Here is a 53810-nt window from a genome sequence, read left to right as displayed (position 1 = left end):
GGTAACCACTTCGCTGGCCATCGCCGCCGGGACGCACGTTCAGCATAAGAATGTGCTGGAACTGGTTCGTACCTATGCCGCTGATTTGAACGAGTTTGGAAGGGTGACGTTTGAGACGCGACCCTTTGAAACTGCAGGCGGGGTGCAACATCGGGAAGTGGCCATCCTGAACGAGCAGCAATCCACCCTGTTGCTCACCTATATGCGCAATAGCGATATCGTGCGCAGTTTCAAGAAAGCCCTGGTCAAAGCCTTCTTCCGCCTGGCACAGCAAGCCCGCCAGCCGGACCCTATGCAGGTGCTGAACGACCCGGTAGCCATGCGCAGCTTGTTGCTGGGCTACTCCGAAAAAGTGCTGGCGCTGGAAGATCAGGTAGAGGCCATGGCCCCCAAGGTGCAGGCACTGGCAAGGATTGCCGAAGCCGGAGCAGGGGCGGTGTGCATTACCAATGCCGCCAAAGCCCTGCAAATGCAGCCCCGGCAGCTGTTCAGCCTGCTGGGCCAGCGCCGCTGGATCTACAAACGGCCCGGCGGGGCTGCTTGGCTGGCCTATCAGGACAAGATCCAGTCCGGCGTGCTGGAGCACAAGGTCACCACCGTCAGCCGTAGCGATGGCACGGAAAAAGTGGTGGAGCAGGTGCTGATTACGCCCAAGGGGCTGGCAAAACTCGCGGAAGAAGTCAGAACCTTGCACTAGCTAAACTGATTTCATACCCAAGCCACTCCCCGGAGTGGCTTTTTTCATGGAGCCATCATGCACGCTACCGATGCCCAGATCAGCCAGATGCTGGCCCTGGCCGCCAAGGCCAGTCCGCACGAGGCCTGCGGCCTGCTGCTGGACGATGGCCGGGTTTATCCCTGCGCCAATGTGGCTGGTAATCCGGCCTGTCATTTCGAGATTGACCCGCTTGACCAAGCGGCTGCCGAGCAGCTGGGCCAGGTGATGGGGGTGTGGCACAGCCATCCGGATGGCACGGCTGAGCCCAGCCTGATCGACCGTGCCATGTGCGAGCGTACCGCCTTGCCCTGGCACATCGTCAGCCCGGCGCTGGGTGATTACCGGTATCTGGCGCCTTGCGGCTGGCAAGCCCCCTATGTCGGGCGGCCGTACTGTTATGGCGTGTTCGATTGCTGGGAGCTGATCCGCGACTGGATGCGCCGCGAACGGGGCGTGTTGCTGTCGCGCCCGCTGGAAACAGAAGGCTGGTGGGAACAAGGTCAGCCCCTGTTTGCCCAGCATGCGGCAGCCAATGGCTTTGAACCGCTGGACGATCCACTGGAGTCGGGCGATGTGCTGATGCTGCAAATCGGCGCCAGCGTGGCCAATCACCTGGCCTTGTGGCTGGGGGATGGCCTGATCCTGCATCACCTCAAGGACCGTGCATCCGAAATCCACCTGTACGGCAGCTACTGGCAACGCTGCACCGTCAGCCACTGGAGGCATCAGATATGAATACCTTACGCACCATCCGTCTGGGTGGCTTGCTTGGCCAGCGCTTTGGCCTGCGCCATCAGCTGGCAGTACAAACGGCGGCCGAAGCCATCGTCGCCCTCGATGCCCTGTATCCGGGCTTCCGTCAGGCCATCCGCCAGCTGGACGCGGCGGGCATGCAGTTTCGCGTCACCGTTGCCCGCCGCGATGTGTCCGAGCAAGAGCTGTTGCTGGTGTCACAAGGCGACATCCTCATCATGCCGGTGCTGGCCGGGGCTGGTGGCAATAACAAGATTCTGGGCGGTGTGCTGATCGTGGTGGGGGCGCTGATGTATGCCTGGGGCGGCCAGGCCGTGATGATGGCTGGTGTCGGCATGATGGCGTCCGGAGCCATGATGCTGCTCACCCCGGTACCCAAAGCCGATGCTGGCCAGATGGAACGGGATGCCGGCAAGCAAAGCTATCTGTTCAATGGCGCGGCCAACAGCAGTGCACAGGGCATGGCTGCGCCGGTTGGTGTCGGCGTGCATCGGGTGGGCGGCATCATCGTGTCCGCCGGTATTGCTGTGGAGGATTTGTAATGCAGCGAATCCAAGGTGCAGGTGGTGGCGGGGGGCAGCCTTCCAGCCGTCGCCCGGTGGAAGCACCGGACAGCCTGCAATCGGTTGCTACTGCGCGGCTGATGCTGTTGGTGGCGCTGGGCGAAACCGGTGGGCCGGTAAATGGCCTCAAATCCATCTATCTGGATGGCACGCCCATCGAGAACGCCGACGGCAGCCGCAACTTTGAACGGGTGCAGGCAGAATGGCGCACTGGCACGCCTACCCAGCTGCCGTTCAGCGGCTTTAGCGAGGTGGAAACCGAAACCGCTGTTGGTGTGGAAATCAAGGCCGGGGCCGGGCTGGTGCGCCATATCGACAATCTGGAAGCCAATGCGGTGCGGGTCACGGTCTCGGTATCCGGCCTGTTTCAGGTGGATGCCAACAGCAACGACACCAACCCGGCGCGGGTGGAAATGGCGGTGGACCTGAAACCGGCTGATGGCATCTGGGCAGAGCAAAAGCAAATCGTCATCCAGGGAAAATGCCGTGGCAAATACCAGCGTGCCGTGCGCGTTCCCCTGGCTGGCAAAGGGCCGTGGCAGCTGCGGGTGCGCCGTCTCACGCCGGACAGCATCACGCAGAACCTGGTGAATGCCACCGGTTGGGACAGTTTTACCACCATCCAGGAACTGCAACTGCGCTATCCCAACTACGCCATGCTGGCGCTGGCCTTTGATGCACGCCAGTTCAACCGCTTGCCGGAAATCACCAGTGACTGGCAGCTGGCCATCCTGCAAGTCCCGTCCAATTATCACCCGGTCACCGGTGTTTACGATGGGGCCTGGGATGGCCGCTTCAAACCGGCACACAGCAGCAATCCGGCCTGGTGGCTGTACACAATCGGGACCGACCCGCGTTACAACCTCAACCTGCCGGCAGAAGGGGCATGGAAGTGGGATCTGTACCGCATCGCCCAGTGGTGCGACCAACTGGTGAGCGACGGGCAGGGCGGCCAACGCCGTCGCTTTGAAATGCACCATTACCAGACCGACAGCGCCGACGGCTGGAAGGTATTGCAGGACATCGCCTCGGTATTCTGTGGCCGCGTCATTCCGTACGCGGGTGGTGTGCGGGTGATGGCCGACATGCCGGAAGCCACCCCGGCCAAGCAGTTTGTCCCGGCCAATGTGGAAGAGGGCCGTTTTACCTATAGCAGCACGGCACTGGATGAACGCTACACCGTGGCCAGTGTGTCCTTTGTCGACCCGGACGATGGCTGGAAGCGCGGTACCGAATATGTCGAGCACCCGGCCGGCTTGTCACGCTATGGCTATCAACCGGCCAAAGTGGTGGCCATGGGCTGTACCAGCCGCGCCCAGGCCCAGCAATACGGACGTTATCTGCTGGAAACCGCGCAGAACGAAACCGAAACGGTCAGCTTCGTGGCCGGGCTGTACGGCAGCGACCTGCTACTGGGCGAAACCTTCACCATTGCCGACCCGGTCGTCGCCGGCCGCCGCATGGGTGGGCGTTTACTGGCGGTGGATGGCCGGGCCGTCACACTGGATGCGCCGGTATTGCTGGAACCCGGTGTGCGCTACAGCCTGGAATGCCCGCTGCCGGATGGCACACTGGCGCGCCGTGCCGTGGGCAATGCAGCCGGTCAAACCGACCAGCTAAACCTGGTGGCTGCATTCCCGACCACGCCGCTGACCGGTACTACCTGGACGCTGCTGGCCAGCAATCTGCAACCCACGCTGTGGCGCTGCGTCAGCCATCGCGAACGCGAGCCGGGGGTGTACGAAATCAGCGGCATCCAGCATTTTGCCGAAAAATGGCAGGCCATCGAGCAGGGGCTGTATCTGTCCCCGTCGCCGGTCAGTCAGCAGCCGGATGCCTTGCAATTGCCACCGGTCGGGTCGGTCAGCCTGCGCGAAACCGTCTATACCACCGGCGACCAGCGCCGTGCATTACGGCTGGAGGTGGACTGGGCTGCACTTTCGCATCCTTACTTGCGTGGCTATGTTGTCGCCTGTCGTCAGGAGGGCGGTGACTGGGTGGAGCAAGCCGAGCAAAGCGCCAACCATGCCGAGCTGGAAGGCTTGGCCATCGGTAGCTGGCAGGTACGGGTGGTTGCCGTCTCGCTTACCGGCCTGCGCAGCGTTCCGGTGCTGGCCAGCATCAAGGTAAAAGGGCCAAGCGCCAAACCGCCCACGCCACAACTTAGCGCCAGCGGCGGAGCCATGCTGGTGGAGCTGGGCTGGCGTTTTCCACCCGGCGTGCCGGACCTTGCCACGGTGGAGTTGCGCTACAGCACGCGCAGCGACGACCCGAACCCGCCCTTGCTGGCGCAACTGGCCTGGCCGACGAACAGTTTTACCCATCTGGGTGTCGGTCTGGGCGTGAAGTACTGGTATTGGCTGCGCGTACAGGACAGCTGGGGCAACTGGTCGGGCAGTGCCCGGGCCAGTGCCGCGTCAATCAAGGACCCGGCCCCGCTGCTGGAACAGCTGGAAGGCAGCATTACCGGTGCTGCGCTGGCCGACAGCTTGCGCCAGCCCATCGAGTCCATCGGCCCTGCGGCAAAGGCTGTTGCGGCACTTACACAGCGGGTAGACAGCGTCAGCAACGATGTCAGCGCCAGTGTGCGCAAGGTGGAGCAAGTACAAAGCACGCTCAGTGGCCAGACTGCCATTGTCCAGGACCTCAGCCATGCTGTAGATGGCGTGCTGGCTGAAAAAACCATCAAGGTGACAGCGGGTGGCAAGGTGGCCGGTATCGGCCTGCGTGCCGACAAAAACGGTACCGCGCTGGACGTGCTGGCCGACCGTTTTGCCGTTTCGTTGCCGGATGGTAGTGGTAGCAAGCAGGTGTTTACCGTCGGCCAGATCAACGGCCAGCCCGCTGTCGGTATTGCCGGCGCTGTGATTACCGATGGCTCGCTGGTGGGCAAACGGGTGCTGGCATCGGAATCTGTCGAAGCCGCCCAGATCAACACCCGCGGCCTCACCATCAAGGATGCGGCTGGCAATGTCGTAGTGGACATGAACGGCATGGGTGCCGCCTTCATCAAGGGTCAGCTCTCCGCCGGGCAAATCGACAGCCGCGGCCTGGTGGTGCGGGACCAGAACGGCAAGGTCATTCTGGACAGTGGCGGGCTGGATGGCAGCTTTATCAAGGATCTCACGGTCGGAACACTCAAGATCACCGATGGTGGAATCAGTTGGCTGCAAAGCAATTCCGGTTCCAGGGCCATCAGCTTCCATACACCGTTTCCGGCCAGCGTATACCTGGCATTTACCGGTGATAACTTTAACTACATGACAGACAAATCATCCCATCTCGCGTCCAGTCTGCTCCTGGATGGCGCTGCCCGCTGGAGCTGCACCAATTGGCAGCCAGCCATCGGAAGTGTCTGTCTTTATGTCACCAGTGGATGGCATACCTTTTCCTGGAGAGGCGGGGTGAGAGATGCGTCTGAAAATCGTTTTTATATTCTGGGAGTGATGCGATGATTCCTGTCCCTTACTGCAAGGCGGACGACACCGGCCGCATCATCGAATACGGTAGCCTGTCACCGTATACCTTTCTGTATCGCATCGATCCGGCCTATGTCTACGACCCGGTCGGTGTCACGCCGGACACCCACTACGTCAGCGACGGCATGGTGCGCGAGCGCCCACGCATGGTGTTGCAGCGGCATGGCCAGCAGTTGTCCGGCCTGCCAGACCCGTGCACCGTCACCATCAACAATCAGCCCTACGCAGTGACCGGCGGCCAGGTGGAGCTGGACTTTCCGCAGCCCGGCCAGTATCAGGTGGTACTGTCTGCCTGGCCATGGCAGGAAGTTGCGCTGGAAATCACCATTTCAGAACCGGACAACAATGAAACTGACCCATCTTGACCCTTACGACGGCCGGCGAGCCGCTGCCTACCCGGACATGGGCGACCAGCTGGACGCCATCTGGAAAGTACTGGAGCTGCTGCCTGTCCTGCCTCCCGATACCGCTGCCATGCTGCAACAGATACAGCAAGTCAAAGCCGATTACCCCAAGCCCCCGCCCAGTGCGGGGGTTTCGCTTTCCGGAGACGCAGCATGATCACCCTCAGCCGTGGCGACGGCTGGCAACGTACCCTGCGGCTGGAGGCGGGCCGGCTGCACAGTCTGCCCATCCGGCAACTGCAACAAGACAACACCGGGCGTACCGTCCTGCTCGTCCCCGGCCATGGGCTGCCGCCGCGCTGGCGCATTGCCATTCAAGGACTCAACTGGCCCGGTGTGGCCAGCCGGCACAGTCAGCCTGGGCCGGACGACTGGCAGGGCGTCACCGCCGTGGATGCCGACCACCTGCAACTGGATAGTGCCATGCCACTGCCGGACTACCGTGCAGGTGCATACCTCCAGTTTCGTCAGCCCTTGCCGCTGGACGGTGTGCAGTTGGCGGTCCTGTTTATGCGCCGTGGGGGCGGGCCGCTGCTTACCGAGGTGGATATTGCGCCAGATCCTGCAGCAGCTTCTGTCCAGCTCACGGTCACTCCGGACATGACCCGGCTGTGGCCGCTGGGCAGCTTGCAATGCCGCTTGCAACTACGCTGGCCAAATGGCCAGCAGCGTAGCCATACGCTGTGCACCCTTTATGTGGAGAACTGAATCATGCTGGACGAACTGTTTTGTGTTGAAGGCATCCCCGGCCCACCGGGCCCGCAAGGGCCTGCGGGTGAAACCGGCCCGGCCGGGCCGCGTGGCCTGCAGGGTGAAACTGGCAATACGGGCCCGCAAGGCCCGCGCGGCGAGCAAGGCCTGCCCGGGCTGATGGGGCCTGTCGGTCCGCAAGGCCAAATGGGCGCGCCAGGCCCAAGGGGCGACACCGGCCCGCAAGGCGAACGGGGTCCGCAGGGGGAGCAGGGCATACCGGGGCCACGTGGCGAACCGGGCGAGCGCGGCCCGCAAGGGGAGGTTGGCCCGGTTGGACCCATCGGCCCGCCCGGCCCGCTCAACCTGCTGCCCGGTGGCTTCGCCAAGCAGGACTACACCATCCACTGCTGGCGCAAAACCGGCCCGCATGGCATCAGCCTGCTGGCGGGCACGGCAGTGATGGTGGGCAGCACACTGGTGGAATTCAAACAGGACACCCCGGTGCAAATGCCTGCCGAGCTGAAGCCCGGCAGCGACCTGGCGTTTTACGCCTGTGCCGATGGCAGCGTGCAAGCCTCCGCCCGTTTCGATGGCCTGCCGGAACTGCCCGCCGGGCAGTGGCGCTTGATTGGTGGCGCGCACATCGGCCTGACATTACCCGGAACCACCGCCCGTGCTGGTGGATTTGATGGAATTTACTGGACACAAGCCGATGTGGATGCCATTGCCGGGTTCAACCAGTGGAGCCTGTGGGACCTGTTCTACCGCCCCGTCAGCGACCCGCGCGGCATGGTGTGCGTGGGCGGGGCTTTCTGGGCCGACATCTACCTGTGCGCACAGGACTACACGCAAGGCAGCAGCCGGGCAAGGGTTAACCTGGCCGGTGGTCAGAACAAACCACCGCGCCCGGCCATGCAAAGCTGGGTTATCGAGGATGATCGGGTCTACTCCACCGGCTGGTACGAGGCCCAGGCCATCGCCCTCAGCCTGCGCAAACGGCTGCCCACCATGCACGAATTTGCCGCAGCCGCCTTTGGCGTCACCGAACGACAATCCTCCGGCGTTTTTTACGCACTTATCAGCAACCGGGTGACAGGTTACACCTCGCGCTGGGGGCTGGAGCAAACCACCGGCCATCTGTGGGTATGGGGGCAAGAACTGCTGACCGACCCGCGAGCGGGTCAATGGGACTGGCGCTGGAACCTCTATAACAATCCGCAGAATGGCGGTCGTGGTGGCATCTACGCCCAGTTCGGTTTTGAACCCAGCCTGCGCGCCATGGTACTGGGGGGCAGCTGGAACACGGGCCAATACAGCGGCTCGTGCTGCGCCAGCCTGATTGCCAGCCCGTTCTGGGTGGGGGACGACACCGGCATACGCCTGTTCAGCGACCACCGCCAACACTTCTGAAACCCCGCCATCCGGCAGGAAGCAAGGAAATCAACATGACCGAACCAAACGGAGGCCTGGCGCTGGTGGCGCTGGCCGGTGTCGGCACCGTGGCCGGTATCGACGCCGGGGTGCTGTTCGGCGCCTTCGCCGGTGCCGCCGTATTCGTACTGTCCGAACGCTGCAGCCAGGACCCGCGCTGGGTGCGCTGGCTCTACCTCATCATCTCCGTCATCTGCGGTGTGCTGCTGGCAGGCTTTGTCGCCAGCCTGGTGGACCGCATCCTGCCGGATGGGGTGGAAGTCCCCACCGCACTGGGCGGCATGCTGGCCGCCGCACTGGCGGTAAAACTGCTGCGCGCCGCCATCAGCCGCACCGAACTGGACCACCTGCTGGGAAAGGGCAAGCCATGACCCCACACATCAGCCTGCTGGCGCTGGCCCATGCCGCCGTCTGCGCCATCCTGTGTTTCAGCCTGATCAACTACCAGCGCGACGGCGCACGCTACCGCCGCTGGGCGTCCATCCTGTCCTACGTGATGATCGTCGCCTCCGGCGGCGTGGTCATCCGCGTGTTTACCGGCAGCTATGCCGAGATCGACCTGGCGGAATTCGTGCTCAACAGCGCACTGTGCGCCGGCGTAGTGGCCATGCGCGGCAATGTCAGTCGGCTGCTCAAGCCGTTCGGGGTCAGGCCGGATCAGTAATGACCAGCCGTGGCACCTGTGGGCGCGGTTGCTGGCTGGCCTGCCACAGGTCGAAATTCATCTGCATTTCCAGCCAGCTTTCCGGGGTGCTGCCCAGGTAGTCGGCCAGCCGCAGTGCCATATCCGCACTGATACCGGCATGGCCGTTCAGGATGCGCGACAAATGGGCGCGGGTAATACCCAGCTGACTGGCCGCTGTGGTAATGCTGACGCCCTCCAGCCATTCTTTCAGTACTGCGCCGGGGTGCGCAGGGTTGTGCATGCGCTTCATGCCATTTCCTCAGTGATAATCCTGGTAGTCAACCAGTTCGACATGGCCATCTGGCAAAAAGCGGAAGGTAAGCCGCCAGTTGCCATTGATGGTGATAGACCAGTGACCGGCAAGATCACCTTTCAAGGGGTGCAACCGCCAACTGGGCACATTCATGTCCTGCGGTAATAGCGCTACATCCAGCCGGGATAACACCAGTCGCAACTTGCCGGCATGGTCTGGGCGAATGCCAGCCTTGCTACCGTTGAGATAAAAGGCTTCCAGCCCCTTGTGTTTGAATGACTTGATCATGCCGTATAGCGTATAGACATAGTATACGATACTCAATGCATGAAGTCAGATAGAAAGGTCAGCTTTTATCAGTGGCAATATCCACCAGCTCATTCAGCAGCAATACCTTGGCGGAAACACTGGGCGGCAGGTCAATCAACACCTCGCCGGGCTGGGCAGGTGAGGGCAATGGCACGCAGCGGTGGTCCTCAAAATAAAAGTCCATCGCTGTCAGCAAGGCATCGGCTGCCATGCCTTCGGCCTCGGCCTGCGTGTCCCCCTGGGTAATCACCTCCGGGATGTCACGAAACGTCACCACAAAACCGCCCTCCGGGGCAGCTTCAAACTTGGCTGGGTAGCGCATGGGCATTTCTCCTGGATTGAGTGACAGCATCAAGCAGCAGACGCATGCCCCTCTATCGCCTCGGCAATCCACTGGTTCAAGCTCTTCTGACTGGCCGCTGCAGCTTCCACCGCGGTGGCGTGCAGGTCTGGTGGAATGCGGACATTGAACCTGCCGGAATAGTGTTTGTACGGCGCAATGCCCTTTTCGCGGCACAGGTCCAGATACACCTGCAGCGAGGTGTGGCCTTCGGTTTTCAGGCCAGCGACATCGCTGGCGTAAAAATCTGCACCGCCGTTCAGTCCGACAAACTCACCACGGAACATATCAATCTCCGGGTCGTACACCACGATGGCTTTGTGACCATCAATCATCAAGGTATTAATCATGGTTTTACTCCATTCTCTTCCAGCCACTGCCGCACCGCCGCTACAGCACCCTTGTCAGTGCTGGGGGACGGGTGAGGGCGGTGAAACACCCGCACCACCCCAAACAGCGTCACGCCAATCCGGGATCCGGCACGTTCTTCAATCTCCGCCCCCAATGCCAGCAGCAGGGCCTCAATCTCTTTCCAGCGGATATTGCCGCTGACGGGGCGGCTGAAAATCAGCCGTAGCGTTTCCTGATGCTGTCGCTTCATGATTATAGTACCAAAAAATGGTACTAGACTTTAAGAAAAACAGCCATCGTCCACAGCTGTCCAGCAGGTCAGCCCCAGCCCGCCCCGAGTGGGCTTTTTTACGTCCGGAGTCCACCATGCAACTCACCCCGCACTTCACCCTGCGCGAGCTCACCTACAGCGCCACCGCCGCCCGTCAGGGCCTGGCCAACCTGCCGACACCGGCCGAGATCGAGCACATCCGCCACACCGCCCAGCGCATGGAACAAATCCGCAGCCTGCTGGGCGATGTGCCCATCACCGTGCTGTCCTGCTACCGCAGCGAACAGGTCAACAAAGCCGTCGGCGGCTCGCCCACCAGCGCCCACCGCCACGGCCTGGCTTGCGACTTTGTCGCGCCCAGGTTCGGCAAGCCGCTGGCCATCTGTCAGGCCATCGAAGCCGCCCGCACCGTCGGGCAGATCGCCTTCGACCAGCTCATCTGCGAATTCCCGCACAGCGGCGGCTGGGTGCATATCGGCTTCCGCCTGCCACCCGCCCACGGCCGCAGTCAGCTGCTCACCGCCATCAAGCGCGATGGCCACACCGTCTACCTGCCGGGTCTGCAAGCATGAAACCACTACCGCTCACAGTGCTGGGCGTAGCCCTGCTGGCCGCCAGCTGGTGGCACGGCTGGCACAGCAAGGGCGACCAGCTCGCCAACCAGGCCAACAACCGGCAACTGCAACAAGCCCGGCAGGCCTTGGCCGACTATGCCGCCCAAACCCAACGCCTGGCCACCATCGCCGACCGGGTGCAACAACACACCACCCGACTGGCCAGCACCAGTGCCCGCCAGCAACAGGACTACCGCCGCCATGCCCAAACCATGCCACTGCCTGCTGATTGTCATCTCGATGCTGGCCGCCTGCAGCAACTTCAAACCGCCATCGCCATCATCAACCACACCATCACCACCGCCCAGCCTCAGCCGCCCGCTGCCGACCATTGACCCGCCCGACAGCCGCAGCTGGGACGACCTCGCCCAGCGCTACCTGCAACTGGCAGCACAGTACGGGCAATGTGTGGTGGAAAGGGCGGGGCTGGTGCAGGCAGGGCGGCGGGAATGAAAATGGCGCTGCATGGGCAGCGCCTGGGGCAGCTTATGGCTGGAAAATACCCTCAGCGGTGAAGATTACTCGGCACCAAAACCGGTTCCAGCACAGGCTCCGCTGCAGCCACCACCTGATTGCGCCCCTGCCGCTTGGCAAGGTAAAGCGCCTCGTCTGCCAGTGCAAACATGGCATCCAGCGCCAGCGGCTGCTGCGCACGCGGGCTGCTGCTCACGCCAATACTCAGGGTGATGGCCAGCTGCAAGTCATTGCCGGCGTAGAATATCTGCTGGCTCACCTGCAACCGCAAACGCTCGGCCAGTGCCAGTGCTTGCGCAGCCCTGGTTTCCGGTAGCAACAGGCAAAACTCCTCGCCGCCATAGCGGCACAGCAAGTCATCCTGACGCGCCAGCAAGCGCAGCTGCTCGCCCAGTTGGCGCAACACCTGATCCCCCGCCAGGTGGCCATGCTGGTCATTCACCTGCTTGAAATGGTCGATGTCGATCACCAGCAAGCTGTAAACCGGCTGCCGTTGCAACAGCTTGCTGGCCAGTTCCACAAAGCTGCGCCGGTTGGGTACGCCGGTGAGCCCGTCCAGGTCCGCCAGTCGCTGCAGCTGCTGTGCGCCGTTTTCGTACTGCCAAAACACCAAGGCCAAGGCAAGGCTGAACATACAGATCGCCATTACCGTCATCAGTATGGATTGCAGCGAAATGTCCTGTGCGGCGGGAAAAGGGGTGTGAATATGCAGCGCATTGATCAGGCGCAGCAGGGTAACGGTAAAGCCAATCAGGCCGAGGTAAAGACAAATGCTCTGCGACAAGGGCCGGTGGTCGCTGTGTATGCGCCGACTTATCCATGCCATCATGCCGAAGAGAAACAGGTATAGCGGCAGGGCCACCAGCATGCGAAAACGGTACTGGAAGAGAATTTGCGGGTAAAACATCATCACCGCGAAGCCAGCCAGCCATACTCCCCATGCCAGGTAACGCAAGTAGCGATGGCTATGTTGAAGCTGATGGAAGTACATCATGCTGAGCCAGCTGGAGAACAAGCTGGCCTGAAAAGCCAGGTTACACAGAATAAACACCCACTGCTCGGGTAACTGGTCACGCAGGTAGATAGGCCATGCGCCAAGTAACATGGCGCCATGTGCCAGGCTGGCAAGCTGGTGGGATCGGCTGGATTTTCTGCGGTTCAGCAGCAAGGTCAAGGCGGTTGAGAACACAAAAAAGATGGCCAATGTGGTCATTGACTCGGTGTATTTGATATCCACCTGCATGCTGTTAGCCTGATTATTTCATTGTGCTACTAATTTATCATTTTTTTTCAAATACTGCTGGGGCAAGCACTGCTGCTATGGCTGCATCGCAAACCTGTATTCTGCCCCTGGTTCATACCCTCCGGGCGCAAAAAAGCGCTGCATGGGCAGCGCCTTCCCCCAGTCCTGGACCAGCCTGATTTACTCCGCCTGCAACTCCCGCAATACCTCCGGGTGGGCATCGGCAATCTTCAGCAAGGTTTTGGCTGCGCCGGTAGGGTGGCGGCGGCCTTGCTCCCAATCCTGCACCGTGCGCGGGCTCACACCCAGCAGCTGGGCAAAGTCTGCTTGCGACATGCCTACCCGGGCGCGGGTGCTGGCCACGGCGGACACTTCCACCTGCGTGACCCGCGCAGCCTGTCCGGCCTTCATTTCCCGCACCGACTGCAACAAGTCCGCCTGAAACTGCTCCAGTTCTTTATCCATTGTCCAGCTCATCCCGAAGTTGCCTGAGAAAGGCGGGTGGCAAATTGTCGAATTTGGCCTTGGTGTACACCATCAGCAGGGTGATGGTGCCTTCGTCCAGCAAGTTGTAATAAATCACCCGCACACCTCCACGCTTACCCATGCCGGTACGGCTCCAGCGGATTTTGCGCAAGCCGCCGGGACCGGGTATCACATCGCCAGCCAGGGCATTATTGGCCAGCCACACGACAAACTCTTGCCGCTCGTCAGCTGACCAGATCTCATCGACCAGGCGACGGAAAACGGGTGTTTCTATCACAGTGTACATGGCAATATTATACGGCGTGCCGTAGTTGTCCAAAGCAATCAGAACTGGCAAACCGGGCAGTCTCCCACCCGGCCCCATCCCATCACCCCTCCGTCACCACCTCCGCCAGTTGCGCCCCATGCCGCTGCATCAGGCTGAGGATGTCCGGCATCGCCAGTCCGAAAGCCGTTGCCGATGGAAAGCACAGCGTCGCGTGACATGGCGCGGTGCTGGGCGTGGGCAGGGTGTCGGGCGTATCGGGCACTGGCTGGCCAGGCTGCTCGGCTAACACAGGCAGCGCAGGCAGGGCGGGGCTGTCGCAGTCGGCCAGCAGCTCCGCCTCACCAGCCAGAAAGCGTTGCAGCCGCTGCCGGGCTGGTTCCGCCGTCGACGGCGGCAGCATCTGCAAATGCGCCTCCACCCCGGCCAGGCTCCATATCGTCAGCCGCCGCCCGCCGCGCCGGGTGAATACCCCGTTGTTGATATTGTCCAGGGTGAAGTTGCGCAGCGGCTCGCCACTCAGGTTGAAGAAATGCACCCCCACCTTGAACCGCCCCGGCCGCAGCACGCGGTTACTACGCACCGTGTGGCGGCTTACCTGTAACAAGGCCTGCAATTGCTGATTGGTCAGCACCGGCACGCCATTGAAGCGCGGGCAGCCCGGCGGAATGGCATCGCCAGCCGGCAAGGCCGCCTGACCGGCCAGCTGCAAGGCACGCTGCTCGCAAGCGATAAAGTACAGCCGCGCCTGCTTGCCCTTGTCGTTGCGCTCCACCATCGCCAGCTCCTTGGCCATGGCCAGCGAAATCATGAAATCCTTGCTGGGACGGCCTCCGAGGGGGTTATTGCCCGTTTCGACAAAAACCTCAAAGTCACGTTTCTCGACGAAACCATACTTATCGATCCGTTCCTTGATCCAGTGGGCGAACATCTTTCCCACGCCAAGAAATACATGCAGCTCACGTGCATTCACCGCCGGAACAGTCGCATCGCCAATCTGGAAGTCCACAACCGGAATCAGGGCCTGCATGGTTACACCCCCTTCATCGGAACGGTATCGGCTGGCGCAGTGGGCCAACTGCACCCCACATCCTCCGCCTGCAGGTTGATGCTGTTCTGGATGTCATCGGCCCGGCCCTGAATGGCGCGCAGCACCGTCGCCAGAATGTCCTGGCGCAAGGGGTCGGTGGCATGGCCGATATACACCTCGGCACAACGGGCAATGGCGGCAATCTGGCCGAAGCCTTCCTGCGACAGGCAATCCATCAGCTCGACCGCATGGCGCAGGTCACGAATGGCGGGGTGGTCGGGGGAGATGGGAGGAGTTACGGATTGAGCAGCCATGATGGCCTCCTGACGTATTGTTCACGAGGGCCCCTTGTTCAAGAGGGGCGGCCAGGCGCTTGAACACCGACATCAGAACGGCCCACAGACTTTCCCTTGCGAGTCTTGTATAGCTGTAGACACCCGGCCATAGACGGGCATTGTCCAGTAGAACAGGACAATGCGAAAGCTATGGATGTGCAAAGGCCGCGTTGCTTTCGGGCGCGGTTTACCGCTGATGTAGGTGTGTTCAGCACCTGCGGCAAACTCTAGCGACGACGATGCAAGGTGAATACTGACCGAAGGGGTGGCCAGCAATGGCGCTGAAAACGTAGCGCCTTGGTGAGGCGTAAAAGTTCAATGACACTTAATCCTCTACATCTAAAGCTACATCCCTATGCTCTCGCTCTTGATGCTGTAACCAATCGGCAACAGTTGCCGGGTTTTCTTTCAGTTCCTGTTCAATGGCCAGACTTTCCCGATACTCCGCTGCCTTGGCAGTCATGGTCCAAGCAGCATCGATATCGTGTTCTGCAACCACCTGGCGTAGCTCCTGGAGCGGTAGACGAAAGAATTCCTTGCGCGGGTTTACTTTATTGACTTGTGCCTCTGCAAAACGCTTGTGCAGGGCGTACTCCAGTGCAGGTGCATCCTCACACCAGATCATGGCATGGACATCGAACGGGAATGGCACGCTGGCATCGCCCAGCTCTTTGACCCGTTCCAGTGGTTCGAGTCGTCGTGTCATACCTACCTTGTAAACATGTTCGCCAAATGAACCAATATTGGAAATCACGTACACATGGCCAGCCTTGGTTTGTTGTGCCATAGACAAGGCGCGTTGATTGCGCGCCTCGGCTTCCTGCAACTTACCCTCTAGTTCGGCAAGTTTAGCCTGCAGCTCAGCCCGCTGTGCTTCTGTGGCTTTGGCAACTTGTGCACGGGCTTTTTCCATGGCCCTGTGTAAGGTTTCTTCCTCCTTTGCAGCCTCTTTTAATGCGCGTTCTATTTCACGTCGTGCTTTTTCTTCTTCGCGTATTTGCTCACGAATCCGTCTTTGCTCTTCTTTATCCTGTTCTCGAAGTGCATTTACCGCAGTAAGCCACTTTAACTCAGTCAACCTGGCGTCCAGATACGCTGGTGTAATGCGAGCCCCCCGGAATGCACTGCCATTATTGTTGACCAGTGCGCAGGCATCTTTGATTTGTTGCTCTAATATGCCAAAATTATCGACTTTGGCGCGTGAGAGGATGGAATCTACCTTGCCATTGAATGCATCCAGTACAAATCGGATAGCAGTTAATTTGCGTTGTCGTTCGACGTAATCGCATGTTGCAGCTCGACTATGTTCCACCATCAGTTTGCTGCGTTCTCGAGCTTGCTTCAGTTGCTGACCCGCCTCATCAAAACCATAGGAATCGGCCAGTTCATCAAGCAGGCTGTAGGTTGGTTTCAAATAACGATCCCCGTAGCCTTCAATGACGTTTTTCATCGCCGTTATGCTGTCTTCCAATTGCTTGGCTTTTGATAACGCAATATAGGCATCACCAGCAATTTGCTCTGCCCGGTTATTTGCGTCGCGAATGATTTGCTCGGCCTGCTGGCTTGCCAATGCTAGCTGGGCATCAATTTTTTGGCGTTTATCCTGTGCATCGATATTGGCATCCCTGAGAATAATTTTGGCATTCGTGCGAATGGTGTCCGCTTCCTGTGTTGCGTTCTGTATAATGATTAGCGCATCAGACTCTGCTTTTCGTCTTGTTTCTGCTACGGCCTGCTTGGTTGATGCTTCCAGTTCTGTCATGGACTGGCGCAATTGCTGCGCCATATGGTCAATATCCCGAACACCTTGGAAACGGGCTAGAGAATTAATTTCCGTTTGTTGTGCCGCAATCTGGTTTTCTAGTTCTTCATGCTTAAGCTTTGCTTGCTCCAGAGCATTTTCCAATGCTCGGTAGTGTTGTTGCCACTCTTGCTCCCAGTTTGCCAGTGTAGTGGTTGTTTTAGCACGTTCGGCAGCTAGCTGCTTTCTGGCTTGCTGTCTTTGCCAGAACATCACCATGACAATGGCTATCAACAGTAATAGAAGTGCTTCCACAATTACCCCTTCGCTGCATTTACCAGATGTATTGCGTCCTGTAGTCAGTGAATATGAACGGCCATCCCACAATTAGCCGGTTCATTTATGAGAACAGCGACCGGGCGGGTGCTTCCAACACCCACCCGGACAGCTGACCCGCAGCGCTATCCTGCAAGCCAGCCCAAGGCTGCCACCTTCAGCTGAAAGTGTGGCCAGTCTAGCGGCTTCCTTTGCCAGGAACACCTTGCAGATGTCTTATCCCGAGATCCGTTGCGGCCAATGTGGCCGTAAACTGGCCGAAGGGTGGTATTCCACTCTTGTCATCAAGTGCCCGCGTTGCCGGGTCGTCAATCACCTGAAGGCCGCGAGCCTCCCATCCGAGCGTCAGCGAACGCCCACGGAGGATCGTGCATGGCCCCAAGTCCCATCATTCCCTGGCTGGGCGGCAAGCGCCGTCTGGCGGACAGGTTGTTGCCGCTGTTCCCGCCGCATGAGTGTTATGTGGAGTTGTTTTGCGGTGGCGCGGCGCTGTATTTCCTGCGCCAGGTACCGGCCAGAACCGAGGTACTGAACGATGTGAATGGCGAGCTGGTGAACCTGTACCGCGTGGTGCAGCACCATCTGGAGGAGTTTGTCCGCCAGTTCAAATGGGCCATCAGCAGTCGCGAGGTGTTCAGGTGGCAGCAGCTCACCCGGCCGGAGACCCTCACCGACATCCAGCGCGCCGCGCGCTTTTATTACCTGCAGCAGCACGCCTTCGGCGGCAAGGTGCAGGGCCAGACCTATGGCACCGCCACCACCGCGCCCATGATCAACCTGTGCCGCATCGAGGAGAACCTCAGCGCAGCCCACCTGCGCCTGGCCGGGGCCAATGTGGAGAACCTGAGCTGGCAGGATTGCCTGGCGCGCTACGACCGCGCCCACACCTTCTTCTATGCAGATCCGCCGTACTGGCAAACCGAAGGCTACGGCGTGGCCTTCGACTTCCACCAGTACCAACAACTGGCCAGCGCCATGCGCAGCTGCCAGGGCAGGGTGATGGTGAGCATCAACGACCACCCCGACATCCGCGCCGCCTTTGACGGCTTCTGGATGGAAGGGCTGCATATCAAGTACAGCACCGGTAATAACCAGGGCAAACCGGAAACCAGCCGCGAGCTGGTGATGACCAACTGGCGGCCGGATGAAGGGGGAGGGTTGTTTTAAGTGGAAAGCCGTAGAGCCGGTACTACTCGGTCAACGTTGGAGGGGAGTGTTTTGTGGTTGCATTTTATCGTCAACTGTAGTGTTCGATGAACGAATCTGTAATGGCTTTAACAACTTCGTCATTAACATGCAGGCTTGCACCATCGTCCCCGCCAAAATAAGGGCCAACATGCCCACCTATCCACCGTACGATTTCAAAACTGGGCCAATACAGAACGTCGCTGTGCGATGATACAAATTCGTGTGCAGCCACTCTAAGGGTTGATTTGGATAGCGAGTCTGCCATTACTGCTGATTTGAATTCGAATGTTGTACGCAATGGTACGGGGCTGACGGTAATGACCAGTTTGATGTCCGGGTTTATTTCTTTCAATCTAGCGAATATGTACTTCAGGTTTTCCACATTTTCTGCCACTGTGGTTGTTCTGAAGTCGTAGAGTTCGGCAAGCACGCTTGAGGAGAGTGTGCTTTTGGTGGGCATGACAAACTGGTTGTTGTTTTGCTTGTCTACAAAAACGGGTGCAACACCTAGTGTGTAGATAACAATGTTGCTATCCCTGATTGATTTCACAATGGATTCTGGCGTGATGTTCATGTCAGCGCACAGTTGGGATATCCTGTCCTTGGGTTGGCCTTCGCACCTTCCAAGGGCCCAGTCTAGCAAATGCCTGTTTGCATAGGTGGAATTGATATGTTCGGCCATTTCAACAAACATGGCTTTCAGGTTTCGTTGCGAGAGTTGCGTTGCAATTTCTCTGGCAAAGCAAGAGCCGATGCAAAAAATCCCTTTGTCTTGCGCTATTAGTTGTTCTTTGGGTAGCTCGGCCACCAAAGTTCTTGCTATTACCTCGCGCAGGTTCCCACTCATTTCTCGTGTGGTGGGGTATTTTGATCGTGATACAGCACTTTTCTTTTTCTTTTTCTTTTCATCCGGCGTATTGATGACAGAGTACAGTAACTCTTTGTCTTCATTGATGGACTGATTGCTTAGTGATTCCGGTATTCTGTCAAGCAGGCTGAGTGATTCATGAATATCAACTTCTGCAGTAATTTTGGCTAGTGCTTGCAGATAGTCCGGGTTTTTTGGGTGCATGGCCACAAGACTTCGGTATGCATATTCGGCGTCCTCATCCGGGCCGACATAAGTTGCTGCAGTAGCAAGCATTTCAAGGCAGCTTTGTGCGTAGAACCAATCTGAAAGGTTGGCACTGTAAATAACAATTGCGCGCTCCAGGGCGGCCTTGCAAAAGTCCCGACGAATTCCCCATGATTTATGCCCGCCGTCCTCGCAATTGGCAATTGCCAGTCCCAGCATGTAGCATATGTCTGGTTCGTTGTTGTTTATCTCGAATGCGGCGGACAGGCAGTTTTTTGCAGCCGCCCAATTGCCAAGATTGAAATGGCAATAGCCGAGGAGGTATAAATGTTCAATATCACCTTGCGCCGATTCCATTGGAGAGAGTAGCTCTACTACCTTTCTCAGCCCATTTTCGCCATCTGAAGATAATTCAATTGCCTTGTCTTTGAGACCTTGATCCATGCTGCCCCTCTATCGTCTATTTACAGTGTGGTGCCAAATTTCATAATCAATTGCAGTAGCCAGAATTTTCAATAACGGATGTATCAAGTTGCCTGTCTTGCGTGCTGCAGTGAGGTAGGTAAGTGCTGCATCCTCGATATGGGTAATAAGCGGGACGCTGACCGACCGTTTGCTAATGTTAATGGACTTAACATTGCGCGCAGTTGTCCCTACTGGTCACAAAATGTTTGGGACCGAAACATGCAGGTGTTACCAACGCCTACTCGAATACCACTAAACAGTTAATTTCTCGCAAGTCTGCCCAATGCTGCCAGTTAGCCATCACGCTTCTGCTTGTCTTCTGAACGACTCCTTGACCGCTTGCAGACGGTAATCGGCAGGTCTGCAATATTGAATTCATGAACATGGCTTGGCTGTTCCTTCATCAGTCCGCGCAGGTGCCATGGGTAGCGAGAATCACCATATTTCTTGATCTTCCAGATGCGGTATTGGAAAGATGCTATGAAAATGGCCAAAGCAAGCAGTAAGGAAAGGCCGATGTATAAATGCCAGGTCATGTGGGGTTTAGTTGCTGTGTGGCTTGCCTGTGCAATTAATCTCATCCCATCCAAGCACTTCACGCTGGCCGCCGGTAAGCTTTCGCAATATGATGTTTGAATGCGTAAATTATTGCTCTTATCCGCGCTGTTTGCCAGCGCAACCGCATCTGCCCAAGTGTACACCTGTACCGACCCGCAAACCGGACGGGTGATCTACAGCAACTACCCCGGTTGTACCGTGGCCAATGCCGGGCAGCCAGCGCCCGTGCAGTCGGCCCAGCCCACTGCGCCAGTGCAGGTGCAGCCGATGCTGGCCCCTGTCACACAAAGCCCGCAGCAAGCGCAGCCGGTGCAGCCGTTTTCATCGCAGCCAGCGCAGCCCGCCGTTCAACCCACGCCACAGCTACCGCAGGTGGTGCCCGTGATCCCTACGCCAAGCTCCTTGCTGGCACCTATTTTCCAGGCGCTCAAGTGGCCGTTGATCCTGATAGCGGGCTTTGGCGTGCTGTCACTGATGCTGACGAAGAAGCAAGGCGGCGGGCGAGGGCGCAGGAAAAAGAATGCGCGCTGGCAAGAACCACGCATGGAACACGCGCAAGCAGCGCAGCCGGAGAGGGTGTTCCGGCCGGTGATCAAGAAGCCGGTGGATTACGGTAATGCGCGCTTCTGCCTGAAAAACAAAACCTTGTTGTCCGAGCGTGAGCAGGGCTGCTACTGGCGGCTGGTGGAGCACCTGTCGCCAGACTTTATCGTGCTGGCCCAGGTGGGTTTCAGTCAGATTCTCAGCACCAGGGGCGGCACTGGAGAGCAGAATTATGCGCTGTACGGCACCATGCGGCAGAAAGTGGCGGACTTTGTGGTGTGCCGCCAGGACCTGAGCGTGGTGGCGGTGATCGAGCTGGACGACAGCAGCCACCGTGGCAAGGAGGAGCAAGACAAAAAGCGCGACGCCGCGGTGCGCCAGGCCGGTTTGCTCTCCTTCCGCCTGCCCAATACCCCCGGCAACGAGCCGGTGAAAAACCTGGCGGATGTGCTGCGGCGGATGGATGCGCAGCGGGGCGGTGTAAACACCACGGCTTCGGCTGGCTGAAATAACGTCCTCAGCCAGGTTTCAGAGCTGAAGTTTGTCGCGCTTTTCAATAATCAATCATTTAAAAACAACCATGCATATTCTTTTTTCCGACCACGGCAAATTGCGTAAAGTCCGTTACAGCCGCCCCTCGCTGGTCACGCTGCTGGCAGGCCATGTTGAGGCCATTACGCGCAATCAGCCGCAGATCTTCCTGAAGCTGTCCCTGCCCACCATGCTGGGCATGCTGCTGGCCAGCGCACTGGGCGGCTCCATTCTGCTGGCTTTGCTGGCGTACTTTCTGCCTTGTTGGTATTGGTCTCGCTATAGCGACGCGTTTTATATCCGCTCGTTGATGGATAAGGACTGGTCCTTTGCCGACACGGCCGAGAACAACCGCTACGTGGCCGATGCGCTGGGGATTGAGCTGATGCCGGGGGAGAATGGGGCGGATTGAGTTTCGGTCTTTCAGGTTTGAATCAGGCTGTGGCCATGGCTGAGCGTGCTGCGGCGTACAGGGACCGACTGGGAAGGGTGGCAAGCAGCGTAATGGCACATTTTACGATGCCAAATTCATAATAATGGCAGTGATGACATACAAGTATTATCATGTGCCAACTACTCGCTAAGCGCGTATCCGCCTATCCCTGCCTGCATCCGTGCATGGCATTACTGAGGAAAATCATGGCAACCGTAATGGCCTGGATGTTGATCTTGTTGATTGATCTGGCCGTCTTTTTTTGGGCCCCCATCAGCATTGTTTTCTCCAGAAAAGTCACCTGGAAAACCAAGCGAAAGTGGTTGGCTGCCTATTTGCTTTCCTTCCTGCTCGTTCCCTGGCTGTTACTACAGCTATTCAAACTTGTCGGGCTTATGCTGCACAACCCGGGGCTGGCATTTTTTGGCCAACAGCTGGCAGCGCCGTCCATGCTGCTGATTGGCCTGGTGTTTGCCATTCTCTTTCGCCGCTCTGTCAGGCGTGTCACCGAGCAGGGCAGCGCAGCATGATTAAAGACAAGGCACCCACGCGTTGGCAACGCATGCGTGAGGCCATCCACTCCATCCCCGAAACGATTCAGCGCAGACTACAGATTTGCCTGACGCTTGGGCCGATATTTGTCTGGGTTGGCTGGGCTGCATTTTTAAGGCCATACAGCCCCTGTGATGATAATCATCATCCTGCGATGTGTGCGGTCTACACCGCCATGGCGATGGCAGCCAATACCAGCGTGGAAAACATCAATGCCGCCATCTACGTCGCGTTTGGTATCGCGATGATCTGCGCCGCGGTGGCGGATCTGATTCTCTGGTGGCAAGGGCGCCGCAAGTAACCGTTAATTCAATCGCGACAGCACGCCATCTCAATGAAACACCTCGCACTCATCCTCACCCTGGCCAGCGCCACCTGCTTCGCGGCGGACTTGCCGGACCGCAGCATGACCCCTGGTGCCATCAACCCCGACATCACCCAGGACAACATCCAGCAAACCATGTGTGTGAAGGGCTTTACCAAGACCATCCGCCCGCCGGCCAGCTACACCAACAAGCTGAAGAAGGCGCAGATCCAGGACTATGGCTACACCGACACCAACCCCAAAGACTACGAAGAAGACCACCTGATTGCCCTCAGCATCGGCGGTGCGCCGCGTGACCCGCAAAACCTGTGGCCGCAGCCGCACAAGAGCGAATGGAATGCTGCGAAGAAAGACCAGCTGGAGGTAGTGCTGTATCGCATGGTATGTGACGGCAGCCTGCCGCTGGCCACCGCGCAGCAGGCCATGGCCACGGACTGGATAGCGGCGTGGAAGCGTTACGTGGCGGGGAATGCCGCCCTGGCCAAGGGGCATGTGGACTAAACGGCGGGGCGGGAGGCAAGGCGAGGGGGGTGAACAACAACCCGGCCCTGCCGCCCGCAGGCAACAAGACCGGGCAGGGCCTTACACCGACAGCGCGGTGGAAGACTGGCCCTGTTTCTTTTTACGCAGCTTCAGCGTAATAGCCAGCAGGCCCATGCCCATCAGTGCGTAGGTTTCTGGTTCCGGGACGGGGGAAACGGCGACTTGGCTGACGCCAATATTGGAAACCGAAGTCCATGATGGAATATTATACCCTGCGAATGTCAGGATGGTGCTCGTGGTATTGGCTGTGAAATTATATGTTTCGTTATATGCGCCAGAGCCATTGGTCAGGCCACCGATATTGCTTCCATTCATGAGAGTTTGCAGGCTATTACCGTAACTACCATGGATGTTGGCGGAAAAGGACAGGGCATAAGTGCCACCAATTACGGTGTTGAATGTCTGGCTATAACTATCAAAGTAATGAGGGTCGACGCCACCAAAAATCATTTCATTTGAATCTATCCCAGTGCCCGAGCCATTGGCTGCTCGCGTTAAAGTCCAGCTACTAACATCCTGCGATAGCAGGTTGTTAGTACTTTGCATCAGATCGGCGTGTGCCAACGGGGATGCCAACAGTGCTGCGCTGACCAGCAAGCTTGCAAGTTTCATGAAAACTCCCTGTTTGATTTGTAAGTGTTTTATTTAATCTCCTGCATATTATAAATGGGTAAAAATGCGTACGTATTAAGTAAATTCGCGTAACGTCCTGGCAAGATTTGTCATTTAATGCGAACAGGTTTCATTCCGCGCTGTGCCTTTCAAATGCACCTGCCTGCCATTGGTCAATAACGCAAATGGATTACAAGTGGGGCCGCCTGGCACGCGCGCCGGGCCGTGAAGTGCGGCCGTCGTTGGGTGGTTTGTGTTGCAAACATGCCAATCGGATGTGTTAATGACATGCGCGATATCATCAGGAATGGCCTGCCATCGCAGCTTCCGCAGACAGCAGGCCAGCGTAGCGCCAGATGAAGGACACTTACTTCGAGGGATGCAATGGAGACGACAAGCACGACAGGCAAGATCATCTTTGGCATTGCCAGTGTTATCGCGCTGGTGATTGCGCTGGTGGTGAAGATGCTGTTTGGGCGGTGGGTGAACAATTGGGTGATTGCCGGCGGTGCGGTGTTGTTGGCCTGGGGTCTGATGGAGTGGATCTACCGGGGTGGGGTGAGGGTGTGTTACTGAGCGGGCGGGCGTGGCGTTGTGTGATCTGTGCAACGTGGCGTGGCGGGTGGTGGTGAGCGGGAGAGCCGCGCGGGGTGGGCGTGTGGGGTTGTGGTGATGGATTTGAGATGTTTTGGTGTGGCGCGGAGTGGCCGGGGCGCGTTTACAGGGCGCGGGGATGAAACTAGAATGTGAGTTACAAAAAGAGGCAAACAGCGTTGGCGCGCTGAATGCCTCTTCATGTTGTACCTCACCTTACCTGGTGGGTTTTGACTCCTTCTTCTTTCGACGGGTTGGGAGAGTCACTGGAAAGCTCAATACGATCACATGATCGTGTTGGGCTTTTTCCGTTTCTGCAGGGTGCTGCAGGTGACTGCCGTAATGCAGCAGCATGAATGCTGCCAGCCTGACCCACTTGTACGCGTGGGCTGCGCTTTCCTTCTTGGCCATCTATATTCGTCGATGTAGGGCTGCGCTTTCCTTCTTGGCCATCTATATTCGTCGATGTAGGGTTGCGCCAGACTAGTTGGCTTGGATTTGCTTTGAGCGATGCGAATCCAGGGTGGTAATAGTGGCGTATCGCCAATCTGGCAATATTTGTAATTATCTTGGTTAGTTTATGTTTTACACTTCAACTCCTAGTTTGGTAAATTCAATAATTTCCTTAAGCGCTTCTGATGCATTAAAAACTTCAGCCAGACTTCCAAGGAAGATGAGAAGTGCTTTGTAAAATGGTAATCCTTGCGGTAGCCAGAAGCTGTTTGCAATACTTTTTGCTTTTTTAAATAGGGTGTCGAAAATGGTAAACTTTATGCTAAGTTCTATGCCGGTTAATCCTGCAGTGGATAGCTTTTTGTAAATTGATGAATTGCTAATGCTGTTTTTTTTGTAATCAACATCTATTATTAGACTGGTAAATTTTTCGGTGCTTATTTTTATTAAGTCTGGTAACAGATCGTGCAAGTCGCCCCTTTTGTTTTCTGGGATATCTTCTGGCTTAATTTCACTTATGAATTCTTGCCCCATTCTTAGCATGGCTATGATTTTATCAAAGTCGTGCCATTTTTCATCACTCCCAATGGAGGGGGTATTTGGTGGTGGTGTGCCTATCCATTTCCTGATGGTCATATCGTAATGGATTGCTTCTTCATTTCTTAACTTATTCAGTAAAATTTTTATGGCATGTGAAGTGACTGGGTGGGCTGGATTGTTATCATTAAGGAGATTTTCAATCTCTCTTCTGGATCTTGGTTCTGAGAGTAAAGATAATATTAGTCTTTCTATTTCAATTTTGTTCATTTTTCTCTAACTTATTAGTTATTTGTTAAAATTTGCACATTAATTTTAAATTAATGTGCAATTAATTAAGGTTTATTTGGTGCTTTGAAATTAAATTTTCAATACTTTTTATTTTATCAAGGGTGCCTATCTGTGCCCCCCTCTGTTGTATAAAATGTGTCTTTGATTGCAAATATTGTAAATTCCTTAATTAACCCTTTGATCTTATCTAGAAAATCATTAAAGGATGGGGCGTGACTCCCATCGTTAATACTGGCAACGAGTGCGTTTCTGTAGTTTATTGCAATCTCTCTTATTTCTTGTAGTTGTTCTTGTTCTTGTTTGGTTGCCCATATGCTGAATGCTATGTCAGCATCTATGTTTATATATAACACCATTCTTTGGCAAATTGATAGCAGATCATTGCATGAAACAGTAATGGTATTCGATGAGCGCTCATCATTGACTTTATCTATTAAATTGGCTCCGTCGCGTAGGATCTTAACAAATTCATGAATGATCTTTGATATGTGTTCCCGCCGTTGTTGTTCCCTTGTATTGTCTATTCTGCTTTTGTTTTCCTTAATGTTTGTATAAATAAAGCCAAGTGTGGCTAGGCAAACTGATACTGATGTGGCGAGGTCAAGCCCGATTTGTATGTTTTGTAAATTTATACTTGGCATGGTCATGTTGGTAAATTATTCTGAATGTTAAGGTTGGTTGCGTATGAATTTCTGTGTTTAAATATTTTGACGGTAGTAGTAATTTTGAACTTTTAAATAAATCATTTCGTTGACTGAGTTGATTTTACATTGTACTGTTAATGACGAGTTTTAAAGTAATTTAATAATTATCGGCCCAGCCAAGAGCTAAAATTTCATAATTTACGTATTGATGAGATAGGCTTAAGTAAATATTTTCATGATTCGTGAGCATCAAGTCTATCGTGCCAGATGCTCCCGAGTGCTCGGCTATAATTCCCTCACCATTTTCAGATGCCAGTCTTATAAGCAGTGGAATACCAGGTGTATCACACCACAGACGATATTGAATTTTAATGTGGGATGCCGTTTGCGGAACGTGGTTTGCAATAGCAATCGGAGTGTAAGGTGTCCATTGAACGAGGTGATGTGGTTGATTGGAAAGAGGCAGGCGCTCACCCGGTCGGACGGTTGGACGAATGCCTACCTGATCACCTTTCAAATAAATTTGAACATGAAGCCGCAGAAAGCCAAATTCCTGCTCACTGGTACTTCTTAAGGAATTTGTCACAAAGTTGAATAGGTGATCTTTTCCCAAGACAACTATTCGAGAGCTTGGCTGGTGACACAGCCGCACCTTCTTGTCTTCCGGAAAATCCAGAATCACCCAATCTCCACCAAGGTCGCGTAGTGGCCGATCAAACTCATCCAGCTCAATTGCAGGCGGTTCCAGCTCTACATTGAGTCCAGTGTTCTTCTTGAAAATGTTCCACTTCATATCTACTTGGCGTTTGAATGAGTGAAGTCAATGCCAGATATCATAAATCTGAATGGAATGTTTTGTTAGTGCTTTGTCAGTGTGATGCGTTCGAAATCATGAGTGCTGGGCAGATGTCAGTCGCGGAAGAGCTAATGCAGGCCATGCCTATCGGTCAGTTTCCCCTTGTCACTCAAGTACCTACAGTTGCCGCAGGTGCTCAAAACACCCAACGAAGCGTTTGCCGCCCGCGTCAGGTTGGCGGCAACTGTGCGCCCTGTGGTTTCGTATTGTCCGCGTATGCAGGATAATTCCCGCCTATGGCCGGGTGTGTGGCTAATACAAGACCCGTAAGGGGAATACGCCCGCCGTCTTCGTTCGGTTTTGAGCTCCCGGCCGCCCTCTCAAATGGGGCACATCTCAAAGAAAACGAAGGGAGCACATCATGTCCGCTCAATCTCTTTCCATTTCCCCCGATCATCCTGCCATCCGTGACTTGCGCCACGCCGTCGAGGCGATGGACTGCCTGTCGCAGGAGGGCTTCGGCCAGATTGCCGCCATGGCGCGTTGCGCCGAGGTGTTTCTGCATCAGGCAACCGAGCCTTTGCACCGCGATATCGTCGGCACCGTGCTGCGCGCCATTCAGGGCCGGGCGGATGACATCCAGAACTGTATCAATGTGCAGGCAGAGGAGGTGGGCTGCGCCTGGCCTGCGCTGCCGGACGGGTCGACTGCTTCGGGGAGGGCATAACCATGCAAGCCTTGATTCCGGTGGTGGATTTCCAGATTGGTGAGGCCTTGCTGCCTGCGGTGAATGCGCGGGAGTTGCATGCTTTTCTGCAAGTGGGGAAGGACTTCTCCAACTGGCTGAAGGATCGCGTCGCCCAATATAAATTCATTGAAAACAAGGACTTTGTTTGCTCGCCAATTTCGGCGAGCAAGATCCAGGGCGGTCATAATCGCAAGGATTACATGGTCTCACTGTCCATGGCCAAGGAGTTGGCGATGGTGGAACGCAACGACAAGGGCAGGCAGGCCCGGCTGTACTTTATCGCTTGCGAGCAGCGCGCCTTGCAGCTGGCTGGCGCAGCGGCCTTGCCGATGGCGGATGCCTTGCCACCGGGGTGTGCGCGCTTCAACGGGGCGGTGGTGTTTACCAATCAGCAGCTGGAACGGCTGTTGGCGGTGAGCAGGGATACCTTGTACAGCAATCGCCAGTTGCGGCCGGGCCGCTTTCGGGTGGGGGTGGAGTTTTTCAACCTGAGCGGGGAGCCGCTGCGCAACTTCACCCTGGATAACATCAGCACCGGGGTGTTTACCCGGCGCGGTGGGCGCAAGCTGACGATCTGGACGCTGGAGGGGGTGGAGGCGCATTTGTCCATGCTGCCGCCGTCGATTGCGGACCCGGCGCGGCTGGCGGTGCGGCAGTTGCTGGAGGGCAGGCCGCCGCCGGTGGCTGTTGCTGTGCCGGCCAGTCTGCCTGCTACGGTGGCAAGCCGGGTGGCCACGCTGCCTGCATCGACTGATGAGGCTTACCTGGCGACGCTGCGCTTTCCGTCCGCCGCTGCACTGGGCGCGGCGATGCCGGTGATCCTGGCCTTGATGCAGCAGCACGGGGCGGAGCTGGCGGGGGCGGAGGTTGGGTAGTTTGATGTCATATTTATTGTTGTTGTAAAATAATGTAGTCATGAGGCGGCCTTGTGGGTCGCCTTTTTTGTTGGCCAATGGTTGTGTTGCAATTGCCAGTCATGGAGGCTTTATGAGCGTTGATGCGTTAACCGTATTTACAGCACAGGCACGCAAGGCACTGGGTTTCTATGTGTATGCATTAACGGATCCACGTACACGTGAAATTTTTTATGTAGGCAAGGCTTCTGCCAATAATCGTGCGTTCGATCACCTGAAAGCAAAGCCTGCTGAGTCCAAAAAGTCGCAGCGGATCGAGGAGATTCGCAGTGCTACTGGGCAGAGTCCTTTGGTCGAAGTTTTACGATATGGCTTGCAGGATGAGGAGACGGCGTTTGAGGTGGAAGCCGCCATTATTGATGCGATTGGGCTGGAAAATCTGACTAATGAGGTACGTGGTCATGGTGTCCAGCGTGGTCGTATTCTTGCATCTGAGGTGAACCGATTTTCGGCTGATCCAGTGGCGGTAAGTGAGATTAATGAACCGTGCATGTTGTTCTATATCCAGAATACTTATTCTCCAACGCTGTCTGCCATGGAGGTTTATGACAGTGTGCGCCAGTTCTGGCATGGCGTCAGTGCAAAGGAACGCGAACAGCTGGAACACCGGACGGCACTGGGTATAGTCGATGGTGTGGTGGTGGTGGCTTACGAAATTGAAAAATGGTTTGAAGCGGGGAAAACCATGTCCAGCCGTACGCGTCGTTCTGATGGCGATGACCGGTGGGAGTTTGTTGGCCGCCCTTTGCATGATCACGTGTTGGTCGGGAAATTATTGGTTGATGATGACGGCCTGCCGATTCCGGCGCGTCAAAAGGGTTATAGCTATTTGCCGTTGAAGTAGAGGCTGTTTCAATCCAAGTCACTATTCACCATGTTATGCCAGGTGATCCTGACCTTGATGCAGCAGCACGGGGCGGAGCTGGCAGGGCGGATGTGGGTTAGGCCTTGGTTTGATGTGCTGGTAATGACGCAGCCTGCGGGCTGCGTTTTTTATTGGTGGGCCGGTTTGTCATTGGGCGTCCAGAAAGTCGGCCCAGTGTTGCAGCATGGCTTTGCGTTCTTCCCGGTACTGGGCGTGGTTGTAGGCGGCGCGTACTTTGTTGCGGTCGCTGTGGGCCAGTTGTTTTTCGATGACTTCGCTGCGGAAGCCTTGCTCGTGCAGGATGGTGGAGGCGGTGCCGCGAAAGCTGTGGCCGGAGAGTTTGCCGGCATAGCCCATTTTTTCCAGGATGCGGTTGACGGTGGTGATGCTGATGGGGCGTTCGCGGTCGCGCGTATTGGGGAAGACGTAGCGGCTGTAGAGGGCGTCTTGCTGGATGGTGCGCAGGATGGTGACGGCCTGATGCGGAAGCGGGACGTGGTGGGGCTGGCCGTTCTTCATTTTGTGACCGGGTATGTTCCACTCGGCGCGGGCCAGGTTGAGTTCGATCCATTCCATGGAGCGGACTTCGATGGTGCGGCACATGGTGTAGAGCAGCAGCCAGATGGCTTGCTTGGTGTTGCCGTAGCCCTGGTAGTCGTTGAGGGCTTTTTTGAATGCGCTGATGTCTTTCTGCGCCAGGTTGGGGATGTGCTTCACCTGCCGGGCGCGCAGGGCGCCGCGCAACGGTTCGGCGGCGTTGTAGTCGGCACGCTGGGTAAGGACGGCATGGCGCAGGATGGCGCTGATGCGCTGGCGGACATTGCGCGCCACGGTGTTGGCACCGCGTTCTTCTATTTTGCGGATGAGGGCGAGGATGATGTGCGGGGTGATGTCGCGCACGGCCAGCGGGCCCAGGTGGGGCAGCATGTCTTTGTCGATGTCGCTGCGTACCTGGGCGGCGGTGTAGGGCCGCCAGTGCGGCAGGTTGAGGGCGTACCACTCTTCGGCCAGCACGCTGAAGGTGTTTTGCTGGTTGGTGATGTTTTCCAGCCTGGCCAGGGCCTTTTTGCGGTTGGGGTCGATGCCGCGGGAGACTTGTTCGCGGGCGATTTCCAGCAGCCGCCGCGCCTCGGCCAGCGGGATGCGCGGGTACTCGCCCAGGGTGAGCATGGATTGCTTGCCACCCAGGCGGTAGCTGTAGCGCCAGTAGCGAATGCCTGTAGGACGCACTTCTAAACATAGCCCACGCCCATCGGACAGTCGGTAGGGTTTTTCTCCGGGTTTGCTGGTTTTGATGCGCGCGTCGGTGAGTGCCATGTTGGAAGATTCCGGGTGGAAAACCGTTCCAACATTATTCCAACAATACTGCGAGGCCATAGGGCGCTTAGTGACAGGGCAGGCCTGCTTGACAGGCCCGTCTGGTGGGCGTTTTGCGGTTTGTGATTGGTGAGAATGGGTGGAGATTGGGGTTTGTCAGGCTTCGATCATCAGCAGCATAATTAATCTAAACCTTTGATTTGTATGGGCATGCCGTGGTGACCTTTTGAGTTTTATCCGGTTGCTGGTCCGGGATATAAAATGTTGGGTCTTTTGAGCAGCAATAAAGCCCGTCAAGAATGACCAATACTATACCGGAAGAGGCGCGGCTACACAGCACGGACAAACCCGGCAGCATCAGGCCGGTCGTGTCATGGAAACAGATCTGCTACATCTCCGGACGGCGCCAGTTCGTAGCTTAGTTCGATCTTATCTGGCAGCAGCTCGCAGCGCTGTACGGGGAATGTGGTAGGACAGTCGGGCCTGGTGCAGGCCAGGCGGCGGGAATGAGGAGGCGCAGCTTGGGCAGCGCCCTGTTATTGGGGCTCATCGTAGATACACGTTCTCGCTAGGCTGAACCAGCCTGCCTTCCAGCCAGGAATCGCGACGCATAGCGGACAGGAATATCCGACTGGGCGAACAGCTCAAACAGCTCAACGTCAAGGTGTCCCCCGCGTGCCATATGGCGCATGATGTCCAGCGATTCATCTACGCTTTTCCCCTGTTTATACGGGCGGTCGGTTGCAGTCAGTGCTTCAAATACGTCAGCAATGGCCATCATGCGCGCCGGGATGCTCATGGCTGCGGCCGGGACGGCTCTGGGGTAGCCCTTGCCATCAATGCGCTCATGGTGGCCGCCGGCTATTTCCGGCACAGCCTTCAAGTGCCGGGGGAAGGGCATGGCTTCCAGCATTTTGATGGTCAGTACGATGTGCTCGTTGATCTTGTAACGTTCTTCGTCGGTCAATGTACCCCGCTGGATGGCTAGATTCTTGACTTCGCCACGGTCGTAGAGCAGTTCAGGCACTTGCATCCGGAATCCCCAAGGGTTGTCATCGGCAAAGGATTGCCCTTGCGGACGTGCAATTCGATGCTCGGGTTTGTCGCTGAGCAGATATTCCTGGGTGGGCAATGATTCGCTGTCCCTGCTGCAACGGCGGTGCATTTCATCGTGTGACAGGCCGAGCCGGTCGTCGATGGTTCGTGTCCAGGTTCTGGCTGCAATCTGCCTGATGCGTGCGATTGCATCCTCTGACATATATTCACTACCCAGATTGCACTCGGCGACAAAGGCAAAATCCTCATCCAGGGCTTTCAATTCGCTGGCGAGTTGTGCGGCTTCAATGGCCGGCAGTCCTTGCGGGTAAGCCGCTTTCCAGTGAACCAGTTCCGCCTCGCGTTTGCATACCTCGAAGCGCGTCCGGATTTCGTGAATCCGGTCGTACAGCGTCTCCAGTTTGGTTGCCTTGTCGACAACATACTCGGGGGTGACCACCTTGCCGCAGTCGTGCAGCCATGCCGCGATGTGCACAGCTTCGCGCATCTCGTCGTCGACTTCAAAACTGGCGACGCAGGGTGCATTGCTGTTGGCGGCCAGTTCCACCAACCATTCGGTCAGGACGGGAACGCGGTGGCAGTGGCCGCCCGTATGTGGGCTTTTGGCATCCACCGCTTCTGCCAGCAGCTGGATGAAAGATTCAAACAGCCGCTTTTGCTGCACAACCAATTCGCGTGATTCCAGCGTCAAGGCGGCAAAGCCGGAAAGCGCTTCCACAAAACTGCGGTGATGTTCGCTGAATGCTTGCTGGCGTTCAATGATGAGCAGTCCCAATAGTTGGCCCCGCCGGCCGGACAGGGGCAGCATCAGTGCATAGCGGCCATCCATCGGCTCATCCGGATGAAACTGGGCAGCGCCATTTTCCTCAAGCTGCCTCTGGTACTTTGCCAACCAATCACTTCCGTTGCGATCGCCGCGCTGTGCACGCAAAGTCCAGTTTGTGCCGTCCTGAATGTAGAGCCAGGCAAACTCTCCTTGTGCTGCTTCGCTTGTTTCTTCGACGACCATGGGCAGCAATTTGTCGAGATCCGCCTCCCGCGATACCTTTTCCAGCAAGTGCAAAAAATTTGCGCTACTTGTCCGGGCGCGCTCAAGCCCGGTTTCCAGTTGGGCAATTTCGGCAATACGGGTTTTGGATTGAGCAAACTGCCGGAAATCAAAATTGACCAGCGCGTTGGCCCGGTCTGCCAGTGTCTGGAATACGAAGGCAATCCGGTCTGAATTGCGTTGTGCAAGCAGCAGGGTAAGAAGCGTTATCAGCAAGGTAAGGGCCAGCAAAAAGTTGCGCAGCTTCTGGGCCTTCGCCAGCAGGCGGTCACGTGGAACGGCAACGTGGAGAAATATGTCATCATATTTCTGCAGCTTGACCTTTGCCGTGCCCATCCACCAGGACTGACCGTGCGGATCGACCATCCATTTCAGGTCTTTGCCATCAGCAATGCCACCTTTTTCGACCAGGCCCTTGAAGAAATCGTTGGCGCTGCTTTCTTTGAGATTGGCGGAAATGATGGCACCGGTTTGTTCGAACAGCCCAATATAGCCGGCATAGGCGGTTGCCATTCTGGCCAGCTCTTCTTGCAGGGAGTCGAGGCTGATATCCATCGCGATAACCCAGCCATCGTGCATGTCGTTGGCAAGCGTGATGCCGACTTTTCCTGAGGAATAAAACTTGTAGGTTTCGGTACGAAATACCCCATTGTTTTGACGACTGGCCTGGTACCACGGTCTGCTGCGCGGGTCATAGTCCTCAGTGCCCGGCATGCGTTTGCGCCCCAGTATGCGGAGCTTGTCATCCAGATAAACCCAGTCCTGGGCTTCGCCCCGGCTGTTGCCAACCCTTTGCAGCTGGACAAGCCAGCGCGCCTCGGGACTTGCCTTGAATTTGGCGTGGTCCCACTCATCCCGGAGTGCTCGCAGCAATAGAAGCTGTCCTTGCGGGCCGCCGACATAAACACTGTTGAGCATGGGTTGATCGCGCAATATCGAAGTTTGCGCGGAAAGGCGGTCCATCCAGTCTTTTTCCTGGCCCGTTTTCAGGTCGGGAACGTTGGAAAGCAGTTTCAGCAACGTGGTAGCCGGGAGCAGCAAATGATTCATGGCTGCGCCGGACTCGTTGGTGATCAACCTTAACGTCGCTTCTGCCTCGTCCTCGGCGACCTTGCTCATCAAGGCGTAGCCGCCCAGAGTAAATGCCAGGCCAATGAGGAGGACAAGTCCGCCCATCTGGTACTGAAAGTATCGGCGGATCTTGATCATGGCATATCCTTTGGGGACGGACGGCAGCCACCCATCCAGGCGGCAATCTCATATCATCATATGCCAATTGATTTGGCTGTGCTTGTGCCAAGTCTGCCGTCTCGGCGTGGATCCTGATTCATATCCGCAAAGGCAGCAATCAGGCCGAGGCCTGTCTACCACAGACAGTCCATTAACCCGACGACGCGGCACGGTGATGAATGGCGAGGTGCTTGGCGAGAGGAATGCCGAGGCGGGCATCAAATTTGGCTTTGTGATTTTGTTGCCGACGGCGCTTGAACATTCCGCGCGTTGGCTTGCCCGTTCAGCTGGCAAAACGGCGCCGGTATTCTGCCGGGGTGCAATGCAGTTCGCGCTGAAACAGGCGGCGAAAACTGGCGATATCGGCATAGCCCACCCGGCTGACAATTTCATCCAGCGGCAGGGTGCTGGTTTCCAGCAGATGACGTGCCGTTTGCAAGCGTAGCTGCTGCAGGTAGCGCAGCGGTGGTTGGCCTAGTACCTGCTGGAATCGTCGCATTACCGTGCGCTCGCTGGCGCCGACGCTGGCTGCCAGTGCCTCCAGCCGGTATGGCTGATCAAGCTGCCGCTGAAGCCAGTTCTGACAGCGCAGGACCAGCTCGTCGTCGTGTCCGGCAAAACTCCGCATGGTGATATAAGGTGCCTGACTGACCCGGTTGAGGTCGGTCAGCATCAGGCGCGAGCATGACATGGCCAGTTCAGCACCTCCTTCATGCCGGATCAGGCGCAAGGCCAGGTCGATATAAGAGGTGGTGGCGCCGCCGCACCAGATGCCATCGGACTCGCTACAGGTGGCGTAATCCTGGAGCAGAACCTTGGGATAGCGCTGACGAAACCAGTGATGCAGCCACCAGCTGACAGTCGCCTGCCGGCCATCCAGCAAGCCGTGCTCGGCAAGCAGGGGGACGCCTGTGCAGAACGACATCACACGGCGGCCTGCTGCATGCTGGCGTGTTGCCAATGCGCCTGCGGTCTGTTCTGCCATCAGCCGGGTTTCAAAGTCGCTCAGGCGTCGATAGCTGATTGGCGGCTGTACCAGCGTATCGGCAGCGTCGGCCAATTCCGGCCCGCCATCCGGTGTCAGCACAATGCCGGACGCCGTGGTGACGGCTTGGCCGTCCAAGCTGAACAAGCGCCAGTCGAATGGTTTGGACCTGCCTTTGTAGGCTGCAATCTGGTTGGCGAAATGCAGCAAATCGACCAGACCGGTCACGCTGCCGGCATAACAGCCTTCCAGCAGCAGTACGCGAAGTTGATGCATATTTTGGCAGTATTGACATTAATGTTGTCGATATTGCCACTGCAAAGCGCAAGATGCCACTGCTAGACTGCCGGTCAATGTTTGTTCCAGTCATCACATCCAGGGAAATCAGCATGCATATTGATGATGTTTGCCGCAGCATCACCCCCGTCATCGGCCAGCCTGGCCTGTTTCAAGCCGAAGTGGATGATGGCTGGGCGCAGGGGCGAACCCTGTTTGGCGGCATACAGGCCTTGCTGGCGGTGCGCGCCATGCGGGCGGCCATGCCGGATCTCCCGCCCTTGTGGTCGCTGCACACCACCTTTGTTGCCCCGGCGGCTGCAGGCCAGCTTGGCCTGCGGGTGGAACTGCTGCGCCAGGGGCGTGCGGCCGTGCAAGTGGCGGCACGCTTGATGGCGGGTGAGCAGGTGGCAGCCATGTTTGTTGCGGTCTTCGGCGCTTCCAGGGATTCTGCCTTGTCGTTCAAGCCAGAGGTCAAACCGTTGGCCACCGACAGCAGTGCCGGGCCGGAATTGCCGTTCATTGCAGGCATGTCACCCGAATTTACCCGTCACTATGCCTACCGCTGGGTGGAGGGTGGCCTGCCTTTCAGCGGCCATCACGCGACGACAAACCGTATCCTGCTGCGACAGCGTGACCCGGGACTGATGGGTGAGGAGCAGATTGTCGCCATGGCCGATGCCATTCCGCCAGTTGCACTGTCGCTGGTGCAGGGGCATGCCCCGGCCAGCACCATCAGCTGGGAGCTGGAGTTCGTGCACCACGGCGAACCGCTTGGCAATGAGGGCTGGTGGCGCATGGATGCCAGCCTGGTGGCTGCGCGTGATGGCTATGCCAATCAGGATGCACATCTGTACGGGCCGGATGGCGAGCTCGTCGCACTGTCACGTCAGGTGGTTGCAGTATTTGCCTGAGCGCGGTGCGGGCTGGGTTTGTTCCTTGTGGATTACACCTTATCCCAGCCAGGCGCTTACCCCGCCGTGGCGGGAGCAGGTGCCGCGATGATGCTGGCTGAAACTGTAACTGCCATCCCGGCATTTGGCGGTCGCCCCCTGCGGTACCTTGCCAGACTTGCTGTGAGCGGGGCGGTGTACCATGTTGCCGTCCCTGTTGGTATAGCTGCCATGCTCGATCAGCTGGGCTTCATCCGGCTGATTGCCGGCAGGCGGCGGTGCTTTGGCGTAAAGAGTTGGGCAGGCGAGGGCGGCGAGCAGCAGCAGAATGGCGCGGTTCATGATGGTATTTTCAGGGCGATGGCCAATCATGACATGCAAGTATTATCATGTGCCAATTTTGCACATCCCGCTCGCCTGCGAACCGAGCACAGCCAAGGCACACCATGTTGATCTCCATGCGCCTGCATCGTGATGCTCCGCCACTGTCTGCATTTTTCATTGGCCATGGGTCGGTGGGGATGTGCGTTAAAACCTCACCCGGCGCTGTGATTGCCAGCGTCTTGTTCATGAAGAGTGGAGCCTGAGCATGGCATTGTGCAAAGAATCACATGGCTGGCTGCATGCGCGTTTTGATATCTTGCTGCGGCTATGGGCGGCTGTCGCAGTTTGCGCGGCCGTTTCGCATTTGCTGATGCCGGGCTGGACGGCGGCGGGTACCACCTGGGCGATGTCCGAACACTGGCAGCGGGAAATTGCCTATTTCGACTTGTTTATCGCTTTTGTCTTTGGCTGGTCTGCCCGGCAACCAGATATCCGTATCAAGCATGCAGCCACCATATTGCTGTGTGTCCTGTCTTTGCTGCTGGGGGAAAATCATCTGGAGGGTTGGCTGACCGAGGCCAGACCTTTTCATGTGTTGTTTACCCTGGGGAATGGACTGGCCGTGTTGTGGGGAGTGCTGGCCTGCTTCAGCGTGCGCAAAGTCCTGCGTCAGGCATGATCTGCATCAGTGCATGTATTTGCGCATGGCCTGCTCATAGAAACCATCCTGTTTCATTTCGTTGATGGCCTTGGCCAGTCTGGCTGCTGTGGCCGGTGAAAAAGCGGGGCCGGAAGCCAGCCAGCTTTGGCTGCTGTACACCACGGCACCTTCCGTTGGCGGCTTGCCGTGCTGTGCCTGGTAGGTCTGGTTAAACGTGATGGATGCCCCCAGAAAGCTGCCAACCCGCCCTGCGTTAAGCATCTTGGCCATTTCTGGCAGTTGGCCTTCTGCAAGCGATGCTGCGCTGACGCCTTGCTGTATCAGCCAGCTACGCACGCTTGAACCTGCCCGTATACCAATCAGCCCCCGGCTGATGGCTTGTTGCAGACTATTGCATGGCTCAGCACCGTTGCGGGTAAAAAAACGGAAATCCGTGGTGTTGGTCACCACAATCCAGTTGAACAAAGGTTCGCGTTCCGGCGTGCGGGCGAAATAAATGATCAGGGCGGTGGGGCTGGCCAGTACTTCGCGCATGGCCCGGACCCAGGGACGGATTTTCACGTTGGGCACAAAACCGGCACGACGGATGGCCTCGCTGCCGATTTCAATCATCAGGCCGGGGTTGGCATCGTCCGGCAGGTTGCAGATATTGGGCAGGTAGTCACATTCCAGGTCCAGCGTCGGTTTGCCAGGCTCGGCCCATGCGCTGGCTGCGCCAAGCAGCAGGCAGGTGCATAACAATGTTGAGGGCAAGGACATGGACATATGCTCCTTGGCAAAAATGGAAATGTGCACTGCCTTCTTTATATAGCCCGGAATGACCATGATGTGCAGGCGCAATCATGCATTTTCGGACATCTGACTACTTGAGCACCGGCAAGTTCATGACATGGTCAGTTTGCCAAGGGCAAGCACTTGTTGTTGAAGCACCAGTTGCATGCCGGCGGTGGGGACAACAATCAAATGATGCTGAGAGTCATTGCAGTGATTGCTTCTGCCTAAACAGGCAGCAGTAATGGAATCTTGTTGTGCAGTTGCAGCAAGAGGCAAGAGTTTGGACAGAATGTCCACTGCGTTTGGGTATGTAGTGAGTTTGATTTTGATCAATGGTGGCTGTTCTAGTGAATTGGCTAATTCATTTCCATATTATTATCCGCCACAAGAATTAGACCAATGTAATAACAGGCAGCAAAGTGCTGCATCTCACTCCCAGCCCACTATCCAGTTTTTATCATGTCCGAATCCCGCCACCTTTTACCTTCTTCCCTCAGTATTGCCGCCAAGCTCAATCTGGTGCTTTGCTTGTTGCTGATTATTGTTCTTGGCATTGCCGGCACCTGGCTGACGCATTGGCAAGGTTTACGCATGGAAAGCCAGATGCAGCAGGAAATGCAGCAGGCCAACCGGCAGGTCATCGACATGATGGATGCTTATGCAGCACAACTGGAGCGCTCTGCCGCGCTGGCAGAGGTGGCCTTGCGCAACGTGCTTGCCGGCCCGGTGGTCGTGGGTGGCGAGCGGGTGGACAGTGCCGGCAAACAGCTGCCCCAGCTGCGGGTTGGCGAGCACGTCATCAACAACGCCAACAATGAGATGGACCGCTTCACCCGCATGAGCGGTTCGCTGGCTACGGTGTTTGTCAAAGATGGCAACGAGTGGGTGCGTATTGCCACCTCCGTCAAGAAGGAAGATGGCAGTCGTGCTGTTGGCACACCACTCAGTCACGATTCGCCAGCCTATGCCAGCCTGAATGCCGGTCAGTCTTATACCGGCCCGGCCCAGTTGTTCGGTCGGGATTTCATGACCTTGTACACCCCGCTGACCAACGAAGCCGGACAGGTGGTGGCAGCACTGTTTGTCGGAGAGGAATTCACCGCCAGTCTGGCTGCCTTGCGGCAGAAAATCATGTCGGTGCGTTTTGGCGAATCCGGCTACATCTATGCCTTTGACAGCCGCCGCGAACCGGGCCGCATGATGATTCACCCGCATTCGCAGGGCAAGAATCTGCTCGACTTCAAGGACAAGGACGGTATCGCCATCAACCGGGTGATGCTGGAGCAAAAGCAAGGCGTCCTGCATTACCACTGGGCCAAGCCGGGTAGTGATGAAGCCGCCCGCCCCAAGATCGCCGTGTTTGACACCTTTCAGCGCTGGGGCTGGATTGTGGCCGCCAGCAGCTATGAGGATGAATTCGCCACGCAATTGAATGCCATGCGTATCCGCCTGGCACTGGGCACTGTCATCATCATTGCGCTGTTGTCAGGTGCTACCTACTGGGCCAGCAAACGCTGGGTGGCCCGCCCGCTGGCTGGTGCAGTCGAGGTTATCCGCAAGGTGGCGGATGGTGACCTGACCGTGCATTTTGAAGTGACAAGCCAGGACGAAGTAGGCGATTTGTTGCACGCTGCCGACGAGATGAGCAGTCATCTGCGCAGCATGATCGGTGAGGTGGAAAGCAGCCTGATTGCACTGTCGGTTCAGGCCCAGCAACTGGTCAGCATTGCAGAGGATGTCTCGGCTGCTTCTGGCGAACAGAATTCATCCGCCAGCACCATGGCAGCCTGCGTGGAAGAAATGAGCAGCAGCATCAACCAGGTGGCGCGACATGCCGAACTGGCCCGTGAAATGGCAGTGGATGCCAATGAAAAGTCGCATAGCGGCGTGCATGTTGTCGGACAAGCCACCCACACCATGAGCGAGATTGCCACGGCAGTGCAGCAGGCCGGCCAAACCGTAAAACAACTGGATGGCTTGTCCGAACGCATTGCCGAAGTGGTGACCGTAATCCGTGACATTGCCGACCAAACCAATCTGCTGGCCCTTAATGCGGCCATCGAGGCGGCGCGGGCCGGTGAAGCTGGGCGCGGCTTTGCCGTGGTGGCGGATGAAGTGCGCAAACTGGCAGAGCGCACCACGCAATCGACCTTGCAGATCAGCGATACGGTCAGCAAGATCCAGACTGGCGCGCGCATGGCGGTGGAGCACATGGAGCAGGGCGTGGCACAGGTAGAGCAAGGCGTCAGCAGTGCCGCCAGTGCCAGTGACAGCCTGCAGGCCATTCAGGAAGGTGCGCGGCAGGTGGGCAGTGCTGTCAGCGGCATTTCCGAAGCGCTGAGCGAGCAGGATGCCGCCAGCCGCGATATCGCACTTAACGTGGAAAAGATTGCCCAGCAGGCTGATGGTAATCATGCCAAGGCGCGCGCTGCAGCCCAGTCTGCCAGTGCGCTGGCAGGTCTGGCCGGCACGCTGCGCACCAGCATCAGCCGCTTCAAGCTTTAAATTCGGTCCATCTTCCACCCATCTATAGCCGACTGGGGTATCCTGCACGCTGTAATCAATTCATGACAGTGTGCAGCCTCCCATACTGCATAAGCTGCCAGCTTCCCAGTCGACACCATGACCCCATTCGATTCCATCCTGCAAGGCTTGCTGCATGAAGCCGTGCCATTATTGCGCGGCTTGTGCAGCAATGCGCTGATCGGCGTGTATGTCATTCAGGATGACCGTTTTGTCTTCGTGAACGAGCGCCTCGCCAGCCTGTTCGGCTATTCGGCTCAGGAATTATGCGCTGGCATGGGGCCGCAACACCTCACGGCAGAGGGTGACAGGCCCTTGGTGCGCGAGCAGCTGACCCGCCGCCTGAGCGGCCAGGTGCAAAGCAGTCATTACAGCTTTCGTGGCGTGCGCAAGGATGGCGCGGGGCTGGATGTCGAGGTGTTCGGTGTCAGTACCCGCTTTGCTGGTCGGCCTGCCATCATCGGCATGCTGATGGATGTGACCGAGCGTAACGACGCCGAACGTGCAGTGAAAGACCAGTTGCAGTTCATCACCCGCTTGGTAGATACCATTCCGAACCCGGTTTTCTACAAGGATGAGGTGGGGCGTTACATCGGTTGTAACGTCGCATTCGAGCAATTCATCGGCACCCCGCGCGAGCAATTGATTGGCTATTCGGTATTCGACCTGTCGCCGCCAGACCTTGCCGCACGCTATCACGCGGCAGACCAAAGCCTGTTCAACAGTCGTGGCACGCAGGTGTACGAGGCGCAGGTGCAATATGCCGATGGCAGCCGGCACGACGTGGTGTTCTACAAAGCCACGTTTGACAAGGCCGATGGCAGCCTTGGCGGGTTGGTTGGCCTGATACTGGATATTAGCGAGCGCAAACAGATGGAGCAGGCCATCTGGCGCGAGGCCAATTACGATGCGCTCACCGGTCTGCCCAATTTGCGCCTGCTGCGCGACCGTCTGTCTGAAGAGCTGGAGCGGGCGCGTCGCCAGGGCAGTACGCTGGCCTTGCTGTTCATCGATCTGGACCGGTTCAAGGAAGTGAATGACACGCTGGGTCACCACGTGGGTGACCAGTTGCTGATTCAGGCCGCAGAGCGCATTCAGGCCGTGGTGCGCAGTAGCGACACCGTATCGCGTCAGGGGGGTGACGAATTCGTGGTCATTCTCTCGGACATCAATAATGCGCAGGCGGCCGGCATGGTGGCCAGTAAAATCATCCGCTTGCTGCATATGCCATTCCTGCTGGGCAGTAACGAAGTCTATGTGTCTGCCAGCATCGGCATTGCGCTCTATCCCGACGACAGCCAGCAGCAGGAAACGCTGGTCAGTTATGCCGACCAGGCGATGTATGCCGCCAAGGCCAGCGGACGCAATTGTTTCAGTTACTTCACCCCGTCCCTGCAAGAGGAAGCACTGCGGCGTCAGGCCATTGGCAAGCAGTTGCGACAAGCATTGGCAGGAAACCATTTCGAAGCCTGGTTCCAGCCCATCATTGCCTTGCAGGACGGCTTGCCCGTAAAGGCTGAAGCGCTGCTACGCTGGCATCACCCCACGGATGGCATCCGTCTGCCTGGCGAATTCATTGCCGTAGCAGAAGAAATCGGCATGATCGGCGATATCGGCAACCTGGTGTTCCAGCAAACCATGGACTTGCTGCAGCAATGGCCGAGCGGGCAGGTCAGCGTCAACATCTCGCCACGACAACTGATCAGCGGGGACTGTGGCCTGTGGCCGCAGGAGCTGGCGGCGCGCAGCTTGCCCGCCTCCTGTATTTCGGTGGAAATCACCGAAAGCCTGCTGCTGGATGAGCGGCCGATTGTGGTGAATACCTTGCTTGGCTTTCACCAGGCAGGAATGGAAGTCAGCATCGACGACTTTGGCACCGGCTACTCCGCCATGTCCTATCTGAAAAAATTCAATATCGACTATCTGAAGATAGATCGCAGCTTCATTCAGGGCTTGGCCAATGACAATACCGACCGCGCCATTACCGAGGCAGTGATTGCCATGGGCCACAAGCTGGGAATGAAGATCATCGCCGAAGGGGTGGAAACCCCGGAACAACTGGAACTGCTGCGCAAGGCCGGTTGTGACTATGCGCAGGGCTATCTGTTTGCCCGGCCCATGCCGCCGGCAGCTTTCATCGACTACATCCGCCAGCATCAGTCCGCATAAAATTCAATCGGCAGCTCATCCGGCCCCTGGCAGAAGAAAAACTGCCGGTCGGTGATGTCATCCAGCCGGATATCCTCGCATGGCACGCCGTGTTGCGTCAGCGTCTGGCGTACCTGTTCCAGATCGCTTGCGCGCAAGGCCAGATGGCGCAAACCACAGGCCTCGGGCCGGCTTACGCGTTCCGGTGGTGCCGGAAAGCTGAATAGCTCCAGCTGACAGCCATCGGGCAGGGTCAGGTTCAATTTCCACGAACTGCGCTCTGCCCGCCAGACCTCGCTGACAATCGGCAAACCCAGAATGCGATGGTAAAAGTCACGGGCGTGCGGGTAGTCGGCCGTGATGATGGCGACGTGGTGAATCCCGCCCACCAGGGTGCTGTCTTTGTGCATGGCGATAGAAAATTTATATCAATACCGAAATGGTAATCAATTGGACGAAACGGCCACAGCAAAAGAAAATAGCCAGCACTGACTGACACTCAGTACCCGCGGAAACCGGTCTGATCAGGACTGGTTTCAATCGCCGGCAACAGCCGTGTTGCTGGCGAACCTCCCGCTTTCGGCGGTTTCGGGCCTTGACGCCGCCGAATGCTCTTGGGGCTGGCGCCACCTGGTGGTGCCGGCCTTTTTTTATCCCTTATTGGTCGAGCGTCGCCTTCAGCCAGCTGGTGCGCTGCTGCCAGATGACCGGTGCCTGCCACAGCAGGTGCAAGGTGGCCAGAATGTTCAGGATGGCCGTGCCCAGCAGCAAATAAGCAATGTTGCCGAACTTCTGCAGCACCACCACGCTGGCCAGCGCCGCCGCCACCATGTAAAAGCCGTTGATGATGTTGTTTGCCGCAATGGCTTGCGAACGGAAGCTGTCCGGGCTGGAGAGTTGCAGCCAGGTATACAGCGGCACGGTAAAGAAACCGCCAAAAAAGCCCAGCAGCGCCACGTCCAGCATGTGGCGCCAGCTGCCCAGTTGCGTGAGGAAGGTTCCCAGCGTCATCAGTGCGCCCTGATGGCGCTGCATGGCACCCAAGGCCAGGTCGGCACCGAACACCGTCATGCCTGCGCTGCCCAGCAGTACCAGACCCAGTTGCAAACGGCCGTGCGACAGTTTGGCGCAAATGACCGAACCCAGGCCAATGCCGATGGAAAACAGCGCCAGCATGACGGTATAGACCTGAGCATCCCCGCCCAGGTGCAGGCGAGTAAAGGTGGGCAGCTGGGTGGTGTAGACAGCACCCATCAGCCAGAACCAGGAAATGCCCAGAATCGCGCTGCGTACGTCGGCAATGCGCCAGGCCTGACCAACCAGTCTTACCGAATCGCCAATGAAATTGAAGGACAGCTGCAGATCCGGTGCGCCAGGCGGTGCGGCGGGCATGCGGCGGCTGAACAGCCAGCCACACACCGCAGTAAGCAATAGCAGGGAGACAATCAGCAGCGGGCCGCCTTCGGTCATCAGGCTGCCGATGATCTGGCCGATGAGGATGGCCAGGAAGGTGCCCATTTCAATCATGCCATTGCCGCCCACCAGCTCGTGCTCCTTCAGGTATTGCGGCAGGACGGAATACTTGAGCGGGCCGAAGAAGGCGGAATGGCAACCCATCAGGAACAGGGCGGCCATCAGCGGGCCTGCCGCGTGCAGGAAGAAACCGGCACCAGCCAGCAGCATGATGGCGATTTCGGCCAGCTTCACGCCACGCGCGATCATCGCCTTGTCAAACCGCTCCGATAGCTTGCCCGCGGTGGCCGAAAACAGGAAAAAGGGCAGAATGAATACGCCGGCCGCCATGTTGACCAGCAATTCCGGTGACATGCCACTCAGGGTGAGGCCGTGATAGCTGATCAGCACCACAATGGCTGTTTTCAGCAGATTGTCATTGAGGGCGCCCAGAAACTGGGTGCCAAACAAGGGAAGAAAACGGCGCGAGCCGAAGAAACTGAAGTCTGTTTTCACGGTGGGTCAGCACGGGGTGGCGGGAAGGGCATGCTAGCCTATTCACCCCGCGCTGTCAGCCATGCCCGCGTCAAGTCGGCGGTGCTCAGCGCTCGTCCGGCGCACCGGGCTTGCTGGGGGGGGGCTTGTCACTGGCGGCGCGGTCGTCATCCATCAGGATACGATGTGCCGGGCCTTCCATATCATCAAACTGGCCGGAGCGGGTGGCCCACCAGAACACCACGGCAATGACAAAAGCCAGCACGATGCTAAGCGGGATGAGCAGGTAAAGACTTTCCATCAGGATTTCCGTTTGACGAGTCGCAGGGCGTTGCTCACCACGATGAGCGAACTGGCAGCCATGCCAAGGCTGGCCAGCCACGGGGTCAGGTGACCACTCATGGCCAGCGGCAGGGCCAGCAGATTATACCCGGCAGCCCACCACAGGTTCTGCCTGATTACACCCAGGGTTTTTCTGGACAGGGCCAGCGCTTGCGGAATGAGTGCCAGCTGGTCGCCCATCAGCACCATATCGCCACTGGCGCGCGCCACGTCGGTGCCACCACCCATGGCCAGCGAGACATCGGCCCGCGCCAGTACCGGCGCATCGTTGATGCCGTCGCCCACCATCAGCACCCGCTTGCCTGCCTGTTGCAACTGGCCGACAAAGGCGAGCTTGTCCTCCGGTGTGGCGCGGGCATGCCAGTCGGCAATGTTCAGCTGGTCTGCCAGGTATCTGACAGCGTTGGCACCGTCGCCACTGAGCAGGTGTACACCAATGCCGCGCTGTTGCAGCCGGGCCACCATGGCGATGGCGTCGCTTCTCACCGTATCGCCAATGGCAAACACCGCTTGCGCGCCAGCCTGGCTGGCCAGTACCACCAGGGTGCAGTCGGCTTGCCAGTCGGCTGGAAGTGTCAACGGACTGGCCAGCCACTGGTTGATGAACTCGACCGAACCCAGTCGCCATGTCGTGCCATCAACCACGCCTTCCACCCCCTTGCCGGGAATGTTGTCCAGCCGGCTTGTGGCCGGGCAGGGCAGTGTGCTGGCGGCCTGACGCAGTGCTTGCGCCAGCGGGTGTTCCGATGCCTGTTCCAGCGCGGCGGCAATGGCCAGTGCCTGTTCCGCAGGCAGTGTGCCCAGTTGCATTTGCTCGCGCATGCGCATGTCGCCATGCGTCAGCGTACCGGTTTTGTCGAATACCACATCAGTAACCCGCGCCAGGGTTTCCAGTGCGTGGCCGCGGGTGGTCAGCAAGCCCAGTGCGGCCAGATGGCCGGTGGCGGCGGTCAGTGCCGCCGGAGTGGCTAGCGACAGGGCGCAAGGGCAGGACACCACCAGTACCGCCACCATGATCCACAAGGCGCGTGCCGGTTCGATGAAGTGCCAGGCAATATAGCTGCCAGCAGCTGCCAGCAGCAGCAGGGCGACAAACCAGCTGGCAAAGCGGTCGGCCGCCACGGCAAGGCGTGGTTTTTCGGCCAGCGCCTGATCCAGTAGACGCACAATGCCGGCCAGCCGGGTTTGCTGGCCAGTCTGGCTGATCTGCACATACAAGGGGCTGCTGGTATTGACGCTGCCGGCAATCACGCTGTCGCCAACCCGTTTGGCAATCGGCTTGCTCTCGCCGCTGATCAGGGATTCATTGGCGGAACTGTTGCCATCCAGCACCACTCCGTCACCGGGAATGGTTTCACCCGGCTTCACCAGAATCACATCACCAGCATTGAGCATGGCGACGGTGGCTTCCTCGGTATCACGGCTGGACGGCCAGTTGGCTGCGCGATGGGCAAATGCCGGAATCAGTTTGACCAGGCTTTCGGTCGCCTCGCCCGCCTTGCGCCGGGCAATCCCTTCCAGATAACGCCCGCCCAACAGCAGGAAGACGAACATCGACACCGAATCGAAATACACACCGTGCGGAATCTTGTTGATCAGCGCCCACAGGCTGGCAAAGAAAGAAGTGAAAATGCCGATGGTGACCGGCGTGTCCATGCCAACGCGGCCTGATTTCAGGTCGCGCCAGGTGTTCTGATAAAACGGCACTGCCGAATAGAGCATGACCGGCAGGGTCAGGATCAGGCTGGCCCAGTGCAGCAGCCAGAGGAAGTCCGGGTCGATGTCGCCATCCTGTGCCAGGTAAACCGGCACTGCGTACATCATCACCTGCATCATGGACAGCCCGGCTGCCCACAGGCGGCTGATGGCCTGCTTGCGCTGCTTTTGCGCCAGCGCCTCTTGCCGCTCGGCATCGTAAGGATGGGCGCGGTAGCCAATGGCCGAAATGGCTTCCAGAATCTGTGACAGCCTGATGCGGGTGTTGTCCCAGCAAACCCGAGCCCGGTGGCTGGTATAGTTGATGTCCACCGACAGCACGCCGGGCAACTGGCGGATGTGCTGCTCATTCAGCCAGACACAGGCGGCACAGGTAATGCCTTCCAGAATCAGCGCGGCCTCGCGGCTGTTTTCGTCGCGCTGGTGCACAAAGCTTTTTTGCAACTCTTCCGAGTCATACAGCCTGATCTGCTGCAAAATATCTGCCGGCAAGGCCTCGGCCTGCCGTGCGCCTTGCGTGCGGTGGGCGTAGTAATCGGACAGGCCGGAGTCGATGATGGTCTGGGCGACGGCCTGGCAACCTGCGCAGCAGGTGGCTTCGGTCTTTTCCCGGTAACGCACCGGAAAGTCGACAGCGTCGGGGACGGGCAGGCCGCAATGGAAGCAGTGATCAGTCATGGCGCGCCATTGTAAACAATACTCGAATGCATTGCTTGATCTGGCTCAGTTTCATGCAGTGCGGATTCAGCCTGAGTACAGGCGGCAAAAGGAAAGGCAAGCAAGATGATGCAGGCAGTTTTGCAAGATGCACCGGGCGGTGTGGAAACACTTTATATCGGCGCAGCCTCGCGTCCGCAGCGACAGCCAGGCCAATTGCTGGTGCAGGTGATGGCGGCCGGCATCAACCGGGCTGACATTGTGCAGCGAGAGGGCCATTATCCGCCGCCGCCCGGTGCCAGCGCCATTCTGGGGCTGGAAATTGCCGGTGTCGTGGTGGAGGCGGACGACAACAGCCGCCATCAGCCCGGCGATGCCGTGTTTGGCCTGGTGGCAGGTGGTGCCTATGCCGAATATGCGCTGCTGGATGAAGTGCTGGCCATTGCCAAGCCGGATGAAATGTCCTGGGTGGAAGCCGCCAGCCTGCCGGAGGCATGGATGACGGCATGGCTGAATCTGGTACAGGTGGGGCAGGTCAAGGCCGGGGATCATGTGCTGATTCATGCCGGAGCCAGTGGTGTGGGGGCTTGTGCCATCCAGCTGGCCCGCTTGCTGGGTGCGCACCCGTTCGCCAGTGCCGGCAGCGCAGACAAACTGCAATTCTGCCGCGAGATGGGTGCGGAGCAAGTATTCAACTACAAGGAAACGCCTGCCTTTTCCCGTCTGCTAAAGGAATGGGGCGGGGCGGACATGATTCTGGATCCGGTAGGCGCTGCTTATCTGGCTGAAAACCTCGCCAGCCTGAAGCAGGATGGACGACTGGTGAATATCGGCATCATGGGTGGTGGCAAGGCCGAACTCAATCTGGGCCTGGTGCTGATGAAGCGCCTGTCAGTGATTGGCTCCACCCTGCGTTCCCAGCCGCTGGCGAAAAAGGCCCCGCTGGCGCAGGCGCTGGCCGACACCATTCTGCCGGCCATCACGGCGGGCAAGCTGAAAACCACGGTGGATAGCTGCTACCCCTGGCAGCAAGTGGCAGAGGCGCATGCCCATATGGAAGCCAATGCCAATCTGGGCAAGGTGGTGCTGACCTTCTTTCCTGTCATGACGGCGTAATCTGCAACACGTACTGTGTGCCCCGTGGGAGGTGTTTCACCTCTGACTGGTATGGATGGGATTCGGGGCGATGCGGCTATCGCCCCCTTTTTTTTTGCCTGCCGCGTACGCCATGAAAAAAGCCTGCCGTCATGTTCCGGCAGGCGCTGGTATTTCTGGATGGGTCAGGCGGCGGTGGAGCTGGCCGGCAAGGGTGACAGCGCTTCGATCAGTGCCACTTCCTGAGAGTAAGACAGGTTCTTCATCTTGAGCAGCAGGGCTTCGCCATCCACCTTGAAATGCTGGTCCAGCTCCTCGTCGATCATGCAGGTTTCCACTGCCAGCCATACGCCGCGGCAGGATGCTGCTTCTTCAAAGCGGACATTCTTCAGTACGTGGGCAATCAATTGCAGCTCGGCGTCGCTAAACTGGCGCGACAGTACGGCTTGTTCACGACGCACGATTTCCGCGTAGCGGTCGCAAATCTGCTGTACCCGCGCTTCGTCACCATAATGATGCGGCTCGGCGCTGCCGCTCAGGTCGGTGTGATCAAACCATGCATCAATCAAGGGCTTCAGCTGCGGCAAGTCCTCCTGCCACACGCGATGCAGCTCATCGCGGAAATGGGCGTTATCGGTAAAGGACAGCTCGTCAAACGGCATGGCCGGCATGACTTGCTCTTCCAGCGTGCGATTGCCTACCCAGATACGGCCCTCTTCGTCACGGCTCACTGCGCCGCGCCACACCGACTGCTCTTCGGTGGCCAGGTTGTCGACATGGATTTCGACATAGGGCAGGGCAGGTTCGTCCAGTCCTTCATCTTCGGTGACCAGGCGCAGGGTGATGTCGAACATGCCGTGCTTGAACACTTCCAGCAGCTGCAGGCCATCGTCGTGACCTGCCAGGATGAATTTGTCCGGGGTTTCGTAGACTGCCACGTCCGTGGGGTGCTGGGCCGGCTTCATCAGCTTGGCCGACAGCTCGTCTGCCAGCAGGTTGGCGTCGTTGTGATGCACGGCAAAACCGGTGCGATAACCTTCATGTTCATGCCACAGGGCGTCCCAGTCATACATGGTCGACTCCTTGATAATCTGTGTTTGCGTGGATTTTGGCGCGCAGTGTAACCAAATCATCATTGCTTGTCGCGATAATGCTTTGGGTAGTTGGCGCTGTACGTGATAGAATCTTACGATTTTTCCGCTTCAACCGACCGAATTCCGAAAATGACACGACAGATTCGTAATATTGCCATTATTGCCCACGTGGACCATGGCAAAACCACCCTCGTTGACCAGTTGCTGCGCCAGTCCGGCACCTTCCGCGAGAACCAGCAGGTAGATGAACGCGTAATGGACAGCAACGATCTTGAAAAAGAGCGTGGCATTACCATTCTGGCCAAGAACACCGCCATCGATTACGAAGGCGTGCACATCAACATCGTGGACACTCCGGGACACGCCGACTTCGGCGGTGAAGTGGAACGTGTACTGGGCATGGTAGACGGCGTGCTGCTGCTGGTGGATGCCGTTGAAGGCCCGATGCCGCAAACCCGTTTCGTGACCAAGAAAGCCCTGGCCCTGGGCCTGCGCCCCATCGTGGTGATCAACAAGGTTGACCGTCCGGGCGCACGTCCGGACTGGGTTGTGGACCAAACCTTCGACCTGTTCGACAAACTGGGTGCCACCGACGAACAACTGGATTTCCCCATCATCTACGCTTCCGGCCTGAACGGCTTTGCCAAGCTGGAACTGGATCAGGAATCCGACAACATGCGTCCGCTGTTCGACACCGTGCTGAAGCATGTTCCGCTGCCGAACGGTAGCGCAGACGCACCGCTGCAACTGCAAATCTCCGCACTGGACTATTCCACTTACACCGGCCGCCTGGGTCTGGGCCGCATCCTGAACGGTCGCATCAAGCCGGGTCAGCAAGTAGTGGTGATGAATCACGAAGATCAGGTTGCTTCCGGCCGTATCAACCAGCTGCTGGGCTTCAAGGGCCTGGAGCGCGTGGAAGTGGCTGAAGCCGAAGCCGGCGACATCGTGATCATTTCCGGTATCGAAGACATCGGTATCGGCGTGACCATCTGTGACAAGGACCAACCGGCTGGCTTGCCGGTACTGTCGGTGGACGAACCGACCCTGACTATGGACTTCATGGTGAACTCCTCGCCGCTGGCTGGTACCGAAGGCAAGTTCGTGACCTCGCGTCAGATCCGTGACCGCCTGACCAAGGAACTGCTGACCAACGTTGCCCTGCGCGTTGAAGAAACCGAAGACTCCGACGTGTTCCGTGTGTCCGGTCGTGGTGAATTGCACCTGACCATCCTGCTGGAAAACATGCGTCGCGAAGGCTTTGAAATGGCCGTGGCCAAGCCGCGCGTGGTATTCAAGGAAATCAACGGCGAGAAGTGCGAGCCGTACGAAAACCTGACCATCGACCTGGAAGATGATCACCAGGGCGCCATCATGGAAGAAATCGGTCGTCGCCGTGGCGAGCTGACCAATATGGAATCCGACGGCATGGGTCGTACCCGCCTGGAATACCATATTCCGGCACGTGGCCTGATCGGCTTCCAGTCCGACTTCATGACCATGACCCGTGGTACCGGCCTGATGAGCCACGTATTTGACGACTACGCACCGGTTAAGCCGGACATGCCGGGTCGCCACAATGGCGTGCTGATCTCCCAGGAAAACGGCGAAGCCGTTGCCTATGCACTGTGGAAGCTGGAAGACCGCGGTCGCATGTTTGTTTCCCCGGGCGACAAGCTGTACGAAGGCATGATCATCGGCATTCACAGCCGCGACAACGACCTGGTGGTAAACCCGGTCAAGGGCAAGCAGCTGACCAACGTTCGCGCCTCCGGTACTGACGAAGCCGTACGCCTGACCACCCCGGTGAAGATGACCCTGGAGTCTGCCGTTGAATTCATCGACGACGACGAACTGGTTGAAATCACGCCCAAGTCCATCCGTATCCGCAAGCGCTACCTGCAAGAGCACGAGCGTCGCAAGATGAACAAGCAAGGTTCCTGATCAAAAGGAGCAATGACAAAGGCAGCGAAAGCTGCCTTTTTTGTTATTTGCCTTCATATGTAAGCAAATATTTATTTGACTGGGGGTTATTTGATAGTTATAAATACAAGTGCGAGGTTTCCCGCCTCGTATCTATCCCCGCTAAACGTTTAATCCCGGTCCCCGCCGGGATTTTTTTTGTCCGGGAATAGCCACTACGCGATCAATTCTCCGGTAAGAGTGCCACACATCCATGCTGCTGGTCATCCGGTTTTGCTGCAGGTCTGGTACGGCTTGTCACGGCGGCCATTGACAGTTTGTGTAACTGACGTTCAACTCTTGCGCTTCGCAAGGGGGCTGTTGACGCACGCATCCTGCTCTATCATGGCCAGATCAGTGGCAAGCTTGTCGGTAACTGCCGACGGGCAACGGAGAAAAATCAATGAAATTCCATTTGCTGACCTTGTTGGCGCTCATGTCCGGGCTGGCACCGCTGGCCCAGGCGGGGCGTTCCCTGGTGTTTTGCGCCGAAACCGCACCGGAAGGTTTTGATCCGGCGCTGTGGGATAGCGCCTCTACTTATAATGTGACACGGCAGATTTTTCAGGGCCTGGTCGCATTCAAGCGGGGAGGGACTGACATCATTCCCGCGCTGGCCAGCAAATGGGAGTTATCGGCAGACGGACTGACTTACACATTCCATCTGCGCAAGGGTGTGCGTTTTCAGACGACCGATTATTTCAAGCCAAAGAATACATTTTCTGCTGATGATGTAGTGTTTACCGTGCAGCGCTGGATTGATCCGGCCCAGCCATTCAATCAGGCATTCAAGACCCAGTTGCTGGGTCCGGCCAACTCCGGGCTTGCTCAGTCCATCCAGCGCGTGGAAAAGGTGGATCCCTACACTGTCCGCCTGGTGCTGAAGCAGCGCAATGCTGCCTTCCTGAGCTTCCTGGCCATGGGTTTTGCCGGCATGCAATCGGCCGAGTACGCCAGTCAGCTGTTGCAGCAACATCGGGCAGCCGATATCAACCGCTTTCCGATTGGCACCGGCCCTTATCAATTCAAGAGCTATGCCAAGGACTCGGCCGTGCGCTTTGCTGCCAACCCCTCGTACTGGGGCCGCCCCCAGCAAACCGGCAACCTGATTTTTGCCATCGTTACCGACCCGCAGGTGCGCATCCAGAAGCTGAAAAACAATGAATGCCAGATAGCTGCTGCCGTGCGGGAGGATGATCTGGATGCCTTGCAGTCCGACCCGGCCATCAAGCTGGTCAGCACGGGCGCGATGAACATTTCCTACCTGGCGTTCAACTTGCAGCGCCCGCAACTGGCCAGGCGCGAGGTGAGGGAAGCGCTGGATATTGCGATTGACCGCAATGCCTTGTTCAAGGCGCTGTTTCCCAAAGGCGGGGCCATCCAGGCCATCAACCCCTATCCGCCCACCGTGTGGAGCTGGAATCCGCGTACCCGCAATGAATACAACCCGGCACGGGCGCGTCAGCTATTGGCCAGGGCAGGCTATCCGGATGGCTTTACCATCAATCTGTGGGCCTTGCCAGTGCAGCGCCCCACCAATCCCAATGGCAAGCTGATGGCGCAGATGATTCAGCAGGACTGGGCCAAAATCGGCGTCAAGACCACCATCCAGAGTTACGAGTGGGGCGAGTATCTGCGCCGTGCCGCGCAGGGTGAGCATGATGTGTACATGAGCGGCGTAACCAGCGACTCCGGCGATCCGGACGATTTTCTGTCAACCTCGCTGTCTTGCGCAGTCAGCAAGGGTGGGCAGCGCTTTTGCAATGCGCAGTTTGATGAGCTGCTCAGCAAGGCAAGGCAGGCATCCGATAAAAAGGAGCGGACAGCTTATTACCTGAAAGCGCAGGAAATCTTCAAGCGGGAACGCCCCTGGATCACCATGGCGCATTCACGCATCTATATTCCGCTGCGCAAGGAGGTGGAGGGTTTCGTGATGAACCCGAACGGATCCTTCGGCTTTGAGGATGTCCGGCTGCGCTAGGCGGTTTTGCATCAGCTGCCCGCGCAATAAGAAAAGGCCGCTTGCGCGGCCTTTCAAGTTTTGCCCTTCATTTTCATGCCGTTTCTGGTGCGTGTCAGCGAGGTCCCCACCCGATGCTGACTGCGCTTACGGCTTGTGCGCACTTCCGGCTACTTCGCATCTTCCCCGATGCTGTTCTCCCGCTGCAGTGGCCCTCCCCAGGGCCGTTCTGCTTGTTCATCCAGTATTCAAGGCTTGTTCTCTTCGTTTGGCTTTGCTTGGCTGTCTGACGCTTTGATCATAACCGAGGGTCGGCAGGGATTCATGCGAAAAACAGCCGAAATTCACCTAGTGAATTGAA

59 protein-coding genes and 1 pseudogene (1 of these 60 running past the window's edge) are annotated in these 53810 nt (G+C 57.5%); 32 read left to right on the top strand and 28 right to left on the bottom strand.

From position 1 onward, the window contains the following. The 10 genes in view from ACE3SE_RS15660 to ACE3SE_RS15615 are tightly spaced (at most 57 nt apart) and all read left to right on the top strand, a layout consistent with a single transcriptional unit that may run on beyond the window. Window positions 1-697 carry the 3' portion of a phage antirepressor KilAC domain-containing protein gene (locus ACE3SE_RS15660; protein ID WP_374556601.1) on the top strand. 32 nt of this gene lie to the left of the window's left edge, so the window shows 697 of its 729 coding nt (coding positions 33-729); its start codon lies beyond the left edge, outside the window; the stop codon is at window positions 695-697. A 57-nt stretch (window positions 698-754) separates the two neighbouring features. Next, window positions 755-1453 carry a C40 family peptidase gene (locus ACE3SE_RS15655; RefSeq protein WP_374556599.1) on the top strand — a complete coding sequence of 233 codons (699 nt, stop codon included), beginning with the start codon at window positions 755-757 and terminating at the stop codon, window positions 1451-1453. Beyond that, on the top strand, window positions 1450-2013 hold the full coding sequence (locus tag ACE3SE_RS15650; RefSeq protein ID WP_374556597.1) for a hypothetical protein: 564 nt from the start codon (window positions 1450-1452) through the stop codon (window positions 2011-2013). The genes ACE3SE_RS15655 and ACE3SE_RS15650 overlap by 4 nt, the downstream gene beginning before the upstream one ends. Continuing rightward, a complete protein-coding gene (locus ACE3SE_RS15645; protein ID WP_374556595.1) occupies window positions 2013-5489 on the top strand; it encodes a host specificity protein J in 3477 nt (1158 codons plus the stop codon). Before ACE3SE_RS15650 ends, ACE3SE_RS15645 begins: the two co-directional genes overlap by 1 nt. Next, a complete protein-coding gene (locus tag ACE3SE_RS15640) occupies window positions 5486-5878 on the top strand; it encodes a hypothetical protein (protein WP_374556593.1) in 393 nt (130 codons plus the stop codon). Before ACE3SE_RS15645 ends, ACE3SE_RS15640 begins: the two co-directional genes overlap by 4 nt. Continuing rightward, window positions 5859-6074 carry a hypothetical protein gene (locus tag ACE3SE_RS15635; protein WP_374556591.1) on the top strand — a complete coding sequence of 72 codons (216 nt, stop codon included), beginning with the start codon at window positions 5859-5861 and terminating at the stop codon, window positions 6072-6074. Before ACE3SE_RS15640 ends, ACE3SE_RS15635 begins: the two co-directional genes overlap by 20 nt. Continuing rightward, window positions 6071-6625 (top strand): hypothetical protein, encoded by a 555-nt coding sequence (locus tag ACE3SE_RS15630; RefSeq protein ID WP_374556589.1) that lies wholly within the window; start codon window positions 6071-6073, stop codon window positions 6623-6625. The genes ACE3SE_RS15635 and ACE3SE_RS15630 overlap by 4 nt, the downstream gene beginning before the upstream one ends. 3 nt (window positions 6626-6628) lie before the next feature. After that, window positions 6629-8020, top strand: a complete 1392-nt coding sequence (locus ACE3SE_RS15625) for a phage major tropism determinant (protein WP_374556587.1) — start codon at window positions 6629-6631, stop codon at window positions 8018-8020. A 35-nt stretch (window positions 8021-8055) separates the two neighbouring features. Then, entirely contained in the window at window positions 8056-8412 is a 357-nt protein-coding gene (locus ACE3SE_RS15620; protein ID WP_374556585.1) for a putative holin, read from the top strand. After that, the gene (locus ACE3SE_RS15615; protein WP_374556583.1) at window positions 8409-8705 is read left to right on the top strand and encodes a phage holin family protein; all 297 of its coding nucleotides are present in this window, start codon (window positions 8409-8411) and stop codon (window positions 8703-8705) included. Before ACE3SE_RS15620 ends, ACE3SE_RS15615 begins: the two co-directional genes overlap by 4 nt. Here the strand turns inward: ACE3SE_RS15615 and ACE3SE_RS15610 are convergent. Genes ACE3SE_RS15610 through ACE3SE_RS15590 form a run of 5 tightly spaced genes read right to left on the bottom strand, consistent with a single transcriptional unit; the run spans window position 8689 to window position 10229 of the window. Then, the gene (locus tag ACE3SE_RS15610) at window positions 8689-8976 is read right to left on the bottom strand and encodes a HigA family addiction module antitoxin (RefSeq protein WP_374556581.1); all 288 of its coding nucleotides are present in this window, start codon (window positions 8974-8976) and stop codon (window positions 8689-8691) included. The two genes, ACE3SE_RS15615 and ACE3SE_RS15610, sit on opposite strands and share 17 nt — an antisense overlap. A 9-nt stretch (window positions 8977-8985) precedes the next feature. Next, window positions 8986-9267 carry a type II toxin-antitoxin system RelE/ParE family toxin gene (locus ACE3SE_RS15605; RefSeq protein ID WP_374556693.1) on the bottom strand — a complete coding sequence of 94 codons (282 nt, stop codon included), beginning with the start codon at window positions 9265-9267 and terminating at the stop codon, window positions 8986-8988. A 58-nt stretch (window positions 9268-9325) separates the two neighbouring features. After that, a complete protein-coding gene (locus tag ACE3SE_RS15600) occupies window positions 9326-9610 on the bottom strand; it encodes a type II toxin-antitoxin system HicB family antitoxin (RefSeq protein ID WP_374556579.1) in 285 nt (94 codons plus the stop codon). 29 nt (window positions 9611-9639) lie between these two features. Further along, window positions 9640-9978 (bottom strand): type II toxin-antitoxin system HicB family antitoxin, encoded by a 339-nt coding sequence (locus ACE3SE_RS15595; protein WP_374556577.1) that lies wholly within the window; start codon window positions 9976-9978, stop codon window positions 9640-9642. After that, entirely contained in the window at window positions 9975-10229 is a 255-nt protein-coding gene (locus ACE3SE_RS15590) for a type II toxin-antitoxin system HicA family toxin (protein WP_374556575.1), read from the bottom strand. The genes ACE3SE_RS15595 and ACE3SE_RS15590 overlap by 4 nt, the downstream gene beginning before the upstream one ends. A 116-nt stretch (window positions 10230-10345) precedes the next feature. Between ACE3SE_RS15590 and ACE3SE_RS15585 the strand changes: the two genes are divergently transcribed. The 3 genes from ACE3SE_RS15585 to lysC are packed head-to-tail and all read left to right on the top strand — an operon-like array spanning window position 10346 to window position 11317. Beyond that, the gene (locus tag ACE3SE_RS15585) at window positions 10346-10822 is read left to right on the top strand and encodes a D-Ala-D-Ala carboxypeptidase family metallohydrolase (RefSeq protein ID WP_374556573.1); all 477 of its coding nucleotides are present in this window, start codon (window positions 10346-10348) and stop codon (window positions 10820-10822) included. Then, window positions 10819-11199 carry a hypothetical protein gene (locus ACE3SE_RS15580; RefSeq protein WP_374556571.1) on the top strand — a complete coding sequence of 127 codons (381 nt, stop codon included), beginning with the start codon at window positions 10819-10821 and terminating at the stop codon, window positions 11197-11199. Before ACE3SE_RS15585 ends, ACE3SE_RS15580 begins: the two co-directional genes overlap by 4 nt. Then, window positions 11105-11317, top strand: a complete 213-nt coding sequence (lysC, locus tag ACE3SE_RS21260) for an Rz1-like lysis system protein LysC (protein ID WP_445290653.1) — start codon at window positions 11105-11107, stop codon at window positions 11315-11317. The genes ACE3SE_RS15580 and lysC overlap by 95 nt, the downstream gene beginning before the upstream one ends. Before the next feature lie 52 nt (window positions 11318-11369). On the opposite strand, the gene ACE3SE_RS15575 is transcribed toward lysC, so the two are convergent. From ACE3SE_RS15575 to ACE3SE_RS15550, 6 genes are all read right to left on the bottom strand, one after another. Then, window positions 11370-12581 (bottom strand): GGDEF domain-containing protein, encoded by a 1212-nt coding sequence (locus tag ACE3SE_RS15575; protein ID WP_374556569.1) that lies wholly within the window; start codon window positions 12579-12581, stop codon window positions 11370-11372. A gap of 180 nt (window positions 12582-12761) precedes the next feature. Then, window positions 12762-13046, bottom strand: coding sequence for a helix-turn-helix domain-containing protein (locus ACE3SE_RS15570; protein ID WP_374556567.1), 285 nt, complete (start codon window positions 13044-13046; stop codon window positions 12762-12764). Beyond that, a complete protein-coding gene (locus tag ACE3SE_RS15565; protein WP_374556565.1) occupies window positions 13039-13353 on the bottom strand; it encodes a DNA-binding protein in 315 nt (104 codons plus the stop codon). The genes ACE3SE_RS15570 and ACE3SE_RS15565 overlap by 8 nt, the downstream gene beginning before the upstream one ends. 82 nt (window positions 13354-13435) lie before the next feature. Continuing rightward, on the bottom strand, window positions 13436-14362 hold the full coding sequence (locus ACE3SE_RS15560; RefSeq protein ID WP_374556563.1) for an antA/AntB antirepressor family protein: 927 nt from the start codon (window positions 14360-14362) through the stop codon (window positions 13436-13438). A gap of 2 nt (window positions 14363-14364) precedes the next feature. Beyond that, entirely contained in the window at window positions 14365-14676 is a 312-nt protein-coding gene (locus tag ACE3SE_RS15555; RefSeq protein ID WP_374556561.1) for a hypothetical protein, read from the bottom strand. Between the two features lie 346 nt (window positions 14677-15022). Beyond that, window positions 15023-16753 (bottom strand): DUF4041 domain-containing protein, encoded by a 1731-nt coding sequence (locus ACE3SE_RS15550; RefSeq protein ID WP_374556558.1) that lies wholly within the window; start codon window positions 16751-16753, stop codon window positions 15023-15025. A 232-nt stretch (window positions 16754-16985) separates the two neighbouring features. Between ACE3SE_RS15550 and ACE3SE_RS15545 the strand changes: the two are divergent. Beyond that, window positions 16986-17114 (top strand): annotated as a pseudogene (locus ACE3SE_RS15545) (Com family DNA-binding transcriptional regulator); the annotation flags it as partial. Window positions 17115-17146: 32 nt separating this feature from the next. Further along, window positions 17147-17941, top strand: a complete 795-nt coding sequence (locus tag ACE3SE_RS15540; RefSeq protein WP_374556556.1) for a DNA adenine methylase — start codon at window positions 17147-17149, stop codon at window positions 17939-17941. A 70-nt stretch (window positions 17942-18011) separates the two neighbouring features. Here ACE3SE_RS15540 and ACE3SE_RS15535 read toward each other — a convergent pair whose 3' ends face one another. After that, entirely contained in the window at window positions 18012-19481 is a 1470-nt protein-coding gene (locus ACE3SE_RS15535) for a GSCFA domain-containing protein (protein ID WP_374556555.1), read from the bottom strand. A gap of 314 nt (window positions 19482-19795) precedes the next feature. Continuing rightward, window positions 19796-20101 (bottom strand): hypothetical protein, encoded by a 306-nt coding sequence (locus ACE3SE_RS15530; RefSeq protein WP_374556553.1) that lies wholly within the window; start codon window positions 20099-20101, stop codon window positions 19796-19798. Between the two features lie 37 nt (window positions 20102-20138). Here ACE3SE_RS15530 and ACE3SE_RS15525 point away from each other — a divergent pair, with 37 nt between their 5' ends. The 5 genes from ACE3SE_RS15525 (at window position 20139) to ACE3SE_RS15505 (ending at window position 22945) form a co-directional block, all read left to right on the top strand. Continuing rightward, window positions 20139-21110 (top strand): DUF2726 domain-containing protein, encoded by a 972-nt coding sequence (locus tag ACE3SE_RS15525; RefSeq protein ID WP_374556551.1) that lies wholly within the window; start codon window positions 20139-20141, stop codon window positions 21108-21110. A gap of 73 nt (window positions 21111-21183) precedes the next feature. After that, the gene (locus ACE3SE_RS15520) at window positions 21184-21546 is read left to right on the top strand and encodes a hypothetical protein (protein ID WP_374556549.1); all 363 of its coding nucleotides are present in this window, start codon (window positions 21184-21186) and stop codon (window positions 21544-21546) included. Window positions 21547-21773: 227 nt separating this feature from the next. Then, window positions 21774-22097, top strand: coding sequence for a hypothetical protein (locus ACE3SE_RS15515; RefSeq protein ID WP_374556547.1), 324 nt, complete (start codon window positions 21774-21776; stop codon window positions 22095-22097). Next, window positions 22094-22420 (top strand): hypothetical protein, encoded by a 327-nt coding sequence (locus ACE3SE_RS15510; RefSeq protein ID WP_374556545.1) that lies wholly within the window; start codon window positions 22094-22096, stop codon window positions 22418-22420. Before ACE3SE_RS15515 ends, ACE3SE_RS15510 begins: the two co-directional genes overlap by 4 nt. A gap of 33 nt (window positions 22421-22453) precedes the next feature. Next, the gene (locus ACE3SE_RS15505; RefSeq protein ID WP_374556543.1) at window positions 22454-22945 is read left to right on the top strand and encodes a hypothetical protein; all 492 of its coding nucleotides are present in this window, start codon (window positions 22454-22456) and stop codon (window positions 22943-22945) included. Window positions 22946-23026: 81 nt separating this feature from the next. Here the strand turns inward: ACE3SE_RS15505 and ACE3SE_RS15500 are convergent, their stop codons facing one another. Beyond that, window positions 23027-23599, bottom strand: a complete 573-nt coding sequence (locus ACE3SE_RS15500; RefSeq protein ID WP_374556541.1) for a PEP-CTERM sorting domain-containing protein — start codon at window positions 23597-23599, stop codon at window positions 23027-23029. Window positions 23600-23983: 384 nt separating this feature from the next. On the opposite strand from ACE3SE_RS15500, the gene ACE3SE_RS15495 reads away from it, so the two are divergent. After that, on the top strand, window positions 23984-24175 hold the full coding sequence (locus ACE3SE_RS15495; RefSeq protein WP_374556539.1) for a hypothetical protein: 192 nt from the start codon (window positions 23984-23986) through the stop codon (window positions 24173-24175). A 603-nt stretch (window positions 24176-24778) separates the two neighbouring features. Here the strand turns inward: ACE3SE_RS15495 and ACE3SE_RS15490 are convergent. The 3 genes from ACE3SE_RS15490 to ACE3SE_RS15480 form a co-directional block, all read right to left on the bottom strand. Then, window positions 24779-25453: a hypothetical protein gene (locus ACE3SE_RS15490; protein ID WP_374556537.1), complete on the bottom strand. Its 675-nt coding sequence runs from the start codon at window positions 25451-25453 to the stop codon at window positions 24779-24781. Between the two features lie 116 nt (window positions 25454-25569). Next, entirely contained in the window at window positions 25570-26121 is a 552-nt protein-coding gene (locus ACE3SE_RS15485; RefSeq protein ID WP_374556534.1) for a hypothetical protein, read from the bottom strand. A 154-nt stretch (window positions 26122-26275) separates the two neighbouring features. After that, entirely contained in the window at window positions 26276-26911 is a 636-nt protein-coding gene (locus ACE3SE_RS15480; RefSeq protein ID WP_374556532.1) for a hypothetical protein, read from the bottom strand. 17 nt (window positions 26912-26928) lie between these two features. Here ACE3SE_RS15480 and ACE3SE_RS15475 point away from each other — a divergent pair, with 17 nt between their 5' ends. The 4 genes from ACE3SE_RS15475 to ACE3SE_RS15460 all read left to right on the top strand — a co-directional run bounded on the left by ACE3SE_RS15475 (window position 26929) and on the right by ACE3SE_RS15460 (window position 29420). Then, window positions 26929-27201, top strand: coding sequence for a hypothetical protein (locus ACE3SE_RS15475; RefSeq protein ID WP_374556530.1), 273 nt, complete (start codon window positions 26929-26931; stop codon window positions 27199-27201). A gap of 134 nt (window positions 27202-27335) precedes the next feature. Then, window positions 27336-27641 carry a hypothetical protein gene (locus ACE3SE_RS15470; RefSeq protein WP_374556528.1) on the top strand — a complete coding sequence of 102 codons (306 nt, stop codon included), beginning with the start codon at window positions 27336-27338 and terminating at the stop codon, window positions 27639-27641. A 2-nt stretch (window positions 27642-27643) separates the two neighbouring features. Continuing rightward, window positions 27644-28537, top strand: a complete 894-nt coding sequence (locus tag ACE3SE_RS15465; RefSeq protein WP_374556525.1) for an antA/AntB antirepressor family protein — start codon at window positions 27644-27646, stop codon at window positions 28535-28537. Window positions 28538-28649: 112 nt separating this feature from the next. Further along, entirely contained in the window at window positions 28650-29420 is a 771-nt protein-coding gene (locus tag ACE3SE_RS15460; protein WP_374556523.1) for an LEM-3-like GIY-YIG domain-containing protein, read from the top strand. Between the two features lie 168 nt (window positions 29421-29588). Here the strand turns inward: ACE3SE_RS15460 and ACE3SE_RS15455 are convergent, their stop codons facing one another. The 3 genes from ACE3SE_RS15455 to ACE3SE_RS15445 form a co-directional block, all read right to left on the bottom strand. Next, window positions 29589-30758, bottom strand: coding sequence for a tyrosine-type recombinase/integrase (locus ACE3SE_RS15455; protein WP_374556521.1), 1170 nt, complete (start codon window positions 30756-30758; stop codon window positions 29589-29591). A 568-nt stretch (window positions 30759-31326) separates the two neighbouring features. Next, window positions 31327-34071: an HD domain-containing phosphohydrolase gene (locus ACE3SE_RS15450; protein ID WP_374556519.1), complete on the bottom strand. Its 2745-nt coding sequence runs from the start codon at window positions 34069-34071 to the stop codon at window positions 31327-31329. A gap of 304 nt (window positions 34072-34375) precedes the next feature. Further along, window positions 34376-35353: a GlxA family transcriptional regulator gene (locus ACE3SE_RS15445; RefSeq protein ID WP_374556517.1), complete on the bottom strand. Its 978-nt coding sequence runs from the start codon at window positions 35351-35353 to the stop codon at window positions 34376-34378. Window positions 35354-35466: 113 nt separating this feature from the next. Between ACE3SE_RS15445 and ACE3SE_RS15440 the strand changes: the two genes are divergently transcribed. Continuing rightward, complete coding sequence (locus ACE3SE_RS15440; RefSeq protein WP_374556515.1) at window positions 35467-36267, top strand: acyl-CoA thioesterase; 801 nt, start codon at window positions 35467-35469, stop codon at window positions 36265-36267. Between the two features lie 39 nt (window positions 36268-36306). On the opposite strand, the gene ACE3SE_RS15435 is transcribed toward ACE3SE_RS15440, so the two are convergent. Then, entirely contained in the window at window positions 36307-36588 is a 282-nt protein-coding gene (locus ACE3SE_RS15435; protein ID WP_374556513.1) for a DUF3761 domain-containing protein, read from the bottom strand. A gap of 247 nt (window positions 36589-36835) precedes the next feature. Between ACE3SE_RS15435 and ACE3SE_RS15430 the strand changes: the two genes are divergently transcribed. Further along, the gene (locus ACE3SE_RS15430) at window positions 36836-37249 is read left to right on the top strand and encodes a hypothetical protein (protein ID WP_374556511.1); all 414 of its coding nucleotides are present in this window, start codon (window positions 36836-36838) and stop codon (window positions 37247-37249) included. A 6-nt stretch (window positions 37250-37255) separates the two neighbouring features. Here ACE3SE_RS15430 and ACE3SE_RS15425 read toward each other — a convergent pair whose 3' ends face one another. Both ACE3SE_RS15425 and ACE3SE_RS15420 read right to left on the bottom strand, forming a co-directional pair. Then, window positions 37256-37990 (bottom strand): substrate-binding periplasmic protein, encoded by a 735-nt coding sequence (locus tag ACE3SE_RS15425; protein WP_374556508.1) that lies wholly within the window; start codon window positions 37988-37990, stop codon window positions 37256-37258. A gap of 123 nt (window positions 37991-38113) precedes the next feature. Then, the gene (locus tag ACE3SE_RS15420; RefSeq protein WP_374556506.1) at window positions 38114-38338 is read right to left on the bottom strand and encodes a hypothetical protein; all 225 of its coding nucleotides are present in this window, start codon (window positions 38336-38338) and stop codon (window positions 38114-38116) included. Between the two features lie 126 nt (window positions 38339-38464). Between ACE3SE_RS15420 and ACE3SE_RS15415 the strand changes: the two genes are divergently transcribed. Then, on the top strand, window positions 38465-40510 hold the full coding sequence (locus ACE3SE_RS15415) for a methyl-accepting chemotaxis protein (protein ID WP_374556504.1): 2046 nt from the start codon (window positions 38465-38467) through the stop codon (window positions 40508-40510). A 117-nt stretch (window positions 40511-40627) separates the two neighbouring features. Beyond that, window positions 40628-42697 (top strand): putative bifunctional diguanylate cyclase/phosphodiesterase, encoded by a 2070-nt coding sequence (locus ACE3SE_RS15410; protein WP_374556502.1) that lies wholly within the window; start codon window positions 40628-40630, stop codon window positions 42695-42697. Here ACE3SE_RS15410 and gloA2 read toward each other — a convergent pair. The 4 genes from gloA2 to ACE3SE_RS15390 all read right to left on the bottom strand — a co-directional run bounded on the left by gloA2 (window position 42685) and on the right by ACE3SE_RS15390 (window position 47359). Beyond that, on the bottom strand, window positions 42685-43086 hold the full coding sequence (gene gloA2 / locus ACE3SE_RS15405; protein ID WP_374556500.1) for an SMU1112c/YaeR family gloxylase I-like metalloprotein: 402 nt from the start codon (window positions 43084-43086) through the stop codon (window positions 42685-42687). The genes ACE3SE_RS15410 and gloA2 overlap by 13 nt on opposite strands. Window positions 43087-43333: 247 nt before the next feature. Further along, window positions 43334-44644: an MFS transporter gene (locus ACE3SE_RS15400; RefSeq protein WP_374556498.1), complete on the bottom strand. Its 1311-nt coding sequence runs from the start codon at window positions 44642-44644 to the stop codon at window positions 43334-43336. Window positions 44645-44729: 85 nt separating this feature from the next. Continuing rightward, on the bottom strand, window positions 44730-44924 hold the full coding sequence (ccoS, locus tag ACE3SE_RS15395; RefSeq protein WP_374556496.1) for a cbb3-type cytochrome oxidase assembly protein CcoS: 195 nt from the start codon (window positions 44922-44924) through the stop codon (window positions 44730-44732). Next, entirely contained in the window at window positions 44924-47359 is a 2436-nt protein-coding gene (locus ACE3SE_RS15390) for a heavy metal translocating P-type ATPase (RefSeq protein ID WP_374556494.1), read from the bottom strand. The genes ccoS and ACE3SE_RS15390 overlap by 1 nt, the downstream gene beginning before the upstream one ends. A 105-nt stretch (window positions 47360-47464) precedes the next feature. On the opposite strand from ACE3SE_RS15390, the gene ACE3SE_RS15385 reads away from it, so the two are divergent. Continuing rightward, window positions 47465-48454 carry an NAD(P)H-quinone oxidoreductase gene (locus ACE3SE_RS15385; RefSeq protein ID WP_374556492.1) on the top strand — a complete coding sequence of 330 codons (990 nt, stop codon included), beginning with the start codon at window positions 47465-47467 and terminating at the stop codon, window positions 48452-48454. Between the two features lie 164 nt (window positions 48455-48618). On the opposite strand, the gene ACE3SE_RS15380 is transcribed toward ACE3SE_RS15385, so the two are convergent. Continuing rightward, complete coding sequence (locus ACE3SE_RS15380) at window positions 48619-49506, bottom strand: hypothetical protein (RefSeq protein ID WP_045846972.1); 888 nt, start codon at window positions 49504-49506, stop codon at window positions 48619-48621. A 150-nt stretch (window positions 49507-49656) separates the two neighbouring features. Here ACE3SE_RS15380 and typA point away from each other — a divergent pair, with 150 nt between their 5' ends. Further along, window positions 49657-51471, top strand: coding sequence for a translational GTPase TypA (gene typA, locus ACE3SE_RS15375; protein WP_045846971.1), 1815 nt, complete (start codon window positions 49657-49659; stop codon window positions 51469-51471). Between the two features lie 421 nt (window positions 51472-51892). Then, complete coding sequence (locus ACE3SE_RS15370) at window positions 51893-53470, top strand: ABC transporter substrate-binding protein (protein ID WP_374556489.1); 1578 nt, start codon at window positions 51893-51895, stop codon at window positions 53468-53470. Window positions 53471-53810: the final 340 nt, after the last annotated feature.

It is taken from the genome of Aquitalea pelogenes, from assembly GCF_041914625.1.
GTDB classification, from domain to species: domain Bacteria; phylum Pseudomonadota; class Gammaproteobacteria; order Burkholderiales; family Chromobacteriaceae; genus Aquitalea; species Aquitalea pelogenes.
This window is presented reverse-complemented; position numbering and strand designations above follow the sequence as displayed.

Excerpts from the sequence above, each read along its gene's own strand:
- ACE3SE_RS15655 (WP_374556599.1), top strand. The coding sequence starts at position 755 with ATGCACGCTACCGATGCCCAGATCAGCCAGATGCTGGCCCTGGCCGCC.
- ACE3SE_RS15650 (WP_374556597.1), top strand. The coding sequence starts at position 1,450 with ATGAATACCTTACGCACCATCCGTCTGGGTGGCTTGCTTGGCCAGCGC.
- ACE3SE_RS15645 (WP_374556595.1), top strand. The coding sequence starts at position 2,013 with ATGCAGCGAATCCAAGGTGCAGGTGGTGGCGGGGGGCAGCCTTCCAGC.
- ACE3SE_RS15640 (WP_374556593.1), top strand. The coding sequence starts at position 5,486 with ATGATTCCTGTCCCTTACTGCAAGGCGGACGACACCGGCCGCATCATC.
- ACE3SE_RS15635 (WP_374556591.1), top strand. The coding sequence starts at position 5,859 with ATGAAACTGACCCATCTTGACCCTTACGACGGCCGGCGAGCCGCTGCC.
- ACE3SE_RS15630 (WP_374556589.1), top strand. The coding sequence starts at position 6,071 with ATGATCACCCTCAGCCGTGGCGACGGCTGGCAACGTACCCTGCGGCTG.
- ACE3SE_RS15625 (WP_374556587.1), top strand. The coding sequence starts at position 6,629 with ATGCTGGACGAACTGTTTTGTGTTGAAGGCATCCCCGGCCCACCGGGC.
- ACE3SE_RS15620 (WP_374556585.1), top strand. The coding sequence starts at position 8,056 with ATGACCGAACCAAACGGAGGCCTGGCGCTGGTGGCGCTGGCCGGTGTC.
- ACE3SE_RS15615 (WP_374556583.1), top strand. The coding sequence starts at position 8,409 with ATGACCCCACACATCAGCCTGCTGGCGCTGGCCCATGCCGCCGTCTGC.
- ACE3SE_RS15610 (WP_374556581.1), bottom strand. The coding sequence starts at position 8,976 with ATGAAGCGCATGCACAACCCTGCGCACCCCGGCGCAGTACTGAAAGAA.
- ACE3SE_RS15605 (WP_374556693.1), bottom strand. The coding sequence starts at position 9,267 with ATGATCAAGTCATTCAAACACAAGGGGCTGGAAGCCTTTTATCTCAAC.
- ACE3SE_RS15600 (WP_374556579.1), bottom strand. The coding sequence starts at position 9,610 with ATGCGCTACCCAGCCAAGTTTGAAGCTGCCCCGGAGGGCGGTTTTGTG.
- ACE3SE_RS15595 (WP_374556577.1), bottom strand. The coding sequence starts at position 9,978 with ATGATTAATACCTTGATGATTGATGGTCACAAAGCCATCGTGGTGTAC.
- ACE3SE_RS15590 (WP_374556575.1), bottom strand. The coding sequence starts at position 10,229 with ATGAAGCGACAGCATCAGGAAACGCTACGGCTGATTTTCAGCCGCCCC.
- ACE3SE_RS15585 (WP_374556573.1), top strand. The coding sequence starts at position 10,346 with ATGCAACTCACCCCGCACTTCACCCTGCGCGAGCTCACCTACAGCGCC.
- ACE3SE_RS15580 (WP_374556571.1), top strand. The coding sequence starts at position 10,819 with ATGAAACCACTACCGCTCACAGTGCTGGGCGTAGCCCTGCTGGCCGCC.
- lysC (WP_445290653.1), top strand. The coding sequence starts at position 11,105 with ATGCTGGCCGCCTGCAGCAACTTCAAACCGCCATCGCCATCATCAACC.
- ACE3SE_RS15575 (WP_374556569.1), bottom strand. The coding sequence starts at position 12,581 with ATGCAGGTGGATATCAAATACACCGAGTCAATGACCACATTGGCCATC.
- ACE3SE_RS15570 (WP_374556567.1), bottom strand. The coding sequence starts at position 13,046 with ATGGATAAAGAACTGGAGCAGTTTCAGGCGGACTTGTTGCAGTCGGTG.
- ACE3SE_RS15565 (WP_374556565.1), bottom strand. The coding sequence starts at position 13,353 with ATGTACACTGTGATAGAAACACCCGTTTTCCGTCGCCTGGTCGATGAG.
- ACE3SE_RS15560 (WP_374556563.1), bottom strand. The coding sequence starts at position 14,362 with ATGCAGGCCCTGATTCCGGTTGTGGACTTCCAGATTGGCGATGCGACT.
- ACE3SE_RS15555 (WP_374556561.1), bottom strand. The coding sequence starts at position 14,676 with ATGGCTGCTCAATCCGTAACTCCTCCCATCTCCCCCGACCACCCCGCC.
- ACE3SE_RS15540 (WP_374556556.1), top strand. The coding sequence starts at position 17,147 with ATGGCCCCAAGTCCCATCATTCCCTGGCTGGGCGGCAAGCGCCGTCTG.
- ACE3SE_RS15535 (WP_374556555.1), bottom strand. The coding sequence starts at position 19,481 with ATGGATCAAGGTCTCAAAGACAAGGCAATTGAATTATCTTCAGATGGC.
- ACE3SE_RS15525 (WP_374556551.1), top strand. The coding sequence starts at position 20,139 with ATGCGTAAATTATTGCTCTTATCCGCGCTGTTTGCCAGCGCAACCGCA.
- ACE3SE_RS15520 (WP_374556549.1), top strand. The coding sequence starts at position 21,184 with ATGCATATTCTTTTTTCCGACCACGGCAAATTGCGTAAAGTCCGTTAC.
- ACE3SE_RS15515 (WP_374556547.1), top strand. The coding sequence starts at position 21,774 with ATGGCAACCGTAATGGCCTGGATGTTGATCTTGTTGATTGATCTGGCC.
- ACE3SE_RS15510 (WP_374556545.1), top strand. The coding sequence starts at position 22,094 with ATGATTAAAGACAAGGCACCCACGCGTTGGCAACGCATGCGTGAGGCC.
- ACE3SE_RS15505 (WP_374556543.1), top strand. The coding sequence starts at position 22,454 with ATGAAACACCTCGCACTCATCCTCACCCTGGCCAGCGCCACCTGCTTC.
- ACE3SE_RS15500 (WP_374556541.1), bottom strand. The coding sequence starts at position 23,599 with ATGAAACTTGCAAGCTTGCTGGTCAGCGCAGCACTGTTGGCATCCCCG.
- ACE3SE_RS15495 (WP_374556539.1), top strand. The coding sequence starts at position 23,984 with ATGGAGACGACAAGCACGACAGGCAAGATCATCTTTGGCATTGCCAGT.
- ACE3SE_RS15490 (WP_374556537.1), bottom strand. The coding sequence starts at position 25,453 with ATGAACAAAATTGAAATAGAAAGACTAATATTATCTTTACTCTCAGAA.
- ACE3SE_RS15485 (WP_374556534.1), bottom strand. The coding sequence starts at position 26,121 with ATGACCATGCCAAGTATAAATTTACAAAACATACAAATCGGGCTTGAC.
- ACE3SE_RS15480 (WP_374556532.1), bottom strand. The coding sequence starts at position 26,911 with ATGAAGTGGAACATTTTCAAGAAGAACACTGGACTCAATGTAGAGCTG.
- ACE3SE_RS15475 (WP_374556530.1), top strand. The coding sequence starts at position 26,929 with ATGAGTGAAGTCAATGCCAGATATCATAAATCTGAATGGAATGTTTTG.
- ACE3SE_RS15470 (WP_374556528.1), top strand. The coding sequence starts at position 27,336 with ATGTCCGCTCAATCTCTTTCCATTTCCCCCGATCATCCTGCCATCCGT.
- ACE3SE_RS15465 (WP_374556525.1), top strand. The coding sequence starts at position 27,644 with ATGCAAGCCTTGATTCCGGTGGTGGATTTCCAGATTGGTGAGGCCTTG.
- ACE3SE_RS15460 (WP_374556523.1), top strand. The coding sequence starts at position 28,650 with ATGAGCGTTGATGCGTTAACCGTATTTACAGCACAGGCACGCAAGGCA.
- ACE3SE_RS15455 (WP_374556521.1), bottom strand. The coding sequence starts at position 30,758 with ATGGCACTCACCGACGCGCGCATCAAAACCAGCAAACCCGGAGAAAAA.
- ACE3SE_RS15450 (WP_374556519.1), bottom strand. The coding sequence starts at position 34,071 with ATGATCAAGATCCGCCGATACTTTCAGTACCAGATGGGCGGACTTGTC.
- ACE3SE_RS15445 (WP_374556517.1), bottom strand. The coding sequence starts at position 35,353 with ATGCATCAACTTCGCGTACTGCTGCTGGAAGGCTGTTATGCCGGCAGC.
- ACE3SE_RS15440 (WP_374556515.1), top strand. The coding sequence starts at position 35,467 with ATGCATATTGATGATGTTTGCCGCAGCATCACCCCCGTCATCGGCCAG.
- ACE3SE_RS15435 (WP_374556513.1), bottom strand. The coding sequence starts at position 36,588 with ATGAACCGCGCCATTCTGCTGCTGCTCGCCGCCCTCGCCTGCCCAACT.
- ACE3SE_RS15430 (WP_374556511.1), top strand. The coding sequence starts at position 36,836 with ATGGCATTGTGCAAAGAATCACATGGCTGGCTGCATGCGCGTTTTGAT.
- ACE3SE_RS15425 (WP_374556508.1), bottom strand. The coding sequence starts at position 37,990 with ATGTCCTTGCCCTCAACATTGTTATGCACCTGCCTGCTGCTTGGCGCA.
- ACE3SE_RS15415 (WP_374556504.1), top strand. The coding sequence starts at position 38,465 with ATGTCCGAATCCCGCCACCTTTTACCTTCTTCCCTCAGTATTGCCGCC.
- ACE3SE_RS15410 (WP_374556502.1), top strand. The coding sequence starts at position 40,628 with ATGACCCCATTCGATTCCATCCTGCAAGGCTTGCTGCATGAAGCCGTG.
- gloA2 (WP_374556500.1), bottom strand. The coding sequence starts at position 43,086 with ATGCACAAAGACAGCACCCTGGTGGGCGGGATTCACCACGTCGCCATC.
- ccoS (WP_374556496.1), bottom strand. The coding sequence starts at position 44,924 with ATGGAAAGTCTTTACCTGCTCATCCCGCTTAGCATCGTGCTGGCTTTT.
- ACE3SE_RS15390 (WP_374556494.1), bottom strand. The coding sequence starts at position 47,359 with ATGACTGATCACTGCTTCCATTGCGGCCTGCCCGTCCCCGACGCTGTC.
- ACE3SE_RS15385 (WP_374556492.1), top strand. The coding sequence starts at position 47,465 with ATGATGCAGGCAGTTTTGCAAGATGCACCGGGCGGTGTGGAAACACTT.
- ACE3SE_RS15380 (WP_045846972.1), bottom strand. The coding sequence starts at position 49,506 with ATGTATGACTGGGACGCCCTGTGGCATGAACATGAAGGTTATCGCACC.
- typA (WP_045846971.1), top strand. The coding sequence starts at position 49,657 with ATGACACGACAGATTCGTAATATTGCCATTATTGCCCACGTGGACCAT.
- ACE3SE_RS15370 (WP_374556489.1), top strand. The coding sequence starts at position 51,893 with ATGAAATTCCATTTGCTGACCTTGTTGGCGCTCATGTCCGGGCTGGCA.